We start from the raw sequence: 46,456 nt of genomic DNA, 5'->3' as shown, positions 1-46,456 counted from the left end.
AGGATATGACGTACCCACATATAGAAATGGGTTGACAATGGATAGACGCTACCCTGGTACACATTTATCAGGAAGTAATCCATTATACACTATTCTTGCTACAGCAAATGAAGTAATTGAATATATTCCTGAACAACAAATTATTGTTTCTAAAGGAGTTTTAGTTCAAAATCCATAGGATTGAGAAACATTTGTAAAACTAAAATCCGTTCGACTATCGAACGGATTTTTTTATATTTTGATTACTAACTTTCTATTTTTATTGTTTTCAACAATTCTGGTAAAACGGTATTCGTAAATTCTTCTTGGGCTTCGATTAACAAAGGTTTATAATCGTGATAACGATTAGAAAAATGACCTAAAATTAATTTCTTTACATTGGCTTGTTTCGCAATCATTCCAGCTTCTTTTGCAGTTGTATGCCCTGTGTAAACCGCTAAATCTTTCAATTCGTGTAAAAATGTTGATTCGTGATATAACAAATCGACATCTTTTATAATTGGAACAATATCTGGTTTATATTTTGTGTCCGAACAAAACGCGTAACTCAAGGACTTTTGAGCATCAAATGTTAAATAATCATTCGGAATTATTTTTCCAGATTCTAACGTAAAATCTTTTCCATTTTTCAAATTTTGATAATCGCAGATTTCAATTTCTGGAAATTCCTCGATCGTATCCATATTCAATTTTCGAGGTTTTGGCTTTTCTCGAAAAAGATAACCATTTGTATAAACTCGGTGATTTAGCGGAATAGAATAAACTTCAACTTTATCATCTTCAAAAACTAAAACAGATTCTTTTGTATGCAATTCGTTGAAAATAATCTCGAATGAGTTATTAGATTCTGTTAAACGTAATTGTGTTGTAATAAATTCCTCAATTCCTTTCGGACCATGGATATGCAAAGGCATATCGCGACCAAGCAATTGAAGTGTAGAAATTAATCCAATCAATCCAAAAACATGATCGCCGTGCAAATGCGATATAAAAATGTGATTTATTCGGTTGAATTTTGCCTTCGCTTTTCGCAATTGTACTTGTGTTCCTTCTCCGCAATCAATCAAAAAATAGCGTTCTGCGATGTTTAATAATTGAGCGGTCGGATGCGTAAAAGCTGTTGGTAATGCTGAATTAAATCCTAATATTGTTAGTTGTAAACTCAATTTACGTTTAGATTAGTTAAAAAATCGTTTAATTTTTCGACAGCTTTTCCTCGGTGGCTAATTGCATTTTTTTCTTCAGGAGACATTTGTGCAAAAGATTTTGAAAAACCATCAGGAATAAAAATCGGATCGTAGCCAAAACCATTGTCACCCATAATTTCAGTTGCAATAGTTCCATTCACTCGTCCTTCGAAAAAATATTCCTTTCCATCCAAAATTAAACAGAAAATAGAAATAAAATACGCTTTTCGATTTGTTTTTCCTTCCAATTCTTTCAACGCTTTTGCAATATTATCTTCGTCTTTTCCTGTGCCAGCATATCGAGCAGAATATACACCAGGTGCTCCATTTAACGCTTCTATCACTAATCCAGAATCATCTGCAAAGATATTTTTCCCAGTTTTATCGAAAATAGTTTTCGCTTTTAATTGCGCATTTTCTTCGAAAGTTGTACCAGTTTCTTCAATTTCATCAAAGAAATTAATATCAGTCAATGATTTCATCGATAGGTAAGAAGGTAACATTTTTGTAACTTCTTTTACTTTATTGTTGTTATGTGTGGCAAAAATTAATTCCATTTATATTGTTTTTTGTTCTGTTTTTTTGATTAATAAATAGACAGATAAAATTCCGATAAGTGTCATTCCTCCAATTAATAAATAATCTCTTTGCGCAAAAACTTCGCCTTCCATATCGCCCTGCATTAGCATTAACGAGTACGAAAGAGTGTTGTTTAGGAAATGTAATAACATAGGTAAAAACAACGATTTTGTGCGATAATAAACTATTCCAAAAATGATTCCTAAAAGTCCAGCGCCTATAAATTGCCAAGGATTCATATGTGCACATCCAAAAATAAATCCATTGATTAAGATTGCAGTTGTAGGATTTACATTGAAATTTAGCATTCCTTTCAAGATTATTCCTCTGAAAATAATTTCTTCGAAAATTGGAGCCAAAATACAAATCATAATAAATCCAGCGATTTTGTAATCTAACATCATTTCAAAAGAAGCTTGAAAGATTTTATAGATTTCTTCTAAAGGTCCAGTTGTTGGAATTAAACTTGTTGCAACCTCGGCTAAAGGCAAAAGAAATAACCAACAAGCTATTGATAATATGAGCTGAATTGGAGTAAAAGAATGTTTGATATCTTTTAAAATTGATGCAAATTTAGTTTGTGTCAACATCAATAAAATAACAATTGCGCAAACCGTTCCTGTTAAAAATCCTAACGGTAAAAGTAAGTGATTAAGCGGTTTGTAAAAAAGTGCTGGAGCAGAAACAAGTCCGCCAGCAAACTGCATTATAATCACTGCAATTGCGCTATACAAAAGAGCTTTTCCAATACCAAAACTTAGTTTATTTTCTTGCTTAGGAACAAATTCTTCAAATGGAGAGGTGTTATTCATGATGATAAGGTTTACCCTGCAATATACTAAATCCTCGGTAAATTTGCTCAGTCAAAAATAGACGAACCATTTGATGCGTAAATGTCATATTGGATAAAGACATTTTTTTATTTCCACGATTGTAAACAGATTCGTCAAAACCATAAGGACCACCAATCACAAAGACAAGATTTTTGACAGATTGATTCATGTAATTCTGAATATCATCTGCAAATTGCTTCGAAGTAGGTTGTTTTCCTTTTTCATCCAAAATAATAACAAAATCTGTATTGATGATTTTATTCAAAATTTGCTCAGCTTCTTTTTGTTTTTGTTGAATTTCGGACAAATTTTTACGATTTTTGATGTCAGGAATTTCAATTCTTTGATAATTAATGTGCGAAGGCAATCGATTTTCATACTTTTGTAATAGCATTTCGATGGCTTTTTCGTCTGTTTTACCGATACAAATGGTCGTAATATTCATTCAAAATTATTTATTGAGACAAAAATATGCGCATTCTACAAGATTTTAAAACATATACAGGAATAAATTATTTTCGAGATTGGTCGAAAACAAAATTGATGAACAAAAATACGGGCATCACGGTATATGATTTCTTGAAAGTTTTTTGGATTCGCGTCATGAAAGGTAATTTTCCGTTGCGTTCGGCGGCAGTTTCGTGGATTTTATTTTTTAGTATGTTTCCATTTTTGCTTTTTTTGTTTAGTATTTTACCGCATTTGGTTTATTACCAAGAAATAAAAAACTTGCTATTTACACAACTTCTTCCTCAACTTTTACCTAAACATGTGAGCAATGAAGTGATTTCGTATATTGATAAAACGACGGCTGTACAAGGAAAACGTAAAGTGAATTATTTCTTGATTTTGATTACAATTTTTATGTCATCCAACGGAATACAAGGGATTATAAATGGATTTAATGTTTCGTATCAAGATGTTTATGTAAAGCGAAAAAACTCAAAATCGAGAATGATTTCGATAATTTTAACCTTGTTTTTTACAGTTTTTATTGTGTTACAAGTGTTTTTATCTTATTCGACATCAATTATTTGGAAATACTTAACCAACGTTTCATTTTTAAGTAAACTTGGACAATTTTCGTATTTAATCAACTATTTTTCGGTATTTATTTTTTATTTTGTTTCGATGTGTATGTTGTATTATTTCGGACCAAATCACAAAAAATCGCGTAGTACAGTTATTCCAGGGGCATTGTTAACTTCTGTTTTGTTCTTGTTAACTGTGATTGGTTTTAATTCGTATTTAAGTTATTTTACAAATATTGATTTGTTTTATGGATCGCTTGGATTAGTGATGATTATGATGATTTTTGTTTACATCAATGTTATTTTGATGTTAGTTGGTTATGAATTGAATATGTCAATTAATTACACCAAAAATTACGAATACGTTAATCATATTGACAATAATCGATTCATTAATTTGGATAAATTTTAAGGTTCATTTAAAAGATGCCCGCAGGTTTTGCAATAAATAGCACCATCTAGGTGGTAATCATCGCCACAATTGCGACATCTTTGCGTGTTTGTAGGAATATCTTCCTTATGTTTAGCCGCTTTATTCATTTCCATAGTTACAATACTTGTGGGAACAGCAATTACACCATAACCTATAATCATTACAACAGAAGCTAAGAATTGTCCTAAACCAGTGACAGGTGAAATATCACCATAACCTACTGTTGTTAAAGTAACAATTGCCCAATAAATACTAATTGGTATACTTGTGAAACCAGATTCGGGATGATCGTGTTCAACCATATACATAATCGAGCCAATTACAACAACAATTAATACTACAAATGATAAGAAAACGATGATTTTATCTTTACTTTCTTTCAGTCCTAACACCAACACATTTTTCCCACGAGTAAATCGAGTAAGGTTAAAAATTCTGAAAATACGTAGTAATCTTAAAATACGAATACTTGCTAGGTACTTACTTGTAGGTAAAACTAAACCAAGATAAAATGGTAAAATAGACAATAAATCAATAACTCCATAAAAACTAAAAATATATCGCCAACGATTTTTAACGCAATAGATTCTTAATAAATATTCTATAGTAAACAAAAAGGTTAAAATCCATTCTAAAGATACTAAAACTGTATGGTGTCTTGCGTTAATTGCCGGAATAGACTCCAACATAACTAAGCCAACACTCAATAAAATTAAAAGTAATAAAGAGATGTCAAAAAGTTTTCCATAAGGTGTATCAGCTTCAAAAACTATATCGAATATTTTTTGTTTTAGCTTCTTTTCTTCATCAGCTCCCATTCTTTTTAGATAAGGAAATCTACCTTTAAACATTAGTTTATATTTTTGGAATGAGCTAAATTAGGAAAAAATTTTAGTATGAATATTCTATTGACTGGTGGAAGTGGATTAATTGGTTCAGAATTAACAAAGATTTTAATTAAAAATGGACATCAAGTTCGTATTTTGACAAGAGAAAAAGAGATTGAACATCCTTTTTATCATTGGGAGAAAGATACAATTGATGAAAAAGTTTTTGAAAATTTGGATGGAATTATTCATTTGGCTGGAAGCTTAATTGCGAAAAGATGGACAAATTCTTACAAAAAAGAAATTTTTTCGAGTAGAGTTGATACAGCGAATTTACTTTTTGAGTATGTCAAAAAATTGAATATTGATTTGAAATTTTTTATCTCCGCGTCTGGAACTGCTTATTATGGACAAATTACTTCGAACAAAATTTTCAAAGAATCTGATGAACCGAATATTGATTTTTTAGGTAAAGTTTGTGTCGCATGGGAAAATGCTGCTTATCAGTTCGAAAAAATAGGTGCAAGAGTGGTTTGTCTTAGAACTTCTTTTGTTTTGTCTAAAAACGGCGAAGGTTTCAAATTATTAAAAAAACCTATTCAACTTGGTGTAGGAGCAAATCTAGGTAACGGAAAACAATGGATGCCTTGGATACATATTACAGATTTGATACAAATGTATGCGGAAGCTGTAGATAATGATAAAATAAAAGGAAGTTATAACGCATCTTCACCGCAATATATAAATCATTCGGAATTCAATCATACGCTAGCGAGAAAAATGAATAAACCTTTTTTTATTCCTAATATTCCTGCTTTTGTTATGAAATTAGCATTAGGTGAGATGAGTAGTTTAGTCCTAAATGGATCTAGAATTGACGCAACTAAAATTCAAGAAACAGGTTTCAAATTTCAATATCCTACTTTAGAAAAAGCGTTAGAAGAATTGATAGAAAAGTAACGAAAATTTTATTTAGATTATTCTTTATGTATTGTTGTGTATTGTACTTTTGCAGGAATTACAAATTGAAATGAAATTAAAAATTACTTTACTCTTTTTATTTATTGCATTATATACAAATGCGCAATCGAAAGATTTAAAATTCGGAAAAATTTCGGAGCAAGAAATTAACTTAACTCAAGTTCCTTTCGAGAAAAATGCAGATGCTGTTATTCTTTCGGAAGAAGGAAAAATGGATTTAACTTCGTCTAATTATTATTTGACTGTAAAACGAAGAATCAAAATACTGACTGATAAAGGACTTGATGAAGCAAATATACAACTGAATTATTACAGCAAGAATAGAAATGAATCTATAAGCGGAATTAAGGGAGGTACAATTAATATTGTAAATGGAGTAGAGCAAATGACTCCGATTGATGAAAAAGAGATTTTTGATGTTTCTTTAAATGAATTGTATGCTGCAAAACGTTTTACTTTTCCAAATGTAAAAGTTGGTTCTATTATCGAATATACTTATATCAAAAGTAGCGAACACAATTTTTCTATTGATGCGTGGAATTTTCAACATGATATACCAACGCTTTCGAGCAAGTTTCGATTAAATAATCAGGCTTATGGTACATATTCGATTATTACAATTGGTGATGGTTTGAATACAAAGTATAAAGGTAAATCTAGTTCAACGGAATGGTTATTACATAATATCCAAAGTTATAATCAATTAAAATACGTTTATAATCCTGAAGATCAAAGTGAACGAATTAAAATTCAGGCAGCTAATTATCATACAGATGGAGCAAAGAAAACTACGATGAGCGCGTAGATAGATTTGATTCAAGATATAAATGCACAATATGATTTGTATCGAAATCCTTCTGCAATCAGAGATGTTGCGCAAAATATTCCGAATGGAAAAGATGAGGTAGAAACTTTGAAAAATGTGATTGAATATATTGATTCAAATGTAAAATGGAATAGATTTTATGGAATTATTCCAACGCGTTCGAACAAAACTTTATTGAAAGAAAAGTCTGGTTCTACGGCAGATATGAATCTTTTATTGAATGAAATTTTAACAGCTAAAGGTTTCGAAACTTCGATGGTTATGTTTAGTAGTCGTCATCATGGACAAATTTTGTTTTCTTATCCAATTGTCAATCAATTCAATTCTGTTTTAACAGTTGTGAAATTAAATAATGGTGCTTCAAATATTATCTTAGATGCTTCAAAATTAAATAAAGAACAAATCGAATTTGGACCTTTAGATGTGTTTAATTATCATGGAATTGTCATCAAAAAAGGTGAAGCTTCGTTTGTAAAGTTGAATCAAAAATTGTCTTATTACGAATCATCATTAAAGTATGATTTTATGAGTAATGGAAATTTAATTCTTTATCGTAAAGACAAATTCAATGATTATTTTTATGATGATGCTGCAGACGAAGAAAATGTTTTGAATAGATATTTGACTGAATCTTTAGATGTGCGTTTAGACGAAGAAATTAATGATAAAACGGTTTTTGATACTGATTCTTACGTTAAAAATTATAAAGCAAAAGCTGTAATTCCGAATGCTCCATTTTATACATTTATAAATCCTTTGCGCGAATTTCTAAAACAATATACTTTTGAAGATAAAAATCGTCAGCGCAAAATAGAATTTAATTATCCTTATTTGTTTAATATTCAGGTGAAATCTAAAATTCCAGATGGTTACGAAGTGATAATTGATGAAAAATACAAAGCACATCACAAAACTGAGCTTGGTTTAGAGTATTATCAGGAAGCAAAAGTGAAAGATGGACAATTGATACTAGCAATTCAATTTTTATTGCCAGAAGGTGTTTATGAAGCGGATAAATACAATGAATTGAAACAATTTTTTGAGAAAATAAAAACAGAATCTCTGAAAGAAGTTTTAATGAAAAAGAAATAAATAAAATCCCGCACTGAATTTTTCAGTGCGGGATTTTATTTATTATTCAATCACCATCAAATTACAACCTCGCACATCCGAATGATCGAAACGTCCTAAGATTTCAAATTGATTGTGAGTTATTTTTTTACCTAAATCATCAGTTGCAATAAAACTAATCGAATTGTAATTTGCCAAATCAATCACATTCACGCCACCTGTTTTTCCCTCTTCAACATATTGGAAAGGATCTTCGGTTTCTCTGATCAAAATTCGCATCCAATTTGGCGATTTAAACGTCAAATCTCCTCGAGAATAACCTTGCGAAAGCAATTCCGTCATTCCATATTCCGAATGAATTTCATTTGTTCCGAAACCATTTTTCAAAATTGAATGCAATTCTTCGCGCGTAATTTCTTTCTTGCGACCTTTCATTCCGCCAGTTTCCATCACAATTGTGTGCTGCAAATTCATTTTATAATTTTCGACAAAATCTAATAAAGCAAATGAAACACCAATCAAAATTGCTTTCTTGCCCGTTTTTTCGTGCGCAATAAGATTTTCGTACAATTCATCGTGATTATACAAATAGAAACCACTTTTATCGCTACCAGATTTCTCAATCCAATACTCCACCATATCAATCAAAGACGAACCTGTACGCTCCAAATACGAAGGCAAAAGCGCGAAAATAGTATAATCGGGAAGTGGACCATAAAATTGTTCGAAACATTTTTCTAAACTGTAATGATACAATGCCAAATCCGTTACCAAATGTTTACTTGTCGCCATTCCAGTTGTTCCCGAACTTGTAAAAACCTTTTCCACTTCACGATTTCCCGAAATCAATTTAAATTTCTTAAAAAACTGAATCGGTAAAAAAGGAATTTCGTTGGTGTGTTTTACAGTAGAATAATCAACGTTCAAGAAATTTAAGAAGTTTTTGTACACCTCATTTTCTTGCGCTTGATAACGGAAAACTTCCAATGCAACGTTTTGGAAATCTTCTTCGGATTGAATAGAAAAAATTTGCTTTGAATCAAACATTTTGCAAAATTACAAAATAGAGTAGAAGTGAGCGAAGTAATTATATTATTTTATAAATAAAACCGTCAATTCGAGTGAAATTCGTTTAGAATTTTGTGTCGAGAATAAGGTTTTAGAAGATAAAATTCATCTTAATTCTCGATACAATTTTTAGAAATATATTTCTAAAAATCACTCGAATTGACGAATTTTAATTCAAGACAAGTTATTATTTAAAATATTCATCAAAATGATGTTTGAATAAAGTTGACATCGTTTCAGATTCTAAACCATATAAAGTAATTTCAAATTCAAATACGTCATCAGAAATTTCAATTCCAGAAATAGAACTTCCCCAACTTTTTAATTCTTCTTTAAAATCATTATAATAAATTCTAAGATTTGGAATAATCGCTGTGTCTATCAATCTTTCTTTTTCAGAATCATAATTTATATGGATGTTATTTGCTAAACAATAATTTTTGAATAATAAATAAGGAGATTCAATATCTATAAAATTTATTTTGCCATAAACAACTCCCATCGGAACATCTGCAAATTCAAATTCTGTAGTTCCAATAATTTGTTCTTCAAGCTTTATTGTAAATGTAGTAGCCATGCAATAAATTTCTTTAAACTTACAAAAATCTACTGATTTTTTAGCTTAACAATTGTTGCATTGGCTTTGTAAAGATGATCGCCAAGAATTTCGTAATTCTGAATTAGATCTTTGTAGAAAAGCGCACTTGTAGTCAAAAGTTTCTCTTTTTCGATCGTCTTCATTAAATTTGCTTCGGCTTCTTTGTAAATTGTATTAATCGTTTTTTCGATAAACTCCGCTTGTTTGATAGAAACTTCTTCTTGTGTTTCGTTCAAATTTTGATTTAGAATACGCGTTGTTTGATCCAAATTATTTTGAAATTCGACCAAATACGTTCTCATTTTTGGTGTAAAATAACTATTTGTCATTCTACGACGACGATGAATAGAAGAAATCTTAATCGCAATATCGCCCACACTTTCCAGATGATGACAAAGTGTAATTAGTTGATGAATCGCAATTGTATTTTCGTTTGGTAAATCTAAATCAGCAATTTCATTCAAAAATTCATTGACTTCTCTCTCCAATTGATCACCTTCTTTTTCCAGTTCCAAAATTCGTTCACGAAAAACCAAAATCTTTTCTTCATCACTTTCAGTAATCATTCGCCCAAGCGTATAAATCGTTTGTTTCGTTGTAGAAGCGAGTTTCAGAAGTTTTTTGTTGGCTTCATTTTTATATAGGTCAGAATTTGTTCCGAATGGAATTGCATAAAATTCTAATTTATTGTCTGCTGATTTTACAGAGAAATATTTTTTCTGACAATAGAAAGCTATTTTATTGATAAAAGGCGTAAACAAAATGACCCCGACGAAATTACTAATAGTATCAAAAGTAATCAGTTGAACAGCGATATTTGATGAAATTGTTGTTCCAATAAATTTTAAAACAAAATTTGCAATCAACATAAAAATCAACGCAATTACAATATTGAAAAATGTATGAAATGCTGCGACAACTTTCGTGTATTTATCTCCAATTGCGGCAACTAAATGCGCTGTAAAAGTTGTTCCTATATTTGCTCCCAAAACAATCATTGCAGCTAATTCGATAGGTAAACCTTTGCTCGCTAATAAAATTGCAATCGTAATTGATGCTGATGAAAAGTGGACTAAAACCGTTAGTAATATTCCAAATAGAATAAATAACAAATTAGTCAAAAAACCATAATGCGATAATTGCTGAAAGAATTCTTGTAACTTCTGATGACTTTCGATAGAAGGTAAAAAAGTTTTCAGGAAATAAAGCGAAAGAAAAAGTAAGGAAAGCGAAAATAAAATTCCACCTACTTTTCTTTGGTTACGTTTTTTCGATAAATAAAATGGAAAAGCCACCAGTATAAGAGGCAATGCAATTTGTACCAAATCGAATTTCATTCCGAAATAGACCAACCACAATGTAAGCGTAGTTCCGATATTTGCGCCTAATATTAAGCCAAATGCTTTTCGCAAATTAATCAATCCAGCATTTACAAATCCCAATATAAACACACTCGCAGCCGAGGAAGATTGTATAGCTGTTGTAAAAAAAGTACCTGTAACAATTGTCGATAAATTGTTTTTGGTTAATTTGTTTAGAGTGCGTTTAAAATTCGATCCAGATAACGCTTGTAAATTTTCGCTTAATAGTTTTATCGCAAAAATGAACAAAGCAATTGCTCCGAAAAGTTGCAAAATTTGTATGATAAGATGCATTAATGATTAATTGACTACAAAAATAGGGACTCTAATGTAAATAGAATATTATCTTTTTTACTTTTATTGAAAAAAAGTTTAATCTTTTTTTGAATTCTAAAATTCTGATTTTCAAAATTGAAGTAAATTTTTAGAAAAAACTTCTACTTTTTTTTGAAAAAACATTTGCGAGATTCGAAAAACTGCCCTAATATTGCACCACGAAAAAGGAACAATACTTCTTTCGAGAAATGAATATCCTGTTTTCAATTTGAAATATACAAATAATAATATTTTTGCCGATGTAGCTCAGCTGGCTAGAGCAGCTGATTTGTAATCAGCAGGTCGTGGGTTCGAGTCCCTCTATCGGCTCCAAAAAAGTTTATATTTTACTTTTAAAACAAAAATAAAAAATCGCCGATGTAGCTCAGCTGGCTAGAGCAGCTGATTTGTAATCAGCAGGTCGTGGGTTCGAGTCCCTCTATCGGCTCTTCTTTTTTGAAGAATACTTTATTATTAGGCGGGGAGATACTCAAGCGNNCGAATCCTGCTCTCCCCACAATCCATTTTAAATATTTGGAAAAGCAAATCATCAAATCTTTTGATGATTTTTTTATTAATGTGAGCATCAAAAAAAAAGCCCTTTTTAAAGGACTTTTTACTTGATGATGTTCTTAATAATTTCTATTGAATATACATTCGAAATCTTTTCTATAAAACTATTAAAATCTAATGTAGAATGATCGTCGGCATCATCTGATATTGTTCTTATGATGATAAAAGGAATATCAAATTCGTAACAAACTTGTGCTACTGCAGCGCCTTCCATTTCGACACAAAGTATTTCGGGTAAGTTTTGTTGTAATTTTTCTTTCTGAGAATTTGTCGAGAAAAATAAATCTCCAGATCCAATTAAACCAACATGTAGTTGAGGCTGATGAATATTAAATTTATCCAAATCTTTTTCAGAAATCACATTATGCAAATGTTGCTCTTCTAAAATTTCTAAAATAGCTGTTGTCGCAACTTCTAATTGAGAAGAATCAGCCTCAAAATAAGCTTTTCCTAACATTGGGATTTCGTAAGCAGGAAAAAGAGGTTGAGCATTCATATCATGTTGAATCAAACTTTGCCCTAGAACAATATCTCCAATTTTTACATCAGCATGAATTCCACCTGCAACACCTGTAAAAATCAATTCAGAAACGTTAAATTCAAGGATTAAGGTTGTAACCGTAGCAGAGGCAGCAACTTTACCAACACGAGAATAAACGACCACAACTTTTTGATTGTTTAATTTTCCAGTAAAATAACTTCTTCGACCAATTTTATGTTCTTGCTTGTTTGTTAATAAATTGACTACACCGTTTATTTCTTGCGGTATAGCGCCTATTATTCCTATTATTCTTTCGCTCATCTTTCCAATTTGAAAGCGAAGTTACCAATTTATTTTCTGTATTTGTAAACCGAACAATAAATCTCATAAATTAAGATAAATGGCAAACAAATGATAATCAAACATGTATTTAGAAGATTTTTTATCATCTTACAAAAGTAGAGTTTTTTCAGAATATGTTAAAAATCAATTGTGAATTAGTCTTGGCTTGTTGTATTTTTGTAGCATAAAAGTTTGAAATGAAAAAATTATCTATAGCGATTATATGCTGTGCATCAGTAATGCTGATGAATTGTACGAATAAAACAGAAGAAAAACCAGTTGAACAACCTGCTAAATCTGCTGTTACAGTGGAAGAACCAACGGAAATTGTAGAGGGTGTAATTAGAAAATCTGGAGTTGAGTGGACGGCTTATAAAACAACAGAAAAAGTGGCTGTTTCAGGACGTTTTGATGTTGTTTTGGTGAAAGACGCAAAAGAAGATGGAAAATCGCCTCAAGAAGTTTTAGAAGGTGCAAATATTATAGCGACAGTTGCTACATTAAATTCTGATCAAATTGATCGTGATCAAAAATTGAAAGATATTTTGTTTGGAAATATGATTAATACAAGCGAAATCAAAGGTCAATTACATTTCAGAGATGGTAAAACTTTCTTGAATTTAACGTTGAATAATGCTTCTAAAGAATACGAAGTAAAATCAACGTTTGAGAACAATGTTTTTTCAATTGAAACAGATGTTGATTTGATGGATTTTAACACAGGAAAAGCAATAGAAGCTCTTAATCAAGCTTGTTTAGAATTACACAAAGGTGCAGATGGCGTTTCTAAAACATGGAGCGAAGTACACATCAAAGGTCAAGTAGAATTTAGCGATAGTTTCGGTAAATAATTCAAAAAATAAATAATTAATTTTAAGGCTACAATTTTTTGTAGTCTTAATTTTTATAAATAAATCAGTAAAAAATGAATTGGGTAATTTTACTAATTGCAGGATTGTGCGAAGTCGGTTTCGCATCATGTCTTGGAAAAGCAAAAGAAGCAACCGGAAATGACACGTATTTATGGTATGGTGGTTTTTTATTTTTCTTAACGGTGAGCATGGTTTTGTTGGTAAAAGCAACGCAAACATTACCAATCGGAACGGCTTATGCAGTTTGGACAGGAATTGGAGCAGTCGGAACAGTTTTAGTAGGAATTTTTATTTTTAAAGAACCAGCAAGTTTTTGGCGCGTTTTCTTCTTAACGACTTTAATTTGCTCTATTATTGGGTTAAAATTTGTGTCAAATTAACTGAAATTAAAGTGTTGATTTATGGAGAATTTTAATGTTTTTGATCAAGAGGAATTTATTCAGCAAACTGTTGAAAATAAACGTTTGAAAAAAGATTTGATTAAGACGATTTTTATTCAGCATGGTTATTTAATTATTTCTCAAAATGACCAAGAAATTAAACTAAAACAACACGATGTTTTCTTCCCAGAACCTAATAAATCTTACCAAATAATTTCAAAATCATCTGATTTAGAATTGTTGAGTTTAGTTTTAACCAAAAAGATTTTAGATACATCGATTATCGATTTGAGTGGTTATGAATACAACCAATTTTTTGGTGAAGGTAGAATCAATAATTATCATTTCAATGAAATAGAATTTTCTGCTTTAATCGAACTTTTATTGCAATTAAAGTTGCGTTTGCAAGAGAAATTGACCAAATTCGTACGCTATTTACAGTTCAATTTATTTTATGCGATTGTTTACACAACGTTTAGCGAACTTTCGAAACAACAAACAATTATTGTAAGAAAAGGAACGCGAAAAGATGATATTGTAAAGCGTTTTTTGAATGATTTAAATAAGAGTTATACAGAAAACAGAGATGCAAAATATTATGCAGATAAATTGAATATTACAGTACGATATTTAACTGAATGTTGCAAATCAATAACAGGTAGAACGACAAAAGAATTAATCAGTTCTGTTGTGATTCGTGAATCGAAAGTATTGTTGAGTGAAACAACTAAAACAATCTCTGAAATTTCGAATGAGTTAAACTTTTCTGACCAATATTCATTCGGAAATTTTTTCAAAAAACATCTAAAAATTAGTCCAACTCAATTTAGAAAAAGTTTACAATAACTTCCGTTTTGGACATCTTTAGGCTACTTTTCAAACTTTTTTTTATCTCGATTTTTATCATCTTTGTTACTATCAAAAGGGTCACTATAATTTTATAGTAAAACAGAGGTGTTTTTTGATGGCGAAAGCTAACAAAAGTGAGTAGAGTATTACTAAAAGTTTATATCACCTCTGTTTTTTCTAAAATAATGTTTTTAAAATTAATAGTTCCGAAAAAGTTTAAAATAGTTCTAAGTTTACTGATATTTGAAAAGAAGTAATCCAAAAACCTAAAATGATTATTTTGACCATTTGACAAAAAACAAAAAGAGAACCTAAAAAATTAAGTTCTCTTTTTCTATATTTTATAGATATTTAAGTGGAAAATCACCTTTTATTGAAAGGTGATTTTTTTATGCTTTAAATAATTCATTCAAGTTTACTCCACCGAAGTTTCCTGAACTCATCATCAAAAATACTTTATCTTTTTTATCTAAACTTTCGATATAATCTTGCAATTGTTCACCATTTGTAAATACCAAAATAGAATCATCTCCAAAGGCTTTTTTGATATCTTCTGCAGAAATCATTTCCATACGTTTTATTTCTAATGCTTCTGGGCTATACATTACAATTTTGATATCAGTTTTGTCTAAAGCACCTTTGTATTGCACCAAAAACTCAGGATTCAAAGACGAATAGGTGTGGATTTCTAAACATCCTACAACTGTTTTATCTGTATATTGTTCTTTTACTGCATTCGTAACTGAAGTTACTTTACTTGGCGCATGGGCAAAATCTTTATACGCAACAAAATCAGAAGTACGATTAATTAATTCCAAACGTTTAGATGCTCCTTTGAATGATTGAATTGCTTCGTTGAAATCATCATCCATTACACCTAATTGTTTACAAATTGCACGAGCACCTTCTAAATTCATCAAGTTATGATTACCAAAGACTTCTAACGGAATTGGTCCATCTTCTGTTTCGATAAAAGTGATTCCATTTTCGATAAAATGTTCTGGTAAATGATAAGGGAATTTCTTGATTGCTTTCTCCGTTTCTTCTACCACTTTAACAACTTCTTCGTCTGTTTCGTTGTAAATTAAAGCACCTCCATTCACGATAGATTCTACGAATTTTGAGAATTGAGAAGTGTAATCTGCAAACGTTGGAAAAACATTGATATGATCCCAAGCAATACCTGAAATCAACGCAATATTTGGTTGATACAACAAGAATTTTGAACGACGATCTAAGGCAGATGATAAATATTCATCACCTTCCATAATCATAAATTCGTTGTCTTCTGTCAATTTTACCATCACATCAAAACCATCCAATTGCGCACCAACCATATAATCAACATCGATATTATGATAATGCAAAACGTGAAGAATCATTGATGTAATTGTCGTTTTTCCATGCGAACCACCAATTACAACACGCGTTTTATCTTTTGATTGTTCGTACAAATATTCTGGATATGAATAGATTTTTAAACCTAATTCTTGAGCACGTAACATTTCAGGATTATCAGCGTGAGCATGCATTCCCAAAATCACAGCATCTAAATCTGTTGTAATTTTTTCTGGAAACCAACCCATTTCTTCTGGTAAAATTCTACGTTGGTCCAAACGTGTTTTCGAAGGTTCGAAAATTGCGTCGTCAGAACCTGTTACTTGATATCCTTTTTCGTGCAAAGCAATCGCCAAATTGTGCATTGCACTTCCACCAATTGCAATAAAATGAACTTTTTTCATTTTGTATGTTGTATTCTTTTAGTCTTTTTTATTTTCTTCGTCGTAGCCCATTTCTTCGAAATCATCAAACTCTTCGTCGTCTTCATTCAAATAATCATCCAATGATTTTTCACTATTTTCAGCAAGAATTTCGTCCATTGGTCGAACTTTATTAAATTCTGGTGCTTGCTCAATTGCATTCATAATTTTTTTCATGATTGCATCACTCGAATCATTTTCATAATCGATTTCCAAAGGCTCTTTGAATGTCATTGTCGCATTAATTCCACGTTTTTTAATACGCAAACCTTTTTTATCAAAAGCTCTACGAAAACCATCAATTACAACTGGAATTACAATTGGTTTATTTTTCTTGATTAAATGTGCAGTTCCACGACGACCAGGTGCAAACGCAGTTGTAGTCCCTTGCGGAAATGTTACTACCCAACCACTTTGCAACGCAATATCAATATTGTTAATTTCGCTTAAATCTACTTTTCTATTTACATTTTCTCCTTTTGCACGCCACGTTCTTTTTACGGTAACCGCTCCTGTGTAGGCGAATAATTTCGTCAAAAGATTATCTTTCATTGTTTCTTCAGCGGCAACGTAATAAAAGTCAATCTTAGGATTAAGTAAATAAATTGGATTTTTGATGGTATCAATAAAACCATTTTTTACACTACAAAATACATGATACATCGCGAAAACATCAGCAAAATAAGTTTGATGATTCGAAACGAATAATACATTTTGAGCTGGCAAATGAACCAAGTTTTTTGTACCGCTAACTTTTAATTTATTAAAACCATTGTAACGGTTATAAGTAAATGATCCTAATAAGAAAATTAACGTCCTTTTTAGGAAATATAAATGTCCAAATGAATCGCGAAATGCGTTCTTTTTCTTTGCTTTTTGAGACACGAGTTCTTAATTGTTTAAGTTACAAATTTAATACGATTTTTAGATAATCTTTAAATTCTTCTAAAATCATTGCCGTTGCGCCCCAAAGAAATTCATCATCACCAATGTTATAACCAGGAATTTCGACAACTTGACCAGAAAATTCTCTCTCAAAAACTTCGTAATCAGCATTCAAAAAAGCTTCCAAATTTAATGGAACAACGTATTGTACTTCGCGCTCATCTGGATTGAAATGTGGTTCTCCATGATAAATTCCGATGTAAGGATAAACCAAGAAATTACTTGGCGGAATATACATTTCGCTCAATTGTCTTACAATCTCAATGTTTTCGTACTCTACACCAAGTTCTTCCATAGTTTCGCGAATAGCAGTTTCGTCAAAACTAATATCTTGTTCTTCAAATTGTCCACCTGGCAAAGAAAACTGATGCGAATGCGCTCCTTCGTAAGAAACACGCATGGTTACTGGGAATTCAACTTCTCCATCTTCGTTTTGATACAATAAAATCATCACAGACGCACTTCTAGGATTGGTACGTTTTACATATTCTAAATCAAATTTTTGACGATATGGAGGTGAAAGCTTTTGGTGTGATTCCCAACTTGGCAATTCTTCAACACTTTCAGCTAATAAATATTTTAATTCTTCTAAATCTAAATACAAAATGGATTGATTTTTAGGGTAATAAAAAAGAGTGAAATTTTTCCTCACTCTTTTTCAAAGATAATTATTTTCGTTGAAGAAAATTCAACCTTTTCGGTAAGGTTTATTAATTATTTAACTTTTAAGATTTAGCTTAAATATTTCCCATTGTTTGAATGAAAAATTGAATATTTTTGAAATTTAACATTATAAGTTTTAACTTCGTTAGGTCTAAAAATTATAAAAATGTTTAATAAAAAACTTTTTTACGGAATGATGGTTGGATCGTCAATCCTAACCACTTCTTGTAGCGAAAAGTCAACAAATAGTATGTGGAACGATAAAAATCCTTTTTTTGAAGTGAGCACTTTGCCTTATCAAACTGCTGATTTTTCGAAAATTAAAAACGAAGATTTCAAACCTGCTTTGTTGCAAGGAATGACTGAACAATTAGTCGAAATCAATAAAATTGCGAATAATTCTGAAGCACCAACTTTCGAAAATACATTAGTTGAGATGGAAAAATCGGGTCAATTATTAACACGAGTTAATCATGTTTTTGGATTATTGACTGGAGCAAATACAAACGAAACGTTGCAAGCAGTTGAGGAGGAAATGTCGCCTAAATTTGCGGCTCATAGCGATGCCATTTATTTGAATGATAAATTATTTCAACGTGTAAAAACTTTACATGACAATAAAAAATCATTGAATTTAGATAAAGAGTCATCTCGTTTGTTAGATGTATATTATCAACGATTTGAATTGGCTGGCGCAAATTTATCTGCTGCACAAAAAGATGAATTGAAAAAATTGAATGGAGAAATCGCTTCTTTAGAAACTAAATTCTCCAATCAATTATTAAAAGGAACAAAATCTGGTGGCGTTACTTTTACGAAAGAAGAATTAGCTGGTTTGAGTGATGCTGATTTAGAGGCTTTCAAACAAGCTGATGGTACATATTTAATCAGTTTATTGAATACAACGCAACAACCTGAATTACAAAATATGACCAATGCAGTTTCAAGAAAAAAATTATTTGATGCAGCTTGGATTAGAACAGAGAAAAAAGACGAAAATGATACACGTTATACAATTTTAACTTTGGTTAAAAAACGTGCGGAGAAAGCTAAATTATTAGGTTTTGCAAATTATGCAGAATGGAATTTGCAAGATCAAATGGCGCAAAATCCTACAGCAGCAAAAGGAATTTTAAATCAAATGATTCCGGCAGCAACTGCAATGGCACAAAAAGATGCAAAAGAATTTGAAGCCTTAGCGAAGAAAGAAAATCCAGCAAATACATTAACAGCTGCGGATTGGAACTATTATGCGGAGAAAGTTCGTAAAGAGAAATATGATATCGACGAAAATGAAATGAAACCTTATTTCGTTTTAGATTCAGTTGTAGAGAATGGAATTTTCTTTATGGCGAAAGAATTGTACGGAATTTCATTCAAAAAACGTACAGATATACCAACTTGGCATGAAGATGTAAAAGTGTACGAATTGTTTAATGAAGATGGTTCGCAATTGGGATTATTTTATACAGATTATTTCAAAAGAGATTCTAAACAAGGGGGAGCTTGGATGAGTAATATCGTGGAGCAATCGCACTTATTTGGCACAAAACCTGTTATTTATAATGTCGGAAACTACACAAAACCTGCAAATGGTCAACCTGCATTGATTTCGTATGATGATGTGGTAACAACTTTCCACGAATTTGGACATGCATTGCACGGTTTCTTTGCGAATCAAAAATATCCAACTTTATCTGGAACAAATGTTTCAAGAGATTTTGTAGAGTTTCCATCTCAATTTCACGAGCATTATGTAACGGAGCCATCTATCCTAAAAAATTATGCAAAGCATTATCAAACAGGAGCTGCGATTCCTGATGTGTTGGTAGAAAAAATGAAAAAAGCATCTAACTTTAACAAAGGTTATACGTTAACAGAATTACTTTCTGCTGCGGCTTTAGATTTATCTTGGCACACTGTTTCTGTCGATAAAACAATCACAAGCGTAGACGATTTTGAGAAACAAGCCTTAATTGATAATAAAACAAATTTACCACAAGTTCCGCCTCGTTACCGTTCTTCTTATTTTAGCCATATTTTTGGTGGAGGATATGCAGCGGGATATTTTGCATATATCTGGGCAGAAATGTTAGACCATGATGCCTACGAATGGACAATAGAAAATGGAGGAATGTCACGTAAAAATGGTCAAATTTTGAGAGATAAAGTATTTTCTCAAGGGAATTCGGATGATTTGAATGTGATTTACAAAAATTTTAGAGGTAAAAATCCTTCAATTGAACCAATGTTGAAATACCACGGATTGAAATAATTATTCTAAAATATTAACAACTTAAAAATCCAAGACATAGTTCTTGGATTTTTTTCGTTTTATGAATAAATTTGCAACTATTAAAACAAGTATAAATGGGAAGAGCATTTGAATTTAGAAAAGGACGTAAATTAAAACGTTGGGCAGCAATGTCTAAAGCGTTTACTAAAATTGGGAAGGATATCGTAATGGCAGTAAAAGCAGGAGGACCTGATCCGCATTCAAATTCTCATCTTCGCGCGGTAATTCAGAATGCGAAGGCTGTAAATATGCCTAAAGATAATATCGAACGCGCAATCAAAAAAGCATCTGATAAAAATACAGAAAACTATAAGGAAGTTATTTTTGAAGGTTATGGACCTCACGGAATTGCCGTTTTAGTTGAAACTTCTACAAATAACAACAATCGTACAGTAGCTAACGTTCGTTCTTATTTCAGTAAATGTAATGGACAATTAGGAACGCAAGGTTCTGTTGAATTTATGTTTGATCATATCTGTAATTTCAAGATTCAAAAACCTGAAAATCTAGATTTAGAGGAATTAGAATTTGAAATGATTGACTTTGGAGTAGAGGAGATTTTTGAGGATGAAGATGGAATTGTATTAATTGCACCTTTTGAGAATTACGGAACAATCTTCAAATCTTTGGAAGAAAGTGGATATGAAATTATTTCATCAGAATTTGAAAGAATTCCACAAACAACAAAAGAATTAACAGAAGAACAAAAAGCTGACATCGAAAAATTGTTAGAGAAATTTGATGAAGATGAGGACGTAAATAACGTTTATCATACGATGAAAGAAGACGAAGAAGAGGAAGAATAATCTTTTTTGAAAAGAATAATATGAAAACCGTTTAATTTATTTTAAACGGTTTTTTTTATCTTTAACTATAATTGAATTTTTGAGAATGATAAAAATTTTTACTTTACTTGGTTTGATATTGCAATTTCTTGCATTTTGGATGGCTGCGCCAGAAATTCTTGGAGCTGATTGGTTAAGTAAAACCGAAGAAATGATTCGGAAAGCAATTAATCAGTTGCCACAATTAATATTAGCTGTATTAGGAATGGCGATGGGAGTGATGTTTTATCATTCGATGAGTTCTTTTTTTGTATTTGTCGTTGTTATAATGATTATAATTTTATTATTGATTTTCTATAAAAAAGTAGAAAAGCTTTTGGACGAAAAAATCTCGAAACCATTGGTCAATAAATTAATCTTGAATGAAACTTTTCGTTTTACTTTATTGAAGTTTGCCGCTTTGTTTTTTACGCTTGGTTTTCTTATTCAGATAGCTTTGGTCGTTATTGTATAATTTTTTTTAAAATATTTATTTGATACTGAATAAACTATGTTTTTGTATTAAAAAAACTTTAAATTAAGGTTTGCAAATTCGAAAAAGCGTTCTATATTTGCACTCGCAATACCGCAGTAGACTGCGTTATTGGAGAGTTGGCAGAGTGGTCGAATGCGGCAGTCTTGAAAACTGTTGAGGGTCACACCTCCGGGGGTTCGAATCCCTCACTCTCCGCTGAAAGCTTGAACATTTGTTCAAGCTTTTTTTTGTTTTATAAAATTTTAATCAAAATAAAAGGCCAGATTAATCTGACCTTATAATAGAAGTATTTATTTTTCTAAATCTTTATATACTTTTCGAATAATTCCGTCCGAAAGTCCAATTTTCGGAACATGAATTTTCTTTGCATGCGACCATTTTAGTACATTACTATAAATTTCTAATGCATAAACCACTACATCAGCACGGTCGGGTTTCATATTGAAATTCTGCATACGTTCTTCAGCAGTCATCGTTTGTAAAATTTGATAATGTTTTTTGACATAAACACTACTCAAAGGCATTCCCAGTTTTACGCCTGAATATTTGTATACATGGTTAATATTTCCACCAGAACCAATTAATTCGACTTCATCATCACCAATGTTTTCGTGAATCCATTGTTTCATTTCGTTAAAAGTATTTGGTGAAACTTTATTTTCCAACAAACGTACAGTTCCTACTTCAAAAGATTTTGACGTAAAAACCTTATTATCTTTTAATAATGTTAATTCGGTACTACCACCACCAACATCTACATACAAATAGATTTTTTCGTCTTGTATAAAATCACCTAATTCTGTATTAAAAAGTAATTCAGCTTCGGTTTTTCCATCTATAATCTCGATGTTAATTCCAGATTTTTTAATCACCTTTTTTACAACATCTTTTCCATTTTTGGCTTCGCGCATGGCAGAAGTTGCATAAGCTTTATAGATTTCAATATCATAAACCTTCATCATCAATGCATAAGACAACATAGCATCGCAGATACGATCTATATTTGTTTCGGAAATTTGTCCATCAATAAAAACATCGTGTCCCAAACGAATAGGCATTCTCACAATACTGGTTTTATTAAAAATTGGCGCACGACCTTCTTCTTCGTAAACATAATTAATCAACAATCGCATGGCGTTAGATCCAATATCTATTGCTCCTAATTTTCTAATCTTCATTTTCTTGTTCGTTTAATTTTTTAAAATATTCGTAGGTCGTAAACTGAGAGCGGTTTGGTTTTTTATTGTTTCGTTTGTATTCTAAAGAAGATTCAGCCGTTATTTGGCGACCTTTTACGTTATCTTCAAAACTCAAATTAAACGTATCCATAACTATTTTTTTGAATTTATGATCGTAAATCGGACACGCTACTTCCACACGATTATCCAAATTACGTTCCATCATATCTGCAGAGGAAATATAAACTTTGTCATCGCCTGCATTTTTAAACCAATACACACGCGGATGTTCCAAAAATTTATCAATAACGCTGACACATTCAATATTTTCGGAAAGATTTTTAACTCCAGGAATCAAACAATTAATTCCACGCACAACCAAACGGACTTTTACTCCTTTTTGAGAAGCTTTATACAATAAATCAATGATTTGTTTATCGCTTAAACTGTTTAATTTCATGTTGATCTCCGCAGGTAAACCAGCTTGATGATTTTTGATTTCTCGTTTAATCATCTTGACAATTTTTTTACGTGTTCCATAAGGTGAAACCAATAAATGATTGTACGTTAAGTTCAAATAATTAGCTCCGAAAAATTTAAAAATCTGTTCAACATCCTTTGTTATTCCCGGATTGGTTGTGAAATACGTATAATCTGTATAAATTTTTGCTGTTCCTGCATGAAAATTTCCTGTGCTAATAAACACATATTTCTGCGCCAACATTCCTTCTGGTTTACGTTCGATATAACCAATTTTCGAATGTACTTTCAACCCCGGAACCCCAAAAATAACATTCACACCAGCTTCTTGCAATTTTTTCGACCACATCGCATTATTCGATTCATCAAATCGCGCACGAAGTTCCAAAACAGCTGTTACTTCTTTTCCATTCATCGCTGCGTTTATCAACGAATGCATCACTTGCGAATCCTTTGCAACACGATAAATTGTAATTTTTATTTTGGTTACTTTAGGATCAATTGCAGCTTCTCGAAGAAATTTTAACAACAAAGAATAATCGTGATAAGGCGCCATCATCATTTCCTCATTTTCCGTAAAAGCCTGAAAATAACTGTTATATTCAAAAGGTTTTTTCTGAATAATTGGTTTTATTTTTTCGTACGTTAAATTTGGAATGTCAAAGCTTGGAAAGCTCATCAAATCTCGTTTGTTGTGATATTTTCCTCCCGGATTGATACTATCATATTCATCTAATCGTAATTTTTTCAAGAAAAATTTCAACGTATCTGGTGCAATTTCATCATCATAAACTAATCGGACAGGAACACCTTTTTTACGATTTTCTAAACTATTGATGACTTTTTCTAATAAACTATGTTCTAAATCGTTATCAAAATCAAGTTCGCTATCTCGTGTAATTTTGATGGAATGTGCTTCAATTGTTTCGAAATCAAACATTTTGAAAATATCTTTCAAATGAAAACGAATAATGTCTTCCAAATACATGACATACGTATTTTGATCATACTTTGGAAGCACAATAAAACGCGAAAATAAATGCGTTGGAACAATCAAAAGTGCATATTGAACTTTGTCTTTTAATTGCATTTTCACCGCTAAATAGAACGATCCATCGCGTAAAGGCGGTGCTTTTTTAATATCATCTAAAATAAAAACTCCAACCGTATGAATAAATTCGTTGTAAAAATATTCGGAAATAAATTCTAAATAATTCTCAGGAATCGATGTATCATCTATCACAAAAATATTGTGATTCTCTAATTCTTTGAATAATTGATTATGCAAATCATCGTACTGGACTCGCTGCTGACGCACAATTTCATTGATTTCATCGATCAATTCTTCGTCCGTTTGATCTGGTACAATATTTTGATAAACAATTTCTACATCTTTGAACTGTATCGAGCGCAAAATTGTAGAATATCGAACCGAATAAAATTCATCTAAATTGTTCGAATAAATTCCTAAAAAACGAATTCGTTCTAACAACGGAACTGTTTCGTCAGAAGCCTCTTGCAACACGCGCGCATTGAAAGAAAGCCAACTGATTTCGCGGTTTATATATTTTTTCATTTAATTTCTTTAGGTAAAATTATTTTTATAGTTTTTCCTTTTTGAATCGATTTCCAATTATCAGAATCAAACTGTATCCAGACAAATCCAGAAGTCGAAAGATTGTAAATCATTTCATTTCCTAACTGATTGGTAATATCTGTAAACGCAGGATTATGTCCAAAAATAAGAACATTTTGCAATTCATTATCCAAATTTCTAATCCATTTGTCTAATAAATAATGCGAAAAAGTATACAAATCATCTTCGATATGAATGGTTTGATTAGGAAATAAAATAGGTTTGACAAGTAGAGAAGTTTCTTTTGCTCGAACTGCTTTGCTCGAAAATATTTGATCAAATTTCAATTCAAAATTTTGATGAATATAATTTGCTACTTTCTTCGTTTTGAATTCACCAATCTCTGTGATAGAACGAAATTGATCTGAAACATTTTCGTTCCATTTACTTTTTGCATGACGCATTAAAAACAAATTTTTCATAACGCAACGAGTTTAAAAAGAAAAAGTAGTTAAATCTAATCATTATCTAATGAAAAGACTTAACTACTGTTGTATTTTTTTTAGGATTATTTTCTAAAGATTACCTTCGTAATTCTTAAAATCATTTTTTACCCAATCTGGCAATTCCATCGATTTTTTCTCTTCCATATCGTACATTACTTGTGTACTTTTTCCGATACAATGAATAACATCTTCACCATTTTCGCTTTTACTTGTGACAATATATTCAAAATCGAAACTCTTATTTCCTAATTTTGTAACTCGTACACCAATACGAGGTTCTATCGCATTTGGACGTAATTCTTTTTGGTAACTCGCTTCCATATGTGCAATGACAAACATGTGTCGCGTCCATTGCCATTTTTTGCTCGAAGCCATCATATAATAGGCTCTACCGATCTGGAAATACTCGAAATAAAATACATTATTTACATGACCAATTGGATCAAAATCGCTCCAACGTGGTTCTAAAGGTTTAAAGAATTTAAAGTTTTCTATACTCATTTTTAATTGGTTTTTAATAATAATTAATCTTCAGGATTTGGATCAATAAATTCGTATTTGTACAATTTGACTAACCAAAAGAATACTGAAAATAAGATAGGTCCAAATATAATTCCGATAAATCCGAATAGATTTAAACCAACGATTACTCCAAAAATAGTAATTAATGGATGAACATCTGCCATTTTTTTTTGTAAAACTAAACGGATTAAATTATCTGAAAGCCCAACAATTACAAAGCAATAAATTAATAATCCAACCGCTGATCCAGTTTCACCTTTTGCAAGTAAAAATAGTCCAAGAGGTACATAAATAAGTGCGGCACCAACGACAGGCAACATTGCAGCAAAAATGGTTAAAATAAACCAAGTAAACGCATCATCTACACCAAATATAAGATATCCAATGTAGGCAATTATTGCTTGTAGAAAGGCTGTTAATGGCATTCCGACAGCATTTGAAATAACTAAATCTTTCAAATCTTTGTTCATTTTGACTAAATTACTTGTTTTAAGCGGAATTGTTCTGTAAAACCAATTTTCAAGTTTTTGATGGTTCATCAACATAAAATACAAAATAAGGAAAGCAACACCCAACTGAACTGTCATATCCATTGAAGCATTCAGTGTTTTTTCTAATAATTTACCTCCAACTTGTGTTATTTTTTCAATGTTTGTTGCACTAAACACATCGATATGAAATTTGGTTTGCAACATTTGAATAATTTTATTGACATCTGTTTTAATTTGAGCTGTGTCATTTAATAGCACCATTACTTTATTCGTTAACATTTGAATTAATAAATAAAGAGGTCCAATAATCAAAATCGCGCTACTAATCATTAAGATAATTACACTTGCTAATTTGTTCCATTTTTTTACTTTTACTAGCCATTGCAAAGGATTTAAAAGCAAAACATACAAACACAAAGCACCGAGAAGTCCAGGGAAAAATGCTAAAAGATTTTTGGTAATTAATCCAAAAACTAAAAGTATTATTGCAATAAATGCTAACTGTAACAAGACATTGTTAGAAAGATAGTGTTTATTAGAGTTCATAGGTAATTTATTTGTTTAATAACAGTTGTTGATATTTCGTTATCAAATTCAATGCTAAAAATAGTTAATTTCTATAAACTTTTCTATTTTTAGACGTTGAATAAAATTTTACACATGAAAAAAATAGTCGGTTTAATCTTATCAGTTTTGACAATCTCTACATATGCACAAACGAAACAAGACAAAGTTGTTTTGGTAATTCATGGTGGTGCTGGTACAATTCTGAAAAAAAATATGACACCCGAAAAGGAAAAAGCGTACCGAGATGCTTTAGCTGAATCTTTGACAAAAGGTTATGAAGTCATCAAACAAGGTGGCGAAAGTGAAAATGCAGTGATAGAAGCCATAAAAGTAATGGAAAATTCACCTTTGTTTAATGCAGGAAAAGGAGCGGTTTTTACGCATGAAGGTAAAAATGAATTAGACGCTTCGTTGATGATTGGAAATACAATGCAAGCAGGTGCTGTGGCTGGAGTTACAACGATTAAAAATCCAATTTTAGCAGCAAAAGCTGTTTTACAAAATTCTGCTCATGTGATGATGGTTGGAAAAGGAGCAGAAGAATTTGCTCAAACTCAAGGTTTAGAAATTGTTGATCCAAGTTATTTTAAAACTGAGGAACGCTTGAATTCTCTTCAAAAAGTTTTGGAAAAGGATAAAGAAAAAATGGAATTAGACCATGATGCTAAAACACAAGCGTATGTTCCATTCAATTTTGTTGACGAAAAATTTGGTACTGTAGGCGCAGTTGCTTTGGATAATAAAGGTCATATCTCGGCAGGAACTTCGACTGGTGGAATGACAAATAAACGTTTTGGTCGAGTAGGCGATTCGCCAATTATTGGTGCTGGAACGTATGCAAATAGCGAAGTTGGTGTTTCGAGTACGGGTTGGGGCGAATATTTTATAAAAGCTGTTGCGGCATATGATGTTGCGGCTTTGATGAATTACAAGAAACTTTCTTCGAAAAAAGCTGGTGAAGAAGTTATTAAGAAAATTGGTGATTTAGGAGGCGATGGCGGAATGATTATTTTAGATAAAAATGGTCAAGCAAGTTTTCCTTTTAACACTGCCGGAATGTATCGCGGAAGTATTACACAATCAGGTAAGATAACTATCGAAATTTATCAATAAATTTGGAACACATTTTAAAATAAAGATATACAATACATGATAAAACAAATTTTACTTACAGCCACTGTTGTTCTTGCAAATTTTGCAACAGCGCAAGTAACCTCTATGATTAATGATAAAAATGTAGATGCTTCGACAAAAGTATATGGAATGGCTCCTTTAAGCGATGAAACAAAGGCTTATGAGAAGTTTAATTTTATGTTAGAAAATGCTGCGGCTATACAATTAGGAAAACCAATTTTGGAGTATGGATATCAATCATCTACTTTTCAAGCACAAGATAATGGAGTAATGATTTATATGGTAAAAGATAAGAAAATTGTCGATCAATGGTTGGTAAATCCTGCCTTCTACAATGTTTTTCATGACGGAATTCCGTATTCTTATGATACCGATAAATTAGCTGTTCTTGCTGATAAATATCCGTTGATTTATAAAGAAGAAAAACGTCAATATAAAACTGAAAAAGAATACCAAAAACAGCGTCCAGCCTTGTTTGCTGATCCTTATAATTTGATTATTACAGAACCAGATTTTACATACGAAGGATATTTTGATGTGCAATTTCCACAAAACGAACAATTCAAAAATTCTGAAGCTGCTATAGCTTATTTAAAACCAATTGTAGAGAAATTGACAAAAAAGAAATTTGATATTAATTATACAATTACTGAAAAAAATATTTTAGATCGTACACAATTTACAATAACAGTTGCAGGAGAAGAAAATATCTACAAAAAAATAAAATTAGATAATCTGCAAAAAGGAGATTGGCAATCATTAAGTTATGAAGCTTCGATTTTCCGAAAAGCGAATTAATAGAAAGAAAAGGTTTTTGAAATAATCAAGAACCTTTTTTTTATCCACAAAGATTCGTAATTTGACTTTTTAACCCAAAGAAATATGAATTCTAACTTCTATAAAATATTACAACACTCAAAAGAAAATCAATCAATTATTGCCGTTTACAATGATCCCGAAGGAGATAATTTTTGGGCTGGATATATTTTAGATTTTAATGACGAATTTTTTACGATGCAACACATTTCGAAATATGGTAAAAAAGATGGAATTTTAATCGAACCTTATTTTAAAATTAGTCGAATAGATGTTGATGATTACTGCAAATGTCTCAATTATTTGAAAGAACATCACACCGATTTGGATCAAGAAAATCCAATCACATTTAATGCAACAGCAGAAGAAAATTGGGTTCGTCAAATTTTAGGCGAAATAAATGATCAAACCGAATATGTATCACGTATTCAATTAAATAACAATAGTCGTTTTGCAGGTTTTATTCGGAATTTAACTGAAGATGATTTCGAGTTAAAATGTATTGGTTCGGAAGGAACGGACGAAGGCTCTTTGTATTTTCAGATTGATGATGTTTCGTCGATTCGTGTCAATGATTTAGAAGCTCGCAGAAGGTTATTTTTTTATAATTATCGTCGTTCTATCGACTTTTTTGATGAATAATCGAGAGATATTAAATAAAAAAATCCAACTCAAAACGAGTTGGATTTTTTTGATACTATGTGTTTAATCTTATCCGTTTACAGCTTCAACGTTGTCTACAACATCAGGCATCATTTGTTTTAAAATACCTTCGATACCATTTTTAAGCGTTGCTGTAGAAGACGGACAACCAGAACAAGCACCTTGTAATAACATTTTTGCTGTTCTCGTTTCTTCATCAAATTCAATTAATTCGATATTTCCACCATCATTTGCAACTGCTGGTTGAACATATTCGTCTAAAATAGCTTTGATTTGTTGTTCAACAGAAGAAAACTCTTCAGCAGGTTTTACCACAACATGCTCAGGAGCTTCTGTTGTGAATTCATAAAATTCATCAAAAACAGGACCTCCAGCTTGTAAATAATTCGTAATAAACGAACGAACATCCATTGCCCAAAGTGACCAATCTTCTGTTTCGTTTTTCGTTAAAGAAACATAATTATCAACAATAAAAACTTCTTCAACAAAAGGATATTCTTTGTAAATCGCAACAGCTAATGGAACTCCAGCAGCTTTTTCTCTCGATTTTATCTCGATGATTTCTGGCGCTAACATAGAATTTGAAACGAATTTCATCGCAGCAGGATTAGGCGTCATTTCTGCATAAATAGAAATAGGAGCCTTTTTCATTGGTGCTAAAATTGCATTTTCTTCTAAATGTTCATTGATAATTTCTTTCAAATCTTCTGTAACATCAGCCCAATCAACAGCATCTATTTTTTCTATCGCAACAAAATTCGCTGTGATAAATATTTTTTGAATAAATGGTATAGTCAATAAAACTTGCGCTAAAGGAGATTCGGTAGCTGTAGATTCTTTATCGAATTCCACGCCACCTTGTGTTAAAGTCTCGTCACAAACGAACTTCATCACGTTATTATTTGGTGTAATTTCTTCGTATACTCTCATAGTTCTACAAAAATACGCTATAAAAATGTATCTTTATCATTAGAATTATAGATTTTGTTATGGCAATAATTAAAGAATTAAATGGGCATACACCAAAGTTCGGTGAAAACTGCTTTTTAGCGGATAATGCTGTGGTTGTAGGAGAGGTAGAAATGGGAGATGATTGCTCAATTTGGTTTTCAGCAGTTGTGCGTGGAGATGTACATTATATTAAAATGGGGAATAAAGTAAATATTCAGGATAACGCAACAATACATGCGACGTATCAAAAATCGCCAACAACAATTGGAAATAACGTTTCGATAGGGCATAATGCTATTGTACATGGTTGTACAATACATGATAATGTTTTGGTTGGAATGGGCGCAATTGTGATGGATGATTGCATTGTTGAATCTAATTCTTTGATTGCTGCTGGTGCAATTTTAACCAAAGGAACGCATGTAAAAGAAGGAGAATTATGGGCTGGAATTCCAGCGAAAAAAATTAAAGATGTTCCAAAAGAATTGAAAGAAGGAGAAATAGAAAGAATCGCCAATAATTATTTGATGTATAGTAGTTGGTATAAATAAAAGAAAGCTCAGTCTGTAACTGAGCTTTTATTTTCTACTTCCAGAAATTCCAAACTTTACCATCAAAAAAGGCAATTGTTTTGGATAAGGAGAAATAATATCATTGACAACATGTCTATACGAGTAAAACTATTTAATTGTTGCTATCATTTCCAGATTGCGGTACATATTGTGAACCAATTCTTGTTGTAGATTTTCCAAAATCTTCATTAAATATTACCTTTGTTGTTTAAGGTTTAACAAAACTTATACTAAGGAAAATAAAAACATTGAAAAAAGTATATTATTAATCATAATTAATCCAGACATAAAAAATAAAATGCAGTTTTGTAACAATTTTTTATAAAGAATGTTGAAATGTCTATAGTAATCAAATAATTACGTTTTTAGTTGCTTGTTAAATGTTTATTAAGTAAATAAAATATTATTAAACAATACGATATGGTAAAGCAGTTAACTTATGATGATTTTGGACATACGCTTCATCATAATCAAATTCAATCAGTTGATGGCAATTATCTTGTTTTTGATAGACGAAATGATGATACAAAAATTGGAGAAACTTCTTCCATCTGTTTACTTCATACGAAAACTTACGAATCCGAAATTATTTATACAACAAATAATCAAACAGAGTTTGGTCCTGGAGTAGGTGCAGCCTCTTTTTCACAAATTGAGAATAAAGTTATTTTTATTCATGGTATTCGAAATGCGAATCAAGCAAATCCGTATTCGGCAACAAGAAGGACAGGTGTCGCAATTGATTTAGAATTTCCAAATCAGCCTATTTTTATGGATGCTCGAAATATAAATTTTCCCTTTACAAATGGTGCTTTGCGTGGAGGAACACATTCGCATTCGTGGCAAAAAGAGAAGAATTGGATTAGTTTTACTTACAACGATTATGTCTTGGAACAAGAATCCAAACACAATTCTAGTATAAAAGATCAGCGAGTGGTTGGAATGATGTTTCCCAAAAAAGTTGAGGTTGATTTTGATAAAACATTAGAGAATAATTTTGGTGAAATGTTTTCGATTATCGTTTCTAGAGTAGTGATAAATCCTAAAAATGGAAGTGATGAAATCGAAAAAGCTTTTGATGAATGTTGGATTAACTCAACAAACAATATCGCATTTCAGGGACATGTGCGTGATGAAAAAGGGAATTTGAAAACGGAAATTTTTATTGCTGAAATTCCAAATGAAATAAGGTTTGATGAAAACGATAATTTAAAAGGAACTTTAACTACTTTGCCAGATGTGCCAAGTTGTATTTCGCAGAAACGAATCACTTTTACTCAACATGGAATTAGTAATTTTAGACATTGGTTACGTTCTTCTCCTGATGGGAAAATCATCTATTTTTTGATGGAAGATGAATTTGATAAGACGCAATTATTTGGTGTAAATTTAGTTTCGAATGAAATTATTCAATATTCTTTTTTAGAAAATTCGATTACCTCTCCATTCAATCTTTCACCAAACGGAAAATATGCTATTTATTTTGTTAACGATAAAATATATCTAAATGATTTAACCGAAAAAAAATCTAAACAAATCTATCAAGTTCAAAAAATCAATAATGAATTAACGGGAATTCCGCATTTTTCTAACGATGGAAAAAAAATCTATTTTAATCAATTTGTTTCAAATAATTTCAATGAAAAGTTTATTCAAATCTTCGAATTAGAGTTATAAAACAAAATTGAAATATGTTAAAGTTCAAAGTTTTCTAAAAAATATTTGTCCCTTATAAAAAATATTTCTAATTTTAGTACAGATACTTAACCGAACCTAAGGTCTATGCTCTTATTCGAGTCTAACCAATGGGAATAAGAACTAAAAAAAACCTCCAATTTGGAGGTTTTTTTTATGTTTTTATTAGTCTTACTTCATACAAATCCTTGCGTCTGTCTTTCATCGTTTTTACAGTTCCATACTCATGCAACTCTTTTAGAAGATAAAGATCAACATCAGAAATCAGTACCATTTCTGTATTCGGAGTTGCTTCTGCTTTAACTCCATTGTTTGGAAAAGAGAAATCTGAAGGTGTGAAAACTGCCGATTGTGAATATTGAATATCCATATTATTCACACGCGGTAAATTTCCCACAGAGCCTGCAATAGCCACATAACACTCATTTTCTATTGCACGAGCTTGCGCACAACTACGTACTCGCGTATAACCATTTTGCGTATCAGTCATAAATGGAACAAATAAAATTTCCATTCCTTGATCGGCTAAAATACGGCTCAATTCAGGAAATTCGACATCATAACAAATTAGTAAACCTACTTTTCCGCAGTCGGTATCAAAAACTTTTATTTCATCGCCACCATTCAATGCGTAATATTTGAACTCATTTGGTGTAATGTGTATTTTACTATACGAATCTAATTTCCCCGAACGATGACATAAAAATGACGTATTATATAGTTTTCCTTCCTTTAGATGAGGCATAGATCCTGAAATAATATTGACATTATATGTAATTGCAAATTCTTGAATTTTCTTCACAATATCGTCCGTCATCGTTGCTAATTGATGCATCGCTTCAATCTCTTTCAAATGATTATATGGACTCATCAACGGCGAATTGAAAAATTCTGGAAACATAATAAAATCAGAGCCATAATCGCTTACCGCACTTACGAAAAACTCAATTTGATCATAAAAATCTTGTAAACCATTAAATAAACGCATTTGCCATTGCACCAAACCAAGACGAATAGTACGTTTTGTCGGTGAATTAGATTTCAATTCAGGTTCGTAATAGATATTATTCCATTCTAATAAAGTGGCGTATTCTAAGGATTCTTTATCATCTTTCAGATAATTTTTCAAGATTTTTTTAACATTAAAATCATTCGAAATCTGAAAAGCTAAAGTTGAATCATAAATTTCTTTACTTTTTACTTTTTCTATATATTGTCTAGGAGATAATTCTTGCGAATATTTATGATAATTTGGAATACGTCCACCAGCTACAATTGATTTTAGATTCATTTCTTCACAAAGCGCTTTACGTTCGTCATATAAACGTCTTCCCAAGCGCAATTGACGATAATTTGGATGAACAAAAACTTCAATTCCATACATTACATCACCTTCTGGATCATGTTTTAAAAATTTACCATTAGATGTTATCGTATCATAATTCGATTCGATATTCGTTTTTTTCGAATTAACCACAATACTTAATGCCGAAGCAACAACTTTTCCATCCACTTCAACACAAAGTTGACCTTGCGGAAAAATAGCTAATAATTCTTTAATTTCGTCGACAGTCCAAGTTCCAAGCTGATTGTGATAGGCTTCTTTTGTAGATTCAGTCAAATCACTATAATCTTCAAGAGTCAAATTTCTGACCTGAATATTCATTTTATTTAGATTTAGATTATGTTTGAATTTAGCAAATATTAATCCAATAAACAATTTTAAAAAATAAATTTAGACCTATCTTCGTATAGACTAATAAGCATGAAATGAAAGATGTAAAAATAGAGTTTAGAAAGCCTATTTATCCTGTGAGTGACGAATTAAATCATTATTTAGAGAAATATCATCGCAAAACAAAAGCGAGTGTAGAATATGATGATTTGATGCGTTTTTCGGGTTGTGTAGCATTGGAAGATAAGGAAGGAAATGATACGCATTGGTTAGGTGTTTATTATACCGACTCGGAACATCAGGAAATTCAAGATAGTCTAAACAGAATTTACACCTACTTACATTCAGACGGAGATGAGGAGTCTTTGCCTTATCTTGTTGTTGATTCTATTGATTATTGTACGTTCGGAAATTCGAAACCTTTTCGTATTCGGGTTCGTAATATTTTGAATGATAATTATACCAATTTTTACATCAAAAAAGCAGATGCTTCGCGTATTTATGGTTTAGAATTAGAAGATATTTTGTCTCCACATCGAATCAATTTTTTGGTCTACAAAAATACATTGATTGAAGAGCATATTTTAGGAATTCCAGGAGATGTTTTTATCAAAAATTATTTGGATAAATGTAATGATTTAGAGAAAAATCAGATTGCAAAAGAGTTTGTAAAGTTCAATGAACGCTGTTTTATTGGTCTTTTAGGTGATATGCGATCGTATAATTATGTGGTGATTCCAATTCACGATTTTGATCAAGTTATCTATAGAATTCGACCAATAGATTTCGATCAACAATGTTATGAAGGAAATTTAAAAATTTATCGACCACAGTATTTCAAAGAAAATAAAATTATGGTTGATTTGGTGAATAATCGCTTGAAACCAAATTCTGTCGATCAATATAGAAAAGAAGTAAAATCCTTGATTTCGAAAAGAATTTCGAATAGTTCGAAACGTTTTCGTGATTTAATGAAAATCATGAAAAATGATCATATTTCTAAACCAGAAAATGTTGCACAATTACGAACTGGTTTTGCAAAGTTTTATAAAGATCAATCTTACGAAAATTGTGAAAGAATGGGTGAAGTTCTATATAAAGCAATTGCGAATAGTTTGGAACAGATAAAATAAGAAAAGCTTCTCAAAAATAGAGAAGCTTTCTTTTTTTATATAATTTAGAAATTAGTTTTTTAATAACTGCTTTCTGAAACGTAAAGCAACCAATCCTGCCCCTATTACCAATAATGGTAAATAATCATCGATTGGTGCTGGATCAGCATCTTCAACATCTGTTCCACCACCACCGGTTCCTGGTCTAGCAGAACTTTCATTTTGATTAGTTGATTCAAAGAACGAAATCTTATTTTCTTGAGCAGATAGACCTATTGAACAATGCAAAACTCCTGCAACTAAGATAATTTGTTTTATATTTTTCATATTGTACTATTTTATTAGATGTTAAATTATTTGTTTACAACTTTTTGAGTCTTAACTTTTCCGTCTTCAGTCAGAACTTTTATAACTAAAATTCCTTTTGCAGAAGATTCAACTTGGTAAACACTTGCACGAATGTTATTTTTCACAAATATTTTTCTTCCTTGAATATCATACAACTCTACCGAAGAAATTTTATTTTGTTTTGCATCCACTACAATTGTATTGTTTTTAGTATAAACAATAACATTTTCTTTTGACAATTCATCTGTACCTAATGTTTTATTTGTATACACAAGTTCAAAACGAGTATCAAATATTCCTGCTTTAGAAGTGAATGAATAAGCTGATTCTGATAAGTTATGTACTTGATTTAACTCTTTATCTCTTAAATAAACAATCTGTCCTTTTTCAAACAACCCATCAGCTTTCTCTATATTGATTGTGTAATTTCCTTGCTCTAAAGTTTCAAAACCTAATTTTACGACATCATCAGTTTTAAAAGGTAAGCTGCGTCCTTGGATTGCATATGCTTCATTATTAATCAATGAGTAGATTGCTGAAGATCCTCTTTGCATCACTTTTGCATCAATTTGATTATCCGCATCGTTTGTAGCTCCATCCATATAAGCTAATAAAATTTGGCTAATTGTTTTACTTTCTTTTGATAAACTTAACCAAATTCTGTTTTTCTCTGCAATTGAATTTTTATAGAAAAATGCATCTTGCGAAGTTCTCATTGTATTGTTAAAATTAACTGTAGGTGTAGCTTGAGAAAGTCCTACGATAAATCCTTGTCCAACAGAAATGTTTGACAAATCAGGAATAACACCACCTACAACGTTGAATGCGGCATAATTATTTGCATATTCTGAAGAACCAACAGGGAATTGATGTGTCCAGAAATATAATGAATTAACATTCTCATTTGCTAATAAGAATTTTTCCACATTAATGTTAGAAGCATAAGGGTTACCAACTAAATTGTATCCATTTGCTGTAAATTGAACAGGAACTGTTATATCTCCATTGAACGGAACACCTAAAAATGCACCATTATGAATTGTATTTTGCCCTGTTGGTAAAGTGTTTTTAACACGGATAGAAACCCCTTTACCTGGTTCAAATAATTTTGAGTCTGTATCTGAAGTTAAAATCTGAGTAAATTCATCTGTTGTTTCATTATATGTCCAAAAACGATTGTATAATGTTTCCGGAGAGAATGAACGTATAGTTTGTTGCGATGCTTCCTGCTGAACCGGAGAAGACCAGAACGTCATATCATTACGAACCATCGATTTACTATCGCGGTTAACTGTAATTGCTCCTGAGTTAGCAACGTTTTGATTTTGGATTAAATTACCACCATTTTCTACAACTAATCCTGTAAGACCAGCTTGATTGTCGATCTTCCCATCAACGATTAAACGAGCACCTGACTTTACGACAACTGAACCTCCAGCATCTGAAACTGTAAACGTTTTAGCTTCTAATTGCGTATCAACTGTTACTTTACCTTTGATGATTACATCTTTTGTAAGATCCGGCGTTCCATTAGACCATGCAGTTCCGTCCCAAGTTGTAGAGTTTTCAGCTGTTGAACATTGAATTTTAACATTGTCAATAAATGCTCTTTTTGCCGATGTTTCTAATTTTAAAGTAGAACCAGCAGCTACGTTTTCAAAACTTACAGTTTGTGTTTCGAAATTATCTGCCATTTTCGCTGTATAAACAACATTTTTAGTTTCTGAACCTAATGTAACATTGACACTTCCTTCAATTGCTGTCCAACCTTTTACATCAAAAGAAACTATTACATTACCAGCTATTTGATCTAACACTTTTGATGTTATCCCCCCTTTGTTATTACTTGAACCTAACCTAATAGCATTTCCTGCTTGATAAACAGTAACTACAGTAGGAAAATTAGAATTCCCATTCCAAGCCTTATTAGATCCTGCAGTACTTGTATTATTACCATTTAAACCATCAAATGTTTCCTCAAAACAATAAGTAGCATTAGGATCTGTTACTGAAACATCAAAAGTTGTACTAAATTCGTTATAATTATTATTACTAACGGCAGTTGCATTAATAGTTGTAGAACCAATACCATCAAATGATAAGCTATTTCCGTTTATAGAAACAATAGAATTATCAGCAGAAGTATACACAATATTTAACCCTTGATCTGTTTGTGATGGTAAACCAGAAAAAGTGGTTCCTTGGTTTTGAACTAAAGCTTCAAAGTTATAATCTACTGTTTGGTTTGCTTTTGCAATTTCAAAAGTTATAGTAGCCGGATCAGAAGTTCCATATTGATTTGTGGCTGCTACCTGTGCTGTAAATGTTCCTGCTTGTTCAGGTGTACCTGAGAAAACGCCATTATCAAATGTAATTCCTAAAGGTAAAATACCTGTTTGAGTCCAAAAGGTAGGATTATTAGTTGCTGTCACAGCTCCATCAGGCAATAATACACCATAAGTTCCTGTAATTGTTCGTGGAGACACAACTGGTTTTTCCGTTGCTATTCCAGCGGCAGTCCAAGAAATATTATCTAAAGTAAGTTGTGGTCCTGCATTTCTAAATGTAATAACAGCTGCCTCTGACTTATTTATTTCTACTTCAAATGAATGAATAGTAGCATCCGTTTGTGCTTTTCCAAATGTTGGTGAAGTGTAAACAACTACATTATCTACTAATACTTCAATCTTTCTATTATTTGAACCTCCAGTAAAAGCTTTTCTGACATCAAAAGATAATTTTCCGATTCCATTAGAAATTGTAGTTTCTAATGTATTTCCTGAAGCTTGAAATAGGATTCCTTTATTTGTGATTGGATATGTACTTTCATTTCTTGCATTTGTATAATTCCATACAATTCCTCCTGTTTCTCCAGTAAATGATCCTGTTGCATAAGAACTACTTAATGCTGTTTGGGACTCAAAAGTTTCTGTTCCCTGTCCAAAAGCAAATCCTGATAACAATAATGTTAATAAGGATGATTTAAAAAAGTAAAGTTTTTTCATACGATAAATTGTTTTAAGTTTTTTTTAAAAAAAGTTAATTTTCTAAACTAATATTAATATAACATTAACAAAAATAATACATAAAATTTACTTAAGTATTTTTAAATGAATATCCTACAAAAAAAATCCGCTAACAAATAAATGTTAACGGATTAATTTTAAATAAAGGGAAAAAATACTATTAATAGTATGTATATCTTCTAACACCTGCAATGTGTTTTGCTAAACGCATTACTTGGTGACTGTATCCATATTCGTTATCATACCAAACATACATCACAACATTTTTACCATCGGCAGAAACAATTGTCGCATTACTATCGAAAATCGACGGAGCAGAAGTTCCAACAATATCCGAAGAAACCAATTCATTGTTCAACGAAAATTTAATTTGCTCAACTAATTCTCCGTTCAATGCAGCATCTTTCATCAAATTGTTTACCGCTTCTACAGAAGTATCTTTACTAACTTCTAAATTCAAGACAACCAAAGATCCATTTGGAACAGGAACACGAATTGCATTCGAAGTTAATTTACCTGCTAAACTTGGTAAAGCTTTTGCTACAGCACTACCAGCACCAGTTTCAGTAATTACCATATTCAAAGCAGCAGCACGTCCACGACGATATTTTTTGTGCATATTATCAACCAAATTTTGGTCGTTTGTATAAGCATGAATTGTTTCTAAATGCCCTTTTACAACACCTAAATTATCTTCAACAACTTTCAAAATAGGTGTAATTGCATTTGTTGTACAAGAAGCAGCTGAGAATATATTTACATTTTCTGGGCTATATTCTTCATGATTAACACCGTAAACAATATTCGGAACACCTTTTCCTGGCGCTGTTAATAAAACTTTATCAGCACCAACAGATTTTAAATGACGAGATAACGCTTCTTCATCTTTAAAAACACCTGTGTTATCAATAATTAAAGCATTATTAATTCCGTAAGTAGTATAATCAATTTCTTCTGGCTGAGCTGCAGAAATCATATAAACAGAAACTCCGTTGATGATTAAAGCATTATTTTCGTGATCAGCTACAACGTTTCCGTCAAAATCACCATGAACAGAATCATGACGTAACAAAGAAGCTCTTTTTTCTAACAAAACAGGATCGTTTTTATCACGTGTTACAACAGCGCGTAATCTTAATTGTTGACCTTTTCCCATTTGAGAAGCCAACTCACGAGCTAATAAACGTCCGATACGACCAAAACCGTATAAAACAACGTCTTTTGGTTCAACACTTTTTACATTTTTGCTTGCACCTAATTTCTCTTCAACGAAAGCTTCTGCCGAAGCGTAATTCCCAGAAATATATTCTTTAGCTAATTTTCCAACATCAAGTCTAGAAGCTGGTAATTTAGCTTCAGAAATAGCTTTAGCAATCGCTAATGTATCGTCGATAGCAATCTTTTTTTCTACAAATTCCTCAGCATACTGATGTAGATTTACGATGTCACTAACGTTTTTATCAACTAATTGATTACGGAAAATTACCAATTCAACAGATTGATCATACCATAAATCTGAAACAATTTTAATGAATTCTACAACCTTTTTGCTCATTTCATTGAAAGATGCAAGTTGTTGATCATAAGAAGAGTGGTTCATTTAATAAATGTTTATTTGTGTTTATTTACTTAATTCTTGGCAAAAGTAATCAATTATAACGATTTCGTACATTTTTTTTACAAAAACTAATTATTGTCATAAAAACACAACTATTCCTACGAAAATACTAAAATATAGAAAAAAAATAAATTTTTAATAGGAAATTTTAAATTTTATGAATACTAATAAGTAGCTATTAACCATTATTTTATTGTTTAATTTAAATTGAATTGAATTTTACGAAAACGTTTTCGTAAAATAATTGTTAAAAATTTTTATTTGCAAATTCGAAAAAGCGTTCTATATTTGCACTCGCAATACGGCAATAAACGCTGTGTTGGAGAGTTGGCAGAGTGGTCGAATGCGGCAGTCTTGAAAACTGTTGAGGGTCACACCTCCGGGGGTTCGAATCCCTCACTCTCCGCTGAAAGGGATTCTATTACTTAGAATCTCTTTTTTTGTATAAATAAAAAAGTTTTCTTCCTTTATTTTCAAATGGTTACTCGAAAATAAATCCATCATTGTAGGTATTTGATAAATCCCATTTTCATAGTGTAAACTGCTGTCGAACACTATGTTTACAAATTCTTTTTTCTGTAAAGTATTAGCTTTAGAATAAACAAATGACCCGGTCCTAAAATAACTATACATGTTTTTAAATAAATCCTGTTATAGTTACACACCAATTGATCTTAATCCTAAATTTACTATACAAAGGAGTTTTGATTATTAAAACTTCTATTATAGTTTTCCATCTTTTCTTTAATTTTTCTGACTGCAAATGCGCAGCATTTGGAGTTAAATAATCACAACTTGTATGTGGTCTTAATTCATTATAAGTTTTAATACTATTAGTAATTTTAATTTTTGTCTGATCAAAACCTAATGTGCTTTCATATAAATTAAATTCCATTTTAATTATTCCATTAACCCTTTCTGCCATTGTATTTTCATAGGGATCACCTTTTTCTGTCATACTTATAGCTATGTTATTTGAGAGTAATAAATCTACATATTTATGTGAGCAATACTGCGATCCTCTATCAGAATGATGAATTATAGATTCATTATAAAGCCTGTTATTTACTGCCATGTTAAGCGCTTCAATACAACCATCAGCTGATAAATCTTCACGGAAGCAATACCCCATTATTTTTCTTGAATAAGCATCTGTTATTAAACTCAGGTAACCCCATTGAGTGCCTAGTCGAACTTGTATACCGTAGTGTTTTTGGGCTTGTTTATACGTAAAGCCGCCTTTTTCTACTTGGCGTACAACAGCTAACTTAAAGCCTAAGGTGTAATCGCGTTGTGTACGCTTTTCTCTTTCTAAGTATGATTCTTTCATGATAAGTTGATTTGGTGTCAACTTATTTTAGGATAAGACATTCTTTAACAAAAAAGGCTCTTATCCAAGAATTTTATATTAAAGAAATGTTTTGGGAAAAAGTACTTTTTACCGAGCTTAAAACAAGGAATCGTCTTGTTTCTCCTCATGCGATACAACGTTTTTTCACTAACGTTAAGTAGCCTTTGCACATCTGCACTGTCGTAGAATTCGTGAACTTTGTTATATGTTTTAATTTATTTAATTTCAGTAATATACGAGTTAATTAAATAAAATAAATGATAAGAGGAAGTAGGGATAGGGTGATTCTATATTTCTTCTTTTCATTTTTTTGTTCATCCAAAAAAAACGAAACAAAAAAAGATGCCGACAGTAGTCTCTCAATGATTCAACTAACTAAATTATTTTCATAAAGTTGTCAACTCGTTCCACTCAGACACTCCAACTTTTTTTATTCCAATAATTTAGAATTGAATTTCATTTCGATACTAAATCGTCGGATTTTTAATTCCTTTTTCAATATTCAAATTCACTTATAATAACGAATTTTAAAGCTGTCATTGCTGAAGAGTCGAGTGTCAATTCTACGTAGTGAGCGTTAAAAATGATTTACTGTTCACATTTTATATGTGAATAATTTAAAGCATTTAGCGAGTAGTCGTTATTGACCGACTTGTAGGCACGGACTTGATTTTTTTTGGTTCGTTTTTTTTATCAAGAAAAAAAATGAACATATAATTTATTAATCAACTTGTAACAAGTTTACCTAAGCTCCACAAGAGCTTCTCCTTATAATTTCAAATGTTTTTTACTGTATGTAGAAGATTATTTTAGAAAAATAATTCATTTTCATGTTGAATCTTTTGTATTCTCTCTATTTTAGTAAGAAATTAATGATATGAATTTTAAAATACTGTTTTTATTTCTTACTTCTACACTACTTTTTGGTCAAAATAATTTTATAACTCCTTACGAAAAAGGAAATAAAAATCAAACTACAACCTATGATGAAATGAATGTGTTTTATCAAAATTTAGCGGAAAATTTTGAGACAATACAGTATGTAAAAAAAGGAGAAGACGATAATGGAAAGTCAATTTATGTAGTTGTTTATAATCCATTTAAAGAAAAAGATATAAAAGAATTACGTAAAACAAAAGCAGTGCTTTTCGTAAACAATGGAATTCATCCTGGAGAACCGGACGGAATTGATGCGACGATGATGTTGATGCGAGATTTGGCAATGAAAAAAATTAAACCGCTTAAGAATTTTATTATTGCTGCGATTTCGGCCTATAATGTAAGTGGTATGTTGAATAGAGGGGCTTTTTCGCGCGCAAATCAGAATGGACCTGAACAATATGGTTTTCGTGGAAATGCCAGAAATTATGATTTGAACAGAGATTTTATTAAAAATGATTCAAAAAATGCAAAAAGCTTTCAGACGATTTTTCATTGGTTGAAACCTGATGTTTTTATTGATAATCATGTAAGTAATGGGGCAGATTATCAGTACACATTTACCTATATTTCGTCTTTTAAAGCGCGTGTAGGAAATGTTTTGGGCGATTATTTTTATACGACATATCAAGCAAATAATCTAGCCGAAATGCAAAAAAATGGTTACGAAAGTACGCAATATGTGAACATACATGGCGATGTTCCTGATATTGGTTTTGCAGCTTTCGAAGATTCTCCACGCTATTCTACAGGTTATACAACATTGTTTAATGCACTAAGCACAATGCCCGAAACACATATGTTAAAGCCTTATGAAAACCGTGTAGACGCAACGTATAAATATATGTTGGTAAATCTAGAAAATTTAGATAAAGAATATTTGACAATCAGAAATTTACGAAAAGAAAATCTAAAACAATATCAGGTCGGAAATCAATATGGAATTCGTTGGAAAATAGATTCTACTCAATTTACAACAATGAATTTTAAAGGATTTGAAGCAGGATACAAGCCAAGTGCGGTTTCGGGAAAAGATAGATTGTACTATGATCGATCGAAACCATTTACAAAAAAAATTAAATTATTCAATTCTGCAAAACCAATTAGTTACATTACAATTCCGAAATATTATGTTCTTCCACAAGCTGAATATCGCGTTGTAGAAGCTTTGCAACGAAATGATATTCAAATGAAACGAATAGAAAATGATACATTAATTAACGTCGAATCGTATAAAATATCAGATTTTAAAACCAATAAAAATGCATATGAAGGACATTATAATCATTACGAAACGGTGGTTACAAAATCGATGAAATCGCTTAAATTTTTTGAAGGAGATTATATTGTGCCAACACAACAAGATGGAGTGAAATATATTCTTGAAACCTTAGAACCAGAGGCATTGGATTCGTTCTTTAACTGGAATTTTTTCGATGGAATATTAGGTCAGAAAGAATATTATTCGGCTTATATTTTTGAGGATACAGCTGCTGAATTATTGAAAAATAATGTGGTTTTGAAAACCGCATTTGAAGCAGAAAAAGCATTAAAACCAGAGTTTGCTAATGATGGCGAAGCACAGTTGGATTGGGTTTATAAAAATTCGCCTTATTTTGAGAAGAATACTTACAGACAATATCCGATTTATAGGATTCTTAATTAAAACCAGTTGTGCATTTTGAAATAAAATTATTCAAATAGATGGTTTAAGTTGTTATAACACACAATTTGTTAATTAAAATCTATTTGTTGAAATAGAAAAGGCAAAGGTGAAAAATTGTAAAAAGCTCTTATCTGTATTGATAAGAGCTTTTAATTTATAGTTTGATGCATTCTAAAAATCGTCTTCAATAATTTCTTGCACACGTCCAATTTGTCCATCCGTCAAACGAACTTTTATACCACGATGATGATAAGGCGCAGAAGTCAATAAATCTTTCACGATACCCTCAGTCAATTCGCCAGTTCGTTGATCCTTTTTCAATACAATATTAACCAGCATACCAGGTTTTATATTTGCTCTTGTTTTACCATCCATATTACAAATATCTTAAAATAAATGGAAAAGATATTCATTCTATCGTAAAGGAAATTAAAAAATACATTCATCTGGAAGGTAAAAATGAAATGGGATTGAATATGAAATTTATGAATTTTCTCTTTTATTATTTTATTTACAACCCAGCTGAAAAAATTTGAGATTGAATATAAAGGCAAGAATAACAAGAATACAACTTTCTTTTATTGGAGAGGGGTTGAGGTGAAAATCATAAAACTAGAAATAGGATTTGTTCGAGTGTTGTTCGATAATGTTTCGGAAAAAGTGGGCGAACAAAATAGGGGAGAAGTGAAGTGATTTTTATTTGAAATGGTAATTGATTTAAAAATTAATTATTACTGAGTATAAATAAGAAAATATAAGATAGATTTGGTCGAGTATTTAATTGATTTGGAATAAATTTAGAAGATAAATAATTCATTATGGAAAATTTACCAAATTTAAATAGTATTCATGATACTGATAAAAGCGTTGGAGCGATAAGTATTTTCAAAGGCGAATCTAGTAATGTAACATCAATTCAATTATTAGAAAAAAGTGTTTTAAAAGAGCACAGTACAAAAATACCTGCTTTGCTTTTATGTGTTACTGGAAAAGTAGTGTATTCAGATGAAAATGAACAAACAATAGAATTAAGCTCTAGTGACTATATAACGATAGAACCAAATGTTATACATAAGTTAGAGGCTTTAGTAAATAGTCAGTTGATTTTAGTAAAATAAGATCATCAATAAAATGAATTAATATTTCTTGATATGCACGAATTACATCTATTATTAATTTTCCATTTAATAGGCGCTACGATATGGGTTGGTGGACATATTATATTAAGTTTGGTTATTTTACCACAAGTATGGAAAGAAAAATCGATAGAGAAATTGTTCTCTTTTGAAAGTAAATACGAACGAATAGGACTTCCAGCTTTATTAGTTATGGTTATTACAGGAGTAAGAATGTCTTATATCTACACGATCAAGATTAGTAATTGGTTTCAATTCGAAAACCCCATTGAAAGAGTTGTCTCATTAAAACTGATAGGCTTAGCAACAATTGTATTATTGGCTTTGAGTGCTCAATTTTATGTGCTTCCTCGTTTAAAAACAGATGATACAAAACTTCCTCTCATGACATTTCATATTATAGCGGTGACAACGATTAGTATAATCATGTTAATACTAGGTAGCTTCGTACGATATGGTGGTATTTAGATAAATATTAGTAGTTTAGCCTATCTATTTATTAAATTTCTTGTTATAGTTTAGTAGAGAACAATAGTAACAAAGTAGCTATGAATCATTCTTAGGTAATGGTATTTGTAATCCAGTTTTAACTGTATGCATGTTGACAAAAGTTTTAAAACGTCGTATATTCGAGTTACTAAAAAATAATTTTCGAGTCAAGGATTCGTATTCTCGCATAGTATTAACCACCATAATCAATGCAAAATCTACTTCACCTGTTACATAATAACATTGCTGAATTTGAGGAGTTTTATTGAAAGTTGATTTTATTTCATCAATAAATTCAATTTTATCTGTATCCAATTCAATTTCTACGAACAGCTGTCGTACTTCATGACTTCG

The 46,456-nt window shown here is 31.1% G+C and carries 44 protein-coding genes, 4 tRNA genes and 1 pseudogene; 23 read left to right on the top strand and 26 right to left on the bottom strand.

What is annotated here, in order from left to right; genetic code table 11:
- Positions 1–245 precede the first annotated feature (245 nt).
- From B3578_RS01235 to rlmH, 4 genes are read right to left on the bottom strand one after another with little or no spacing between them, the layout of a single operon-like run.
- Positions 246–1,166, bottom strand: a complete 921-nt coding sequence (locus B3578_RS01235; protein WP_219034751.1) for a ribonuclease Z — start codon at positions 1,164–1,166, stop codon at positions 246–248.
- Positions 1,163–1,744: an RdgB/HAM1 family non-canonical purine NTP pyrophosphatase gene (rdgB, locus tag B3578_RS01230; RefSeq protein ID WP_219034752.1), complete on the bottom strand. Its 582-nt coding sequence runs from the start codon at positions 1,742–1,744 to the stop codon at positions 1,163–1,165. Before rdgB ends, B3578_RS01235 begins: the two co-directional genes overlap by 4 nt.
- Complete coding sequence (locus tag B3578_RS01225; RefSeq protein WP_219034753.1) at positions 1,745–2,578, bottom strand: CPBP family intramembrane glutamic endopeptidase; 834 nt, start codon at positions 2,576–2,578, stop codon at positions 1,745–1,747. It abuts the gene before it with no gap.
- Complete coding sequence (gene rlmH / locus B3578_RS01220) at positions 2,571–3,044, bottom strand: 23S rRNA (pseudouridine(1915)-N(3))-methyltransferase RlmH (protein WP_115001348.1); 474 nt, start codon at positions 3,042–3,044, stop codon at positions 2,571–2,573. Before rlmH ends, B3578_RS01225 begins: the two co-directional genes overlap by 8 nt.
- A 26-nt stretch (positions 3,045–3,070) precedes the next feature.
- Here rlmH and B3578_RS01215 point away from each other — a divergent pair, with 26 nt between their 5' ends.
- Entirely contained in the window at positions 3,071–4,042 is a 972-nt protein-coding gene (locus B3578_RS01215; RefSeq protein WP_219034754.1) for a YihY/virulence factor BrkB family protein, read from the top strand.
- Here the strand turns inward: B3578_RS01215 and B3578_RS01210 are convergent.
- Positions 4,039–4,914 carry an ion transporter gene (locus B3578_RS01210; RefSeq protein ID WP_286495960.1) on the bottom strand — a complete coding sequence of 292 codons (876 nt, stop codon included), beginning with the start codon at positions 4,912–4,914 and terminating at the stop codon, positions 4,039–4,041. The two genes, B3578_RS01215 and B3578_RS01210, sit on opposite strands and share 4 nt — an antisense overlap.
- 45 nt (positions 4,915–4,959) lie before the next feature.
- Between B3578_RS01210 and B3578_RS01205 the strand changes: the two genes are divergently transcribed.
- From B3578_RS01205 to B3578_RS01195, 3 genes are all read left to right on the top strand, one after another.
- Positions 4,960–5,850 carry a TIGR01777 family oxidoreductase gene (locus B3578_RS01205; RefSeq protein ID WP_221856027.1) on the top strand — a complete coding sequence of 297 codons (891 nt, stop codon included), beginning with the start codon at positions 4,960–4,962 and terminating at the stop codon, positions 5,848–5,850.
- Positions 5,851–5,920: 70 nt separating this feature from the next.
- Positions 5,921–6,676, top strand: a complete 756-nt coding sequence (locus tag B3578_RS01200) for a DUF3857 domain-containing protein (RefSeq protein WP_125348827.1) — start codon at positions 5,921–5,923, stop codon at positions 6,674–6,676.
- Between the two features lie 6 nt (positions 6,677–6,682).
- Complete coding sequence (locus tag B3578_RS01195) at positions 6,683–7,789, top strand: hypothetical protein (RefSeq protein ID WP_219034758.1); 1,107 nt, start codon at positions 6,683–6,685, stop codon at positions 7,787–7,789.
- Between the two features lie 42 nt (positions 7,790–7,831).
- Here the strand turns inward: B3578_RS01195 and B3578_RS01190 are convergent, their stop codons facing one another.
- From B3578_RS01190 to B3578_RS01180, 3 genes are all read right to left on the bottom strand, one after another.
- Positions 7,832–8,815, bottom strand: a complete 984-nt coding sequence (locus tag B3578_RS01190) for an acyl transferase (RefSeq protein ID WP_286495957.1) — start codon at positions 8,813–8,815, stop codon at positions 7,832–7,834.
- A 208-nt stretch (positions 8,816–9,023) separates the two neighbouring features.
- Positions 9,024–9,413, bottom strand: coding sequence for a hypothetical protein (locus B3578_RS01185; RefSeq protein WP_115001331.1), 390 nt, complete (start codon positions 9,411–9,413; stop codon positions 9,024–9,026).
- 29 nt (positions 9,414–9,442) lie between these two features.
- Positions 9,443–11,089 (bottom strand): Na/Pi cotransporter family protein, encoded by a 1,647-nt coding sequence (locus tag B3578_RS01180; protein ID WP_219034760.1) that lies wholly within the window; start codon positions 11,087–11,089, stop codon positions 9,443–9,445.
- A gap of 277 nt (positions 11,090–11,366) precedes the next feature.
- On the opposite strand from B3578_RS01180, the gene B3578_RS01175 reads away from it, so the two are divergent.
- A tRNA-Thr gene (locus B3578_RS01175) sits at positions 11,367–11,443 on the top strand.
- A 41-nt stretch (positions 11,444–11,484) separates the two neighbouring features.
- A tRNA-Thr gene (locus B3578_RS01170) sits at positions 11,485–11,558 on the top strand.
- Between the two features lie 168 nt (positions 11,559–11,726).
- Here B3578_RS01170 and B3578_RS01165 read toward each other — a convergent pair.
- Positions 11,727–12,485, bottom strand: coding sequence for a 5'-methylthioadenosine/adenosylhomocysteine nucleosidase (locus B3578_RS01165; RefSeq protein WP_219034761.1), 759 nt, complete (start codon positions 12,483–12,485; stop codon positions 11,727–11,729).
- 218 nt (positions 12,486–12,703) lie between these two features.
- Here B3578_RS01165 and B3578_RS01160 point away from each other — a divergent pair, with 218 nt between their 5' ends.
- The 3 genes from B3578_RS01160 to B3578_RS01150 all read left to right on the top strand — a co-directional run bounded on the left by B3578_RS01160 (position 12,704) and on the right by B3578_RS01150 (position 14,604).
- Positions 12,704–13,357 (top strand): hypothetical protein, encoded by a 654-nt coding sequence (locus B3578_RS01160; RefSeq protein ID WP_291046464.1) that lies wholly within the window; start codon positions 12,704–12,706, stop codon positions 13,355–13,357.
- Between the two features lie 74 nt (positions 13,358–13,431).
- Positions 13,432–13,758, top strand: a complete 327-nt coding sequence (locus tag B3578_RS01155; RefSeq protein ID WP_038334569.1) for a DMT family transporter — start codon at positions 13,432–13,434, stop codon at positions 13,756–13,758.
- Between the two features lie 21 nt (positions 13,759–13,779).
- Positions 13,780–14,604 carry a helix-turn-helix domain-containing protein gene (locus B3578_RS01150; protein ID WP_291046460.1) on the top strand — a complete coding sequence of 275 codons (825 nt, stop codon included), beginning with the start codon at positions 13,780–13,782 and terminating at the stop codon, positions 14,602–14,604.
- A gap of 392 nt (positions 14,605–14,996) precedes the next feature.
- Here B3578_RS01150 and B3578_RS01145 read toward each other — a convergent pair whose 3' ends face one another.
- The 3 genes from B3578_RS01145 to B3578_RS01135 are packed head-to-tail and all read right to left on the bottom strand — an operon-like array spanning position 14,997 to position 17,916.
- On the bottom strand, positions 14,997–16,349 hold the full coding sequence (locus B3578_RS01145; protein WP_291046456.1) for a UDP-N-acetylmuramate--L-alanine ligase: 1,353 nt from the start codon (positions 16,347–16,349) through the stop codon (positions 14,997–14,999).
- A gap of 18 nt (positions 16,350–16,367) precedes the next feature.
- Positions 16,368–17,252, bottom strand: coding sequence for a lysophospholipid acyltransferase family protein (locus B3578_RS01140; protein WP_038334575.1), 885 nt, complete (start codon positions 17,250–17,252; stop codon positions 16,368–16,370).
- A 19-nt stretch (positions 17,253–17,271) separates the two neighbouring features.
- Positions 17,272–17,916, bottom strand: coding sequence for an NUDIX hydrolase (locus B3578_RS01135; RefSeq protein WP_115001319.1), 645 nt, complete (start codon positions 17,914–17,916; stop codon positions 17,272–17,274).
- Positions 17,917–18,141: 225 nt separating this feature from the next.
- Here B3578_RS01135 and B3578_RS01130 point away from each other — a divergent pair, with 225 nt between their 5' ends.
- From B3578_RS01130 to B3578_RS01115, 4 genes are all read left to right on the top strand, one after another.
- Complete coding sequence (locus B3578_RS01130; protein ID WP_219034767.1) at positions 18,142–20,250, top strand: M3 family metallopeptidase; 2,109 nt, start codon at positions 18,142–18,144, stop codon at positions 20,248–20,250.
- Between the two features lie 95 nt (positions 20,251–20,345).
- Entirely contained in the window at positions 20,346–21,077 is a 732-nt protein-coding gene (locus tag B3578_RS01125; RefSeq protein WP_219034768.1) for a YebC/PmpR family DNA-binding transcriptional regulator, read from the top strand.
- A gap of 85 nt (positions 21,078–21,162) precedes the next feature.
- Positions 21,163–21,570 (top strand): hypothetical protein, encoded by a 408-nt coding sequence (locus B3578_RS01120; protein WP_219034769.1) that lies wholly within the window; start codon positions 21,163–21,165, stop codon positions 21,568–21,570.
- 131 nt (positions 21,571–21,701) lie between these two features.
- Positions 21,702–21,786: transfer RNA gene (locus B3578_RS01115), tRNA-Ser, on the top strand.
- 95 nt (positions 21,787–21,881) lie between these two features.
- Here the strand turns inward: B3578_RS01115 and B3578_RS01110 are convergent.
- The 5 genes from B3578_RS01110 to B3578_RS01090 form a co-directional block, all read right to left on the bottom strand.
- Positions 21,882–22,769, bottom strand: coding sequence for a Ppx/GppA phosphatase family protein (locus B3578_RS01110; RefSeq protein ID WP_219034770.1), 888 nt, complete (start codon positions 22,767–22,769; stop codon positions 21,882–21,884).
- A complete protein-coding gene (ppk1, locus tag B3578_RS01105) occupies positions 22,759–24,825 on the bottom strand; it encodes a polyphosphate kinase 1 (protein WP_291046442.1) in 2,067 nt (688 codons plus the stop codon). The genes B3578_RS01110 and ppk1 overlap by 11 nt, the downstream gene beginning before the upstream one ends.
- The gene (locus tag B3578_RS01100; RefSeq protein ID WP_038336593.1) at positions 24,822–25,307 is read right to left on the bottom strand and encodes a SixA phosphatase family protein; all 486 of its coding nucleotides are present in this window, start codon (positions 25,305–25,307) and stop codon (positions 24,822–24,824) included. The genes ppk1 and B3578_RS01100 overlap by 4 nt, the downstream gene beginning before the upstream one ends.
- A 93-nt stretch (positions 25,308–25,400) precedes the next feature.
- The gene (locus B3578_RS01095) at positions 25,401–25,832 is read right to left on the bottom strand and encodes an acyl-CoA thioesterase (RefSeq protein ID WP_052217929.1); all 432 of its coding nucleotides are present in this window, start codon (positions 25,830–25,832) and stop codon (positions 25,401–25,403) included.
- A 23-nt stretch (positions 25,833–25,855) separates the two neighbouring features.
- A complete protein-coding gene (locus B3578_RS01090) occupies positions 25,856–26,890 on the bottom strand; it encodes an AI-2E family transporter (protein WP_260509614.1) in 1,035 nt (344 codons plus the stop codon).
- Between the two features lie 114 nt (positions 26,891–27,004).
- Between B3578_RS01090 and B3578_RS01085 the strand changes: the two genes are divergently transcribed.
- From B3578_RS01085 to B3578_RS01075, 3 genes are all read left to right on the top strand, one after another.
- Positions 27,005–28,024 (top strand): isoaspartyl peptidase/L-asparaginase family protein, encoded by a 1,020-nt coding sequence (locus B3578_RS01085; protein ID WP_286495944.1) that lies wholly within the window; start codon positions 27,005–27,007, stop codon positions 28,022–28,024.
- A gap of 36 nt (positions 28,025–28,060) precedes the next feature.
- Positions 28,061–28,843 carry a hypothetical protein gene (locus B3578_RS01080; protein WP_280049999.1) on the top strand — a complete coding sequence of 261 codons (783 nt, stop codon included), beginning with the start codon at positions 28,061–28,063 and terminating at the stop codon, positions 28,841–28,843.
- Positions 28,844–28,927: 84 nt separating this feature from the next.
- A complete protein-coding gene (locus B3578_RS01075; RefSeq protein ID WP_125348839.1) occupies positions 28,928–29,503 on the top strand; it encodes a hypothetical protein in 576 nt (191 codons plus the stop codon).
- Between the two features lie 69 nt (positions 29,504–29,572).
- Here B3578_RS01075 and B3578_RS01070 read toward each other — a convergent pair whose 3' ends face one another.
- Complete coding sequence (locus B3578_RS01070; RefSeq protein ID WP_125348840.1) at positions 29,573–30,454, bottom strand: NifU family protein; 882 nt, start codon at positions 30,452–30,454, stop codon at positions 29,573–29,575.
- 59 nt (positions 30,455–30,513) lie between these two features.
- Here B3578_RS01070 and B3578_RS01065 point away from each other — a divergent pair, with 59 nt between their 5' ends.
- Together B3578_RS01065 and B3578_RS01060 are read left to right on the top strand one after the other, a co-directional pair.
- The gene (locus tag B3578_RS01065) at positions 30,514–31,026 is read left to right on the top strand and encodes a gamma carbonic anhydrase family protein (RefSeq protein ID WP_286495943.1); all 513 of its coding nucleotides are present in this window, start codon (positions 30,514–30,516) and stop codon (positions 31,024–31,026) included.
- Positions 31,027–31,467: 441 nt separating this feature from the next.
- Positions 31,468–32,724 (top strand): DUF3748 domain-containing protein, encoded by a 1,257-nt coding sequence (locus B3578_RS01060; protein ID WP_291046424.1) that lies wholly within the window; start codon positions 31,468–31,470, stop codon positions 32,722–32,724.
- A 172-nt stretch (positions 32,725–32,896) separates the two neighbouring features.
- On the opposite strand, the gene B3578_RS01055 is transcribed toward B3578_RS01060, so the two are convergent.
- A complete protein-coding gene (locus tag B3578_RS01055) occupies positions 32,897–34,408 on the bottom strand; it encodes a carbon-nitrogen hydrolase family protein (RefSeq protein WP_219034775.1) in 1,512 nt (503 codons plus the stop codon).
- A 104-nt stretch (positions 34,409–34,512) separates the two neighbouring features.
- On the opposite strand from B3578_RS01055, the gene B3578_RS01050 reads away from it, so the two are divergent.
- Positions 34,513–35,550, top strand: coding sequence for a hypothetical protein (locus B3578_RS01050; protein WP_180904915.1), 1,038 nt, complete (start codon positions 34,513–34,515; stop codon positions 35,548–35,550).
- A 51-nt stretch (positions 35,551–35,601) separates the two neighbouring features.
- On the opposite strand, the gene B3578_RS01045 is transcribed toward B3578_RS01050, so the two are convergent.
- The 3 genes from B3578_RS01045 to B3578_RS01035 all read right to left on the bottom strand — a co-directional run bounded on the left by B3578_RS01045 (position 35,602) and on the right by B3578_RS01035 (position 40,503).
- Entirely contained in the window at positions 35,602–35,856 is a 255-nt protein-coding gene (locus tag B3578_RS01045) for a hypothetical protein (RefSeq protein WP_180904914.1), read from the bottom strand.
- Positions 35,857–35,882: 26 nt separating this feature from the next.
- The gene (locus B3578_RS01040; RefSeq protein WP_291046416.1) at positions 35,883–38,882 is read right to left on the bottom strand and encodes a hypothetical protein; all 3,000 of its coding nucleotides are present in this window, start codon (positions 38,880–38,882) and stop codon (positions 35,883–35,885) included.
- Positions 38,883–39,063: 181 nt separating this feature from the next.
- Positions 39,064–40,503 carry a glyceraldehyde-3-phosphate dehydrogenase gene (locus tag B3578_RS01035; protein ID WP_286495940.1) on the bottom strand — a complete coding sequence of 480 codons (1,440 nt, stop codon included), beginning with the start codon at positions 40,501–40,503 and terminating at the stop codon, positions 39,064–39,066.
- Between the two features lie 339 nt (positions 40,504–40,842).
- Between B3578_RS01035 and B3578_RS01030 the strand changes: the two genes are divergently transcribed.
- A tRNA-Ser gene (locus B3578_RS01030) sits at positions 40,843–40,927 on the top strand.
- A 342-nt stretch (positions 40,928–41,269) separates the two neighbouring features.
- Here the strand turns inward: B3578_RS01030 and B3578_RS01025 are convergent.
- Positions 41,270–41,851: pseudogene (locus tag B3578_RS01025) on the bottom strand (DDE-type integrase/transposase/recombinase); the annotation flags it as partial.
- 44 nt (positions 41,852–41,895) lie between these two features.
- Positions 41,896–42,087, bottom strand: a complete 192-nt coding sequence (locus tag B3578_RS01020; RefSeq protein ID WP_286495961.1) for a helix-turn-helix domain-containing protein — start codon at positions 42,085–42,087, stop codon at positions 41,896–41,898.
- Positions 42,088–42,749: 662 nt separating this feature from the next.
- Between B3578_RS01020 and B3578_RS01015 the strand changes: the two genes are divergently transcribed.
- Complete coding sequence (locus B3578_RS01015) at positions 42,750–44,477, top strand: hypothetical protein (RefSeq protein ID WP_286495938.1); 1,728 nt, start codon at positions 42,750–42,752, stop codon at positions 44,475–44,477.
- 171 nt (positions 44,478–44,648) lie between these two features.
- On the opposite strand, the gene B3578_RS01010 is transcribed toward B3578_RS01015, so the two are convergent.
- Entirely contained in the window at positions 44,649–44,852 is a 204-nt protein-coding gene (locus tag B3578_RS01010) for a YwbE family protein (protein WP_286495937.1), read from the bottom strand.
- Positions 44,853–45,295: 443 nt separating this feature from the next.
- On the opposite strand from B3578_RS01010, the gene B3578_RS01005 reads away from it, so the two are divergent.
- Both B3578_RS01005 and B3578_RS01000 read left to right on the top strand, forming a co-directional pair.
- A complete protein-coding gene (locus tag B3578_RS01005) occupies positions 45,296–45,595 on the top strand; it encodes a hypothetical protein (protein ID WP_286495936.1) in 300 nt (99 codons plus the stop codon).
- 33 nt (positions 45,596–45,628) lie between these two features.
- Entirely contained in the window at positions 45,629–46,081 is a 453-nt protein-coding gene (locus B3578_RS01000; RefSeq protein ID WP_286495935.1) for a CopD family protein, read from the top strand.
- Positions 46,082–46,159: 78 nt separating this feature from the next.
- Here the strand turns inward: B3578_RS01000 and B3578_RS00995 are convergent.
- Positions 46,160–46,456 (bottom strand): Lrp/AsnC ligand binding domain-containing protein (locus B3578_RS00995; protein ID WP_291046406.1); only part of this gene is annotated, 297 nt, incomplete at its 5' end.

The sequence above is a fragment of the Empedobacter sp. UBA1574 genome, from assembly GCF_002322895.1.
Taxonomy (GTDB): Bacteria; Bacteroidota; Bacteroidia; order Flavobacteriales; family Weeksellaceae; genus Empedobacter; species Empedobacter falsenii_B.
Note: the sequence above shows the minus strand (reverse complement) of the source record. Positions and strands in the feature narration are given on the sequence as shown.

Excerpts from the sequence above, each read along its gene's own strand:
- B3578_RS01145 (WP_291046456.1), bottom strand. The coding sequence starts at position 16,349 with ATGAAAAAAGTTCATTTTATTGCAATTGGTGGAAGTGCAATGCACAAT.
- B3578_RS01070 (WP_125348840.1), bottom strand. The coding sequence starts at position 30,454 with ATGAGAGTATACGAAGAAATTACACCAAATAATAACGTGATGAAGTTC.
- rdgB (WP_219034752.1), bottom strand. The coding sequence starts at position 1,744 with ATGGAATTAATTTTTGCCACACATAACAACAATAAAGTAAAAGAAGTT.
- B3578_RS01215 (WP_219034754.1), top strand. The coding sequence starts at position 3,071 with ATGCGCATTCTACAAGATTTTAAAACATATACAGGAATAAATTATTTT.
- B3578_RS01005 (WP_286495936.1), top strand. The coding sequence starts at position 45,296 with ATGGAAAATTTACCAAATTTAAATAGTATTCATGATACTGATAAAAGC.
- B3578_RS01225 (WP_219034753.1), bottom strand. The coding sequence starts at position 2,578 with ATGAATAACACCTCTCCATTTGAAGAATTTGTTCCTAAGCAAGAAAAT.
- B3578_RS01205 (WP_221856027.1), top strand. The coding sequence starts at position 4,960 with ATGAATATTCTATTGACTGGTGGAAGTGGATTAATTGGTTCAGAATTA.
- B3578_RS01100 (WP_038336593.1), bottom strand. The coding sequence starts at position 25,307 with ATGAAAAATTTGTTTTTAATGCGTCATGCAAAAAGTAAATGGAACGAA.
- B3578_RS01015 (WP_286495938.1), top strand. The coding sequence starts at position 42,750 with ATGAATTTTAAAATACTGTTTTTATTTCTTACTTCTACACTACTTTTT.
- B3578_RS01010 (WP_286495937.1), bottom strand. The coding sequence starts at position 44,852 with ATGGATGGTAAAACAAGAGCAAATATAAAACCTGGTATGCTGGTTAAT.
- B3578_RS01035 (WP_286495940.1), bottom strand. The coding sequence starts at position 40,503 with ATGAACCACTCTTCTTATGATCAACAACTTGCATCTTTCAATGAAATG.
- B3578_RS01055 (WP_219034775.1), bottom strand. The coding sequence starts at position 34,408 with ATGAATATTCAGGTCAGAAATTTGACTCTTGAAGATTATAGTGATTTG.
- B3578_RS01110 (WP_219034770.1), bottom strand. The coding sequence starts at position 22,769 with ATGAAGATTAGAAAATTAGGAGCAATAGATATTGGATCTAACGCCATG.
- B3578_RS01075 (WP_125348839.1), top strand. The coding sequence starts at position 28,928 with ATGAATTCTAACTTCTATAAAATATTACAACACTCAAAAGAAAATCAA.
- B3578_RS01125 (WP_219034768.1), top strand. The coding sequence starts at position 20,346 with ATGGGAAGAGCATTTGAATTTAGAAAAGGACGTAAATTAAAACGTTGG.
- B3578_RS01185 (WP_115001331.1), bottom strand. The coding sequence starts at position 9,413 with ATGGCTACTACATTTACAATAAAGCTTGAAGAACAAATTATTGGAACT.
- rlmH (WP_115001348.1), bottom strand. The coding sequence starts at position 3,044 with ATGAATATTACGACCATTTGTATCGGTAAAACAGACGAAAAAGCCATC.
- B3578_RS01210 (WP_286495960.1), bottom strand. The coding sequence starts at position 4,914 with ATGTTTAAAGGTAGATTTCCTTATCTAAAAAGAATGGGAGCTGATGAA.
- B3578_RS01000 (WP_286495935.1), top strand. The coding sequence starts at position 45,629 with ATGCACGAATTACATCTATTATTAATTTTCCATTTAATAGGCGCTACG.
- B3578_RS01150 (WP_291046460.1), top strand. The coding sequence starts at position 13,780 with ATGGAGAATTTTAATGTTTTTGATCAAGAGGAATTTATTCAGCAAACT.
- B3578_RS01045 (WP_180904914.1), bottom strand. The coding sequence starts at position 35,856 with ATGAAAAATATAAAACAAATTATCTTAGTTGCAGGAGTTTTGCATTGT.
- B3578_RS01085 (WP_286495944.1), top strand. The coding sequence starts at position 27,005 with ATGAAAAAAATAGTCGGTTTAATCTTATCAGTTTTGACAATCTCTACA.
- B3578_RS01130 (WP_219034767.1), top strand. The coding sequence starts at position 18,142 with ATGTTTAATAAAAAACTTTTTTACGGAATGATGGTTGGATCGTCAATC.
- B3578_RS01095 (WP_052217929.1), bottom strand. The coding sequence starts at position 25,832 with ATGAGTATAGAAAACTTTAAATTCTTTAAACCTTTAGAACCACGTTGG.
- B3578_RS01160 (WP_291046464.1), top strand. The coding sequence starts at position 12,704 with ATGAAAAAATTATCTATAGCGATTATATGCTGTGCATCAGTAATGCTG.
- B3578_RS01200 (WP_125348827.1), top strand. The coding sequence starts at position 5,921 with ATGAAATTAAAAATTACTTTACTCTTTTTATTTATTGCATTATATACA.
- B3578_RS01050 (WP_180904915.1), top strand. The coding sequence starts at position 34,513 with ATGAAAGATGTAAAAATAGAGTTTAGAAAGCCTATTTATCCTGTGAGT.
- ppk1 (WP_291046442.1), bottom strand. The coding sequence starts at position 24,825 with ATGAAAAAATATATAAACCGCGAAATCAGTTGGCTTTCTTTCAATGCG.
- B3578_RS01090 (WP_260509614.1), bottom strand. The coding sequence starts at position 26,890 with ATGAACTCTAATAAACACTATCTTTCTAACAATGTCTTGTTACAGTTA.
- B3578_RS01060 (WP_291046424.1), top strand. The coding sequence starts at position 31,468 with ATGGTAAAGCAGTTAACTTATGATGATTTTGGACATACGCTTCATCAT.
- B3578_RS01190 (WP_286495957.1), bottom strand. The coding sequence starts at position 8,815 with ATGTTTGATTCAAAGCAAATTTTTTCTATTCAATCCGAAGAAGATTTC.
- B3578_RS01180 (WP_219034760.1), bottom strand. The coding sequence starts at position 11,089 with ATGCATCTTATCATACAAATTTTGCAACTTTTCGGAGCAATTGCTTTG.
- B3578_RS01120 (WP_219034769.1), top strand. The coding sequence starts at position 21,163 with ATGATAAAAATTTTTACTTTACTTGGTTTGATATTGCAATTTCTTGCA.
- B3578_RS01155 (WP_038334569.1), top strand. The coding sequence starts at position 13,432 with ATGAATTGGGTAATTTTACTAATTGCAGGATTGTGCGAAGTCGGTTTC.
- B3578_RS01040 (WP_291046416.1), bottom strand. The coding sequence starts at position 38,882 with ATGAAAAAACTTTACTTTTTTAAATCATCCTTATTAACATTATTGTTA.
- B3578_RS01065 (WP_286495943.1), top strand. The coding sequence starts at position 30,514 with ATGGCAATAATTAAAGAATTAAATGGGCATACACCAAAGTTCGGTGAA.
- B3578_RS01165 (WP_219034761.1), bottom strand. The coding sequence starts at position 12,485 with ATGAGCGAAAGAATAATAGGAATAATAGGCGCTATACCGCAAGAAATA.
- B3578_RS01080 (WP_280049999.1), top strand. The coding sequence starts at position 28,061 with ATGATAAAACAAATTTTACTTACAGCCACTGTTGTTCTTGCAAATTTT.